Annotated in this window: 56 protein-coding genes (2 of these 56 running past the window's edge); 23 read left to right on the top strand and 33 right to left on the bottom strand. The window is 60.8% G+C overall.

The features are described 5' to 3' along the window. The 3 genes in view from FHT82_RS09780 to moaB are tightly spaced (at most 6 nt apart) and all read left to right on the top strand, a layout consistent with a single transcriptional unit that may run on beyond the window. On the top strand, nt 1–926 hold the 3' portion of the coding sequence (locus FHT82_RS09780) for a tetratricopeptide repeat protein (protein WP_183729085.1). Its footprint begins 907 nt before the window's first position; the window shows 926 of its 1,833 coding nt (coding positions 908–1,833); its start codon lies off the left edge, out of view; its stop codon occupies nt 924–926. Nucleotides 927–932: 6 nt separating this feature from the next. Beyond that, complete coding sequence (locus tag FHT82_RS09775; protein ID WP_183729083.1) at nt 933–1,826, top strand: 4-(cytidine 5'-diphospho)-2-C-methyl-D-erythritol kinase; 894 nt, start codon at nt 933–935, stop codon at nt 1,824–1,826. Then, complete coding sequence (moaB, locus tag FHT82_RS09770) at nt 1,826–2,377, top strand: molybdenum cofactor biosynthesis protein B (RefSeq protein WP_183729081.1); 552 nt, start codon at nt 1,826–1,828, stop codon at nt 2,375–2,377. Before FHT82_RS09775 ends, moaB begins: the two co-directional genes overlap by 1 nt. A 23-nt stretch (nt 2,378–2,400) precedes the next feature. Here the strand turns inward: moaB and FHT82_RS09765 are convergent, their stop codons facing one another. Together FHT82_RS09765 and FHT82_RS09760 are read right to left on the bottom strand one after the other, a co-directional pair. Beyond that, nucleotides 2,401–2,715, bottom strand: coding sequence for a hypothetical protein (locus FHT82_RS09765; protein WP_183729079.1), 315 nt, complete (start codon nt 2,713–2,715; stop codon nt 2,401–2,403). Nucleotides 2,716–2,893: 178 nt separating this feature from the next. Continuing rightward, complete coding sequence (locus FHT82_RS09760) at nt 2,894–3,412, bottom strand: glycosyltransferase family A protein (RefSeq protein WP_183729076.1); 519 nt, start codon at nt 3,410–3,412, stop codon at nt 2,894–2,896. 139 nt (nt 3,413–3,551) lie between these two features. Here FHT82_RS09760 and FHT82_RS09755 point away from each other — a divergent pair, with 139 nt between their 5' ends. Next, nucleotides 3,552–4,709: a PA0069 family radical SAM protein gene (locus tag FHT82_RS09755; RefSeq protein ID WP_183729073.1), complete on the top strand. Its 1,158-nt coding sequence runs from the start codon at nt 3,552–3,554 to the stop codon at nt 4,707–4,709. 280 nt (nt 4,710–4,989) lie between these two features. Then, nucleotides 4,990–5,682 carry a ribonuclease HII gene (locus FHT82_RS09750; protein ID WP_183729070.1) on the top strand — a complete coding sequence of 231 codons (693 nt, stop codon included), beginning with the start codon at nt 4,990–4,992 and terminating at the stop codon, nt 5,680–5,682. A gap of 228 nt (nt 5,683–5,910) precedes the next feature. Here FHT82_RS09750 and FHT82_RS09745 read toward each other — a convergent pair whose 3' ends face one another. The 11 genes from FHT82_RS09745 to FHT82_RS09695 all read right to left on the bottom strand — a co-directional run bounded on the left by FHT82_RS09745 (nt 5,911) and on the right by FHT82_RS09695 (nt 17,052). Then, on the bottom strand, nt 5,911–6,402 hold the full coding sequence (locus FHT82_RS09745) for a F0F1 ATP synthase subunit B (RefSeq protein WP_183729067.1): 492 nt from the start codon (nt 6,400–6,402) through the stop codon (nt 5,911–5,913). A 3-nt stretch (nt 6,403–6,405) separates the two neighbouring features. Then, nucleotides 6,406–7,026, bottom strand: coding sequence for a F0F1 ATP synthase subunit B (locus tag FHT82_RS09740; protein WP_183729064.1), 621 nt, complete (start codon nt 7,024–7,026; stop codon nt 6,406–6,408). A 78-nt stretch (nt 7,027–7,104) separates the two neighbouring features. Continuing rightward, the gene (locus tag FHT82_RS09735; protein ID WP_003588243.1) at nt 7,105–7,332 is read right to left on the bottom strand and encodes a F0F1 ATP synthase subunit C; all 228 of its coding nucleotides are present in this window, start codon (nt 7,330–7,332) and stop codon (nt 7,105–7,107) included. A 67-nt stretch (nt 7,333–7,399) separates the two neighbouring features. Then, nucleotides 7,400–8,152: a F0F1 ATP synthase subunit A gene (locus FHT82_RS09730; protein ID WP_183729061.1), complete on the bottom strand. Its 753-nt coding sequence runs from the start codon at nt 8,150–8,152 to the stop codon at nt 7,400–7,402. Nucleotides 8,153–8,213: 61 nt separating this feature from the next. After that, a complete protein-coding gene (locus FHT82_RS09725) occupies nt 8,214–8,552 on the bottom strand; it encodes an AtpZ/AtpI family protein (protein ID WP_183729058.1) in 339 nt (112 codons plus the stop codon). A 283-nt stretch (nt 8,553–8,835) separates the two neighbouring features. Next, a complete protein-coding gene (locus FHT82_RS09720) occupies nt 8,836–10,014 on the bottom strand; it encodes a cell wall hydrolase (protein WP_183729055.1) in 1,179 nt (392 codons plus the stop codon). A 216-nt stretch (nt 10,015–10,230) separates the two neighbouring features. After that, complete coding sequence (locus FHT82_RS09715) at nt 10,231–12,129, bottom strand: potassium transporter Kup (RefSeq protein WP_183729052.1); 1,899 nt, start codon at nt 12,127–12,129, stop codon at nt 10,231–10,233. An 18-nt stretch (nt 12,130–12,147) separates the two neighbouring features. Next, nucleotides 12,148–13,125 carry a magnesium transporter CorA family protein gene (locus tag FHT82_RS09710; protein WP_183729049.1) on the bottom strand — a complete coding sequence of 326 codons (978 nt, stop codon included), beginning with the start codon at nt 13,123–13,125 and terminating at the stop codon, nt 12,148–12,150. Between the two features lie 403 nt (nt 13,126–13,528). Beyond that, complete coding sequence (locus tag FHT82_RS09705) at nt 13,529–14,683, bottom strand: Mrp/NBP35 family ATP-binding protein (RefSeq protein ID WP_183729046.1); 1,155 nt, start codon at nt 14,681–14,683, stop codon at nt 13,529–13,531. Nucleotides 14,684–15,219: 536 nt separating this feature from the next. Next, nucleotides 15,220–15,951, bottom strand: coding sequence for an autoinducer binding domain-containing protein (locus tag FHT82_RS09700; protein WP_183729043.1), 732 nt, complete (start codon nt 15,949–15,951; stop codon nt 15,220–15,222). A 276-nt stretch (nt 15,952–16,227) separates the two neighbouring features. Next, nucleotides 16,228–17,052, bottom strand: a complete 825-nt coding sequence (locus tag FHT82_RS09695) for an IclR family transcriptional regulator (RefSeq protein WP_183729040.1) — start codon at nt 17,050–17,052, stop codon at nt 16,228–16,230. A 113-nt stretch (nt 17,053–17,165) separates the two neighbouring features. On the opposite strand from FHT82_RS09695, the gene FHT82_RS09690 reads away from it, so the two are divergent. From FHT82_RS09690 to FHT82_RS09670, 5 genes are all read left to right on the top strand, one after another. Beyond that, complete coding sequence (locus tag FHT82_RS09690) at nt 17,166–17,927, top strand: SDR family oxidoreductase (RefSeq protein WP_183729237.1); 762 nt, start codon at nt 17,166–17,168, stop codon at nt 17,925–17,927. Continuing rightward, a complete protein-coding gene (locus tag FHT82_RS09685) occupies nt 17,927–18,844 on the top strand; it encodes a 2-dehydro-3-deoxygalactonokinase (RefSeq protein ID WP_183729037.1) in 918 nt (305 codons plus the stop codon). The genes FHT82_RS09690 and FHT82_RS09685 overlap by 1 nt, the downstream gene beginning before the upstream one ends. 32 nt (nt 18,845–18,876) lie before the next feature. Further along, nucleotides 18,877–19,509 (top strand): 2-dehydro-3-deoxy-6-phosphogalactonate aldolase, encoded by a 633-nt coding sequence (locus tag FHT82_RS09680; RefSeq protein ID WP_183729034.1) that lies wholly within the window; start codon nt 18,877–18,879, stop codon nt 19,507–19,509. 4 nt (nt 19,510–19,513) lie between these two features. Beyond that, nucleotides 19,514–20,401, top strand: a complete 888-nt coding sequence (locus FHT82_RS09675; protein ID WP_183729031.1) for an SMP-30/gluconolactonase/LRE family protein — start codon at nt 19,514–19,516, stop codon at nt 20,399–20,401. A gap of 222 nt (nt 20,402–20,623) precedes the next feature. Further along, nucleotides 20,624–21,253 carry a PRC-barrel domain-containing protein gene (locus FHT82_RS09670; protein ID WP_183729028.1) on the top strand — a complete coding sequence of 210 codons (630 nt, stop codon included), beginning with the start codon at nt 20,624–20,626 and terminating at the stop codon, nt 21,251–21,253. A 68-nt stretch (nt 21,254–21,321) separates the two neighbouring features. Here the strand turns inward: FHT82_RS09670 and FHT82_RS09665 are convergent, their stop codons facing one another. Both FHT82_RS09665 and FHT82_RS09660 read right to left on the bottom strand, forming a co-directional pair. Next, nucleotides 21,322–22,689 (bottom strand): EAL domain-containing protein, encoded by a 1,368-nt coding sequence (locus FHT82_RS09665; protein WP_183729026.1) that lies wholly within the window; start codon nt 22,687–22,689, stop codon nt 21,322–21,324. Between the two features lie 127 nt (nt 22,690–22,816). After that, on the bottom strand, nt 22,817–24,529 hold the full coding sequence (locus FHT82_RS09660; protein WP_183729023.1) for a response regulator: 1,713 nt from the start codon (nt 24,527–24,529) through the stop codon (nt 22,817–22,819). A gap of 183 nt (nt 24,530–24,712) precedes the next feature. Here FHT82_RS09660 and mutL point away from each other — a divergent pair, with 183 nt between their 5' ends. After that, the gene (gene mutL / locus FHT82_RS09655) at nt 24,713–26,524 is read left to right on the top strand and encodes a DNA mismatch repair endonuclease MutL (protein WP_183729020.1); all 1,812 of its coding nucleotides are present in this window, start codon (nt 24,713–24,715) and stop codon (nt 26,522–26,524) included. 67 nt (nt 26,525–26,591) lie between these two features. Next, nucleotides 26,592–26,819, top strand: a complete 228-nt coding sequence (locus tag FHT82_RS09650; protein WP_183729018.1) for a DUF2093 domain-containing protein — start codon at nt 26,592–26,594, stop codon at nt 26,817–26,819. Here the strand turns inward: FHT82_RS09650 and lpxK are convergent. From lpxK to FHT82_RS09620, 6 genes are all read right to left on the bottom strand, one after another. Continuing rightward, nucleotides 26,816–27,859, bottom strand: coding sequence for a tetraacyldisaccharide 4'-kinase (gene lpxK, locus FHT82_RS09645; RefSeq protein ID WP_183729015.1), 1,044 nt, complete (start codon nt 27,857–27,859; stop codon nt 26,816–26,818). The genes FHT82_RS09650 and lpxK overlap by 4 nt on opposite strands. 104 nt (nt 27,860–27,963) lie before the next feature. Further along, entirely contained in the window at nt 27,964–28,686 is a 723-nt protein-coding gene (locus FHT82_RS09640; protein WP_183729012.1) for an HAD family hydrolase, read from the bottom strand. Between the two features lie 9 nt (nt 28,687–28,695). Continuing rightward, the gene (waaA, locus tag FHT82_RS09635; protein ID WP_183729009.1) at nt 28,696–30,015 is read right to left on the bottom strand and encodes a lipid IV(A) 3-deoxy-D-manno-octulosonic acid transferase; all 1,320 of its coding nucleotides are present in this window, start codon (nt 30,013–30,015) and stop codon (nt 28,696–28,698) included. 167 nt (nt 30,016–30,182) lie between these two features. Beyond that, entirely contained in the window at nt 30,183–30,431 is a 249-nt protein-coding gene (locus FHT82_RS09630) for a DUF4170 domain-containing protein (protein WP_183729006.1), read from the bottom strand. A 62-nt stretch (nt 30,432–30,493) separates the two neighbouring features. Beyond that, a complete protein-coding gene (locus tag FHT82_RS09625; RefSeq protein WP_183729004.1) occupies nt 30,494–31,300 on the bottom strand; it encodes a 3'(2'),5'-bisphosphate nucleotidase CysQ in 807 nt (268 codons plus the stop codon). A gap of 16 nt (nt 31,301–31,316) precedes the next feature. Then, nucleotides 31,317–32,666 carry a TldD/PmbA family protein gene (locus FHT82_RS09620; RefSeq protein ID WP_183729001.1) on the bottom strand — a complete coding sequence of 450 codons (1,350 nt, stop codon included), beginning with the start codon at nt 32,664–32,666 and terminating at the stop codon, nt 31,317–31,319. A 115-nt stretch (nt 32,667–32,781) separates the two neighbouring features. On the opposite strand from FHT82_RS09620, the gene FHT82_RS09615 reads away from it, so the two are divergent. Beyond that, nucleotides 32,782–34,593: a monovalent cation:proton antiporter-2 (CPA2) family protein gene (locus FHT82_RS09615; protein WP_183728997.1), complete on the top strand. Its 1,812-nt coding sequence runs from the start codon at nt 32,782–32,784 to the stop codon at nt 34,591–34,593. A 121-nt stretch (nt 34,594–34,714) separates the two neighbouring features. Here the strand turns inward: FHT82_RS09615 and FHT82_RS09610 are convergent, their stop codons facing one another. Genes FHT82_RS09610 through FHT82_RS09600 form a run of 3 tightly spaced genes read right to left on the bottom strand, consistent with a single transcriptional unit; the run spans nt 34,715 to nt 38,138 of the window. Then, nucleotides 34,715–35,596 carry a patatin-like phospholipase family protein gene (locus FHT82_RS09610; RefSeq protein WP_183728994.1) on the bottom strand — a complete coding sequence of 294 codons (882 nt, stop codon included), beginning with the start codon at nt 35,594–35,596 and terminating at the stop codon, nt 34,715–34,717. Nucleotides 35,597–35,617: 21 nt separating this feature from the next. Continuing rightward, nucleotides 35,618–36,178, bottom strand: coding sequence for a 16S rRNA (guanine(966)-N(2))-methyltransferase RsmD (gene rsmD / locus FHT82_RS09605; protein ID WP_183728991.1), 561 nt, complete (start codon nt 36,176–36,178; stop codon nt 35,618–35,620). Continuing rightward, nucleotides 36,159–38,138, bottom strand: coding sequence for a pseudouridine synthase (locus tag FHT82_RS09600; RefSeq protein ID WP_183728988.1), 1,980 nt, complete (start codon nt 38,136–38,138; stop codon nt 36,159–36,161). Before FHT82_RS09600 ends, rsmD begins: the two co-directional genes overlap by 20 nt. Before the next feature lie 91 nt (nt 38,139–38,229). On the opposite strand from FHT82_RS09600, the gene FHT82_RS09595 reads away from it, so the two are divergent. Together FHT82_RS09595 and FHT82_RS09590 are read left to right on the top strand one after the other, a co-directional pair. Further along, nucleotides 38,230–38,667, top strand: coding sequence for a nucleoside deaminase (locus FHT82_RS09595; RefSeq protein ID WP_183729234.1), 438 nt, complete (start codon nt 38,230–38,232; stop codon nt 38,665–38,667). Further along, complete coding sequence (locus FHT82_RS09590; RefSeq protein WP_183728986.1) at nt 38,664–38,969, top strand: hypothetical protein; 306 nt, start codon at nt 38,664–38,666, stop codon at nt 38,967–38,969. Before FHT82_RS09595 ends, FHT82_RS09590 begins: the two co-directional genes overlap by 4 nt. Before the next feature lie 15 nt (nt 38,970–38,984). On the opposite strand, the gene FHT82_RS09585 is transcribed toward FHT82_RS09590, so the two are convergent. The 3 genes from FHT82_RS09585 to FHT82_RS09575 form a co-directional block, all read right to left on the bottom strand. After that, nucleotides 38,985–39,614 carry a hypothetical protein gene (locus tag FHT82_RS09585; protein WP_183728983.1) on the bottom strand — a complete coding sequence of 210 codons (630 nt, stop codon included), beginning with the start codon at nt 39,612–39,614 and terminating at the stop codon, nt 38,985–38,987. Nucleotides 39,615–39,745: 131 nt separating this feature from the next. Continuing rightward, complete coding sequence (gene ileS / locus FHT82_RS09580; RefSeq protein WP_183728980.1) at nt 39,746–42,652, bottom strand: isoleucine--tRNA ligase; 2,907 nt, start codon at nt 42,650–42,652, stop codon at nt 39,746–39,748. A gap of 165 nt (nt 42,653–42,817) precedes the next feature. Next, on the bottom strand, nt 42,818–43,036 hold the full coding sequence (locus tag FHT82_RS09575; RefSeq protein ID WP_183728977.1) for a hypothetical protein: 219 nt from the start codon (nt 43,034–43,036) through the stop codon (nt 42,818–42,820). Nucleotides 43,037–43,071: 35 nt separating this feature from the next. Between FHT82_RS09575 and FHT82_RS09570 the strand changes: the two genes are divergently transcribed. Continuing rightward, complete coding sequence (locus FHT82_RS09570; RefSeq protein ID WP_183728975.1) at nt 43,072–44,286, top strand: MFS transporter; 1,215 nt, start codon at nt 43,072–43,074, stop codon at nt 44,284–44,286. Nucleotides 44,287–44,348: 62 nt separating this feature from the next. On the opposite strand, the gene FHT82_RS09565 is transcribed toward FHT82_RS09570, so the two are convergent. Further along, complete coding sequence (locus FHT82_RS09565; RefSeq protein WP_183728972.1) at nt 44,349–45,332, bottom strand: bifunctional riboflavin kinase/FAD synthetase; 984 nt, start codon at nt 45,330–45,332, stop codon at nt 44,349–44,351. A gap of 14 nt (nt 45,333–45,346) precedes the next feature. Further along, entirely contained in the window at nt 45,347–46,195 is an 849-nt protein-coding gene (locus FHT82_RS09560) for a TIGR01459 family HAD-type hydrolase (protein WP_183728969.1), read from the bottom strand. 310 nt (nt 46,196–46,505) lie between these two features. Here FHT82_RS09560 and groES point away from each other — a divergent pair, with 310 nt between their 5' ends. The 3 genes from groES to FHT82_RS09545 all read left to right on the top strand — a co-directional run bounded on the left by groES (nt 46,506) and on the right by FHT82_RS09545 (nt 49,604). Further along, nucleotides 46,506–46,802 carry a co-chaperone GroES gene (groES, locus tag FHT82_RS09555; RefSeq protein ID WP_004675403.1) on the top strand — a complete coding sequence of 99 codons (297 nt, stop codon included), beginning with the start codon at nt 46,506–46,508 and terminating at the stop codon, nt 46,800–46,802. A 56-nt stretch (nt 46,803–46,858) separates the two neighbouring features. Further along, nucleotides 46,859–48,496, top strand: coding sequence for a chaperonin GroEL (gene groL, locus FHT82_RS09550; RefSeq protein ID WP_183728966.1), 1,638 nt, complete (start codon nt 46,859–46,861; stop codon nt 48,494–48,496). Nucleotides 48,497–49,157: 661 nt separating this feature from the next. Continuing rightward, nucleotides 49,158–49,604, top strand: coding sequence for a hypothetical protein (locus FHT82_RS09545; RefSeq protein ID WP_183728963.1), 447 nt, complete (start codon nt 49,158–49,160; stop codon nt 49,602–49,604). A 98-nt stretch (nt 49,605–49,702) separates the two neighbouring features. Here the strand turns inward: FHT82_RS09545 and FHT82_RS09540 are convergent, their stop codons facing one another. After that, nucleotides 49,703–50,413, bottom strand: a complete 711-nt coding sequence (locus FHT82_RS09540) for a glutathione binding-like protein (protein WP_183728960.1) — start codon at nt 50,411–50,413, stop codon at nt 49,703–49,705. A gap of 204 nt (nt 50,414–50,617) precedes the next feature. On the opposite strand from FHT82_RS09540, the gene FHT82_RS09535 reads away from it, so the two are divergent. Continuing rightward, nucleotides 50,618–51,046 carry a DoxX family protein gene (locus FHT82_RS09535; protein ID WP_183728957.1) on the top strand — a complete coding sequence of 143 codons (429 nt, stop codon included), beginning with the start codon at nt 50,618–50,620 and terminating at the stop codon, nt 51,044–51,046. A gap of 71 nt (nt 51,047–51,117) precedes the next feature. Here the strand turns inward: FHT82_RS09535 and hisG are convergent, their stop codons facing one another. The 3 genes from hisG to hisS are packed head-to-tail and all read right to left on the bottom strand — an operon-like array spanning nt 51,118 to nt 54,447. After that, on the bottom strand, nt 51,118–51,813 hold the full coding sequence (gene hisG, locus FHT82_RS09530) for an ATP phosphoribosyltransferase (protein ID WP_183728954.1): 696 nt from the start codon (nt 51,811–51,813) through the stop codon (nt 51,118–51,120). Further along, complete coding sequence (locus FHT82_RS09525; protein WP_183728951.1) at nt 51,810–52,931, bottom strand: ATP phosphoribosyltransferase regulatory subunit; 1,122 nt, start codon at nt 52,929–52,931, stop codon at nt 51,810–51,812. Before FHT82_RS09525 ends, hisG begins: the two co-directional genes overlap by 4 nt. 1 nt (nt 52,932) lies before the next feature. Next, entirely contained in the window at nt 52,933–54,447 is a 1,515-nt protein-coding gene (hisS, locus tag FHT82_RS09520; RefSeq protein WP_183728947.1) for a histidine--tRNA ligase, read from the bottom strand. Nucleotides 54,448–54,582: 135 nt separating this feature from the next. Here hisS and FHT82_RS09515 point away from each other — a divergent pair, with 135 nt between their 5' ends. The 3 genes from FHT82_RS09515 to FHT82_RS09505 all read left to right on the top strand — a co-directional run. After that, nucleotides 54,583–55,341: a hypothetical protein gene (locus tag FHT82_RS09515; RefSeq protein ID WP_183728944.1), complete on the top strand. Its 759-nt coding sequence runs from the start codon at nt 54,583–54,585 to the stop codon at nt 55,339–55,341. Nucleotides 55,342–55,381: 40 nt separating this feature from the next. Further along, entirely contained in the window at nt 55,382–55,744 is a 363-nt protein-coding gene (locus FHT82_RS09510; RefSeq protein WP_183728941.1) for a hypothetical protein, read from the top strand. Between the two features lie 71 nt (nt 55,745–55,815). Beyond that, nucleotides 55,816–55,978, top strand: the 5' end (the start) of a protein-coding gene (locus tag FHT82_RS09505; protein WP_183728938.1) for a DUF305 domain-containing protein. The gene runs 197 nt beyond the window's last position; the window shows 163 of its 360 coding nt (coding positions 1–163); its start codon is at nt 55,816–55,818; its stop codon lies off the right edge, out of view.

Below are 55,978 nucleotides of genomic sequence, written 5' to 3'. Positions count from 1 at the left end.
ACGGCGCCGAAGACATTGTCTCGCTCTATCTGCAGACCGCCAACGCGCTCGATCCGAACAGCGCCGATACGCTGGTGCTGCTCGGCGGCATTGCCGAAAAGCAGAACCAGATGGACCGCGCGATCGCGCTTTACCAGAAAGTGCCGGCGAATTCGCCGATGCGCCGCATTTCCGAATTACAGCTGGGCCTGGCGCTCGCCCAGGGCGGCAAGGTAGACGAGGCCCGCAAGCACCTGCAGGCGTTGATCACGTCTGACCCGAAGGATGTCAGAAGCTATCTCGCCTATGGCAGCGTGCTTTCCGACGCCAAGGACTATCAGGCGATGGCCGATAATTACGACAAGGCTGTCGACGTGATCGGGCCGTTGCCGGGCCGCGCAGACTGGAGCGTCTTCTTCCAGCGCGGCATCGCCTATGAGCGGCTGAAGAAATGGGATCAGGCGGAACCTAACTTCCGCAAGGCGCTCGACCTCAATCCGAACCAGCCGCAGGTTCTGAACTATCTCGGCTATTCCTGGATCGACATGAACCGCAACCTCGACGAAGGCCTTGAGATGATCAAGAAAGCCGTTGAGCTGCGTCCTGACGACGGCTACATCATCGATTCGCTCGGCTGGGCCTACTTCCGCCTCAACCGTTACAACGATGCTGTCGACGAGTTGGAACGTGCGGCGCAGATCAAGGCTGGCGACGCGACAATCAACGACCACCTCGGCGATGCCTACTGGCGCGTGGGCCGCAAGCTGGAAGCCGTCTATCAGTGGAACCGGGCGCTTGCCTCCGAACCCGAGGAAGCTCAGATCCCGAAGATCAAGGAAAAGGTCGCCAACGGCTTGCCTGCACAGGATGACGACTCCAAGACCGTCGACAAGAAGCAGCCGGACCCGCAGCCGGTGACGCCGCCGCCGGTCGACAAGAAATCCTGACGCCGCATGCCTGAAACGGGCATGCTGCTTTCCGGGCTCGGCGACTTCGCCATTACTGAAGATGCCTGCGCAAAAATCAATCTTGCCCTGCATGTGACGGGCCAGAGGCCTGACGGCTATCATCTTCTCGAAATGCTGGTGACGTTCGCACGGCACGGCGACCGGTTGGGTTTTGCGGCTGCCGATGCCGATGATTTCACGCTTTCCGGCCAGTTCGCCGATGTGCTCGCCGATGATCCCGGCACCAATTTGGTGCTGAAGGCGCGTGACCTGCTGCGGGAAGCGGCAGGCGGGACTCCGCCTGTTCGCATCCATCTGGAAAAGAACCTGCCGGTCGCTTCCGGCATCGGTGGCGGTTCCGCCGATGCCGCAGCGACGTTGCGCGGGCTGGTGCGCCTGTGGGATGTTGCACTTCCGGCTGACATCATTGCCGCACTGGCACTGAAACTTGGAGCCGACGTGCCGATGTGCCTCAAAAGCGCGCCGTTGATCGCACGCGGTATCGGCGAAGAGATCGAGACGGCCGACGCCCTGCCCTCCTTCGCCATGGTGCTCGCCAACCCTTTGAAAGGTGTTTCCACGCCCGAGGTTTTCCGGCGGCTTGCGACCAAGAACAATCCTCCGCTGGTCCTGACCAAGGCGCCGCACTGGATGGAAGCCATACGGGCGACACGCAATGATCTCGAGCCGCCGGCGCGAGAGCTGGTTCCCGAAATCGCCGAGATTTCGAACATGCTCACAGCGGAAGGCGCGCTTTTCACCCGCATGTCCGGCTCTGGCGCGACCTGCTTCGGCATCTTCGAGACACCCGTTGCTGCGTTGCGCGCAGCCGAGCGTCTTCACGCCGCCCGCCCGGGCTGGTATTTCCAGGCAACGGAGACTTTTGCAGGAGGTGTATGATGGCAGGCTTGGACGAAACACGCGCTTTTGTTCCCCTCGGTATCGCCGTGCTGACAGTTTCGGATACCCGCACGCTGGCCGATGACAAATCCGGCGACACGCTGGCGGCACGGATTGCGAAAGCCGGACATCAGTTGATCGACCGCGACATCGTGCCTGACGACCGCGAGAGGATCACTGCACGCGTGCGCGCCTGGACGGAGGCCAAGGAAATCGACGTCGTCATCACCACGGGCGGGACCGGCTTTACTGGCCGCGACGTGACACCCGACGCTCTGGAATCGCTCTTCGAAAAGAGGATGGATGGATTTTCTGCGGTATTCCACCGCATTTCCTATGACAAGATCGGCACCTCGACAATTCAGTCGCGCGCCACGGCGGGTGTCGCCAACGCTACCTTCATCTTCGTGCTGCCGGGCTCTCCTGGCGCCTGCAAGGATGCGTGGGACGGCATCTTGGAGGCACAGCTCGACTATCGCCATATGCCCTGCAATTTCGTGGAGATCATACCGCGTCTGGACGAACACCTGAAACGCGGCGCGACGAAGTAGACTGGCCACAGCAGCATCATTCCCTATGTCGCAAGGCCCGGCAGGGCGGGCATTGTGTCCCAGCTATCACCAAACAGCACCACGCAGCTTATGCCGTGAACATCCGTGACGACGAGCGTCCAGGTGCCGCTCTCAGCGGCATAAACCTCAAGAATGGCGTTCTGATTGATCAGTCCGACTGCCTTGAGCTTTTCAGCAAAGTTGCTGTCCAGGAAATTGACGATCTCGGATCGGCCTGCGCAACTGCGCATCATCTGCGATGCTGCCGGATGCGGATGCGCGATCACCAATGTCGTCAATATGACGGCCAGCAGGCCGTGGACCATATTGCGTAGCATGACGCACCTCCTTTCGCCGGGAACCCGGCAGAAGAGGAGATTTTCGCTGACCTGCTCTGCCGTTCACCGGCATTCCATGGCCATCCGTTGCGAAGCGAGGCGCTTCGGCGGCGCCATATCCAGATTATAGCGCGAAATTCTATTGAGCGCCATCTTTTCGCAATATCGAGGAGTGCAGCTATCGCGCGGCGCGGGCAACCCAGGAGGGAATCAATTCACTGGAGAGTTGGCGTGGTTTCTGCGCCTTGACGAATTCGGTAAGGCGCATGCCGCTCTTTGCAGCGGATACGGCAAGTTTCTTGGGCATGAGCAGGCCGAGTTCCAGCGGTGGTCTGGCACGGCCGACACGCTGGAAAAAGGGGCGTCGATAGCCACGCGAGGCAGTAAAGCGCGCAGAGACCTTATTCAAGGCCACATATTCCGAGACTTCGTCGATCCAGCCCGCCTGCGGTCTTGCGCCCGGCTCGACGAAGAGCAGCCACTCGCCGCGGGCGGATCGGATGATATCCTTGATATCCCATTGTGAATGGAAACGGCAGCCGGCAGCATCCGCCACCCGCGCCGTGCCGTCGCGCGAGCCGTGATCGAGCACGACCACGTCGCTGACGAGGCCTTCCACGGCGCCTGCCACCAATACCGATAGAGTCTGGGCCAGCTCGGATTCCTGATCCTGGCATTCAAGAACAACAGTCAACATTGCCTGTTTATAGAGCGCCGCACAAAATTTTGCCAGCGGGACTTTCCTCATTTTGTTCTTGCATTGTTCTCTTTTTGCCGATAGGAATTTAATCATCAAAACGAGCGGGATCGAGCGTTTTCCGCCAGTGGAGAATCCGATGAGACCACAGTCCCTTGCAGGGCAGGCCGCATTTGCGCCTGCCAATACGGCTGATATTGCCGACGCGATGATCGCGGCCTCGGGGCTGCGCATCGAAGTTGACCGGCGGCGTGGCCGCGGCGCGGGGCTGAACCCCAGCGGCCGCTTCGAGCCAACACAACGCGAAACCTTCGATGATGGCTGGCAGACGCTCGAGGAACTGCCGCCCTTCAAGACGGATGTGCAGGTCGAAAAGCCGCGCACGGCGATCACCCGCAACGAATCTCCCGATCTCTCCTTCGACCGGTCGATCAACCCCTATCGCGGCTGCGAGCATGGCTGCATCTACTGTTTCGCCAGGCCGACGCATGCCTATATGGGCCTTTCGGCGGGGCTGGATTTCGAAAGCAAGCTCTTCGCCAAGCCGGATGCGCCGAAGCTTCTGGAGCGCGAGCTCGCCAAGCCGGGCTACAAGGTGCGCGTCATCGCGATCGGTACCAATACCGACCCCTATCAGCCGATCGAGAAGGAATGGCGCGTCATGCGGCAACTCCTCGAAGTGCTGAATAAGGCCAATCATCCCGTGGCGATCGTCACCAAGTCGGCGATGATCCTGCGCGACCTCGATATCCTCACGGAGATGGCGGCAAAGAACCTCGTACGTGTCGGCATTTCGGTGACGACGCTCGACCGCAAACTTGCCCGCCTCATGGAGCCGCGGGCATCGACGCCGACGCGCAGGCTGGAGGCGATCCGTGGGCTTTCCGCGGCTGGTGTGCGCACGTCAGTGATGGCCGCGCCGGTCATCCCCGCACTCAACGACCACGAACTGGAACGCATCCTGGATGCCGCCAAGGCGGCGGGTGCCGAAGAAGCGAGCTATGTGCTTCTGCGGCTGCCGCTGGAAGTGAGCCCGCTGTTCCGCGATTGGCTGTTGCAGAATTATCCTGATCGTTATCGCCATGTCATGTCGCTGGTGCGCTCGATGCGCGGCGGCAAGGATTATGATGCCGAGTTCGGCAAGCGCATGAAGGGTGCGGGACCCTATGCCTGGCAGATCGCCCGCCGCTTCGAGATGGCGGCAAAGCGGCTGGGGTTGACCCGTCGAAGCCTTGCCCTGCGCGACGACTTGTTTGTGCCGCCTGGTGGCAGCGGCGTGCAGCTTTCGCTGCTCTGACTGATTGTTTTCAGGCAATTCCGGGCGCAAAGCGCTCAAGCACTTTTGCTGGAATTGCTTTTTTTGTTTTACGCAATTCCGGACGCAAAACCACTGCGCACTTTTGCTGGAATTGCTCGTGAGCTTGCGTGAGGCGTGAAGAAGACCTGCCCTGCGTCTTCTGCCTTGCGCAATTCCTGCGGATGGCCCTGACCGCACCATCCGCTGGACCGCCCCCGGCCGTCGCCGCCCTGATCCGGGGGCTTGCAGGAAATCGGGTTGGCGTGCGAGGTTCAACCGCATGAAACGTCGCACGTCACCCGATTCTCCTCTGCTCTTTGAAGAGGCTCCCCTTGTGCCGGATTTCCGGCTGGAGCTGAAAGCCCGCAAGGCTGGCCACTGGCCTGTCGCCGGCGCAGACGAGGCCGGACGCGGACCGCTTGCCGGTCCTGTCGTTGCTGCAGCCGTGATCCTCGATCCCAAGCGCATTCCCGAGGGTCTCAACGATTCCAAGCAGCTTTCAGCGCAGCGGCGCGAGGAGCTGTTCGTCCAAATTCTCGCGACCGCAACAGTCTCCATCGCCTCCTCCAGCTCTACACGCATCGACGAAACCGATATCCGCAAAGCAAGCCTTGATGCTATGCGCCGTGCGATCTGCAGCCTTTCCATACCGGCAAGTTATGTACTGACGGATGGGCTGGACGTGCCTATAGGGCTCGACTGCCCCGGACAGGCCGTGGTGAAGGGTGACGCACGCTCCGTCTCGATCGCCGCCGCTTCCATCGTCGCCAAAGTGACGCGCGACCGGATGATGGCGCGGGCGCATCTGGTGTTTCCCGAATATGGTTTTGCCGCTCATGTCGGGTATGGCACGGCGCAGCATCGCTCCGGCATCGAGAAGCACGGGCCGTGCCCGCTGCACCGGATGAGCTTCCGGCCACTCCGCAAGGACGGCGTCGTGGTAGAGGGGAATGGGGAAATGCTGGAGGATTAGACTCCAGCGCCACCGCCTCGTTTCCTTGCGAGCCGCAGGGGCGGGAAAGCGCCGGAGGCGGGCCATTGCCTCATGCAGAGCGCTTCTGAGCCAAGTTCCCAAAGGGCCGGCTCTTTGGTGCGTCGCGCAGCCATCACAAGCTCGCACATCACGCCAATCACACGGCATCTGCCAAAAAGCAAAAAGCCCCACCGAAGCGGGGCTTTTCCAATCCTGCAGCGCTGCAGCTCAGTTCAGACGGGTCTTCACTTCGCCGACGGCCTGACCGAAGAGCTCAGACTGAATCTTGCCATCAGCCTGCTTACCGATAACGGATTCAGCGGCTGCAATGGCGAGATCGACTGCAGCAGAGCGAACAGCCTTCATTGCGTCGGCTTCGGCCTGCTTGATCTTCTGCTCGGAAAGAGCCGTGCGGTTGGCGACGAATTCTTCCGTCTTCTTCTTCGCTTCAGCGGTCAGCATTTCGGCTTCGCGCTCGGCAGCGGCAACGATATGCGCTGCTTCAGCTTCAGCTTCCTTGCGCTTGCGCTGGTATTCAGCGAGCAGATGCTGGGCTTCTTCACGCAGACGCTTGGCTTCCGCCAGCTCATTGCGGATCTGGTCGGCGCGGTCGTCAAGCGACTTCGCCATCATGCCCGGAACCTTCAGGTAGACGATCAGCGCCAGGAAGAGAACAAGGCCAACAAAGGCGAAGAAAGTTGCATCAAAAGCAAATTCCATCGATCAAGCCTCCTTCTTGGCTGCTGCAACGGCAGCAACGACATCAGACCGGGCGGCAGAGCCGCCGATGAGCTGTTCGACAACGGCTGCTGCGGTTTCCTCGGCGATGGCGCCGACATCGGCAAAGGCCTTTGCCTTCACATCGGCGATACGGGCCTCGGCAGCCTTCAGCTTTTCGGTCAGGTTTGCCTCGACAGCGCGACGATCACCCTCAGCCTTTACCTTGGCGGCGTCGCGAGCGGCAGTGCCGATCGAATTTGCCTTGGCGCGGGCAGCGGCGAGTTCGCCTTCGTAGGTTGCGACAGCGGCATCAGCCTCAGCCTTCAGGCGGCCGGCCTCGTCGACATCCTGCGAGATGCGGTTGTGACGCTGCTCGAGGATCGAGCCGATGCGCGGTGCGATGACCTTTTGCATGAGCAGGTAGAAAATGACGAACGTGATCACCAGCCAGAGAAGCTGGGATGCGTAGGTCGACGAATCGAAAGGCGGAAAAGGCCCACGCGCGTGCTCGCCTTCGGCGACGCCGGTCTCGGTATGAACCTCGCCGGCAGCCGGAGCGGCATGCGTATCCGTCGCGGTTCCCGCCGGGACCTCTTCAGCGTAGGCCGGGGTCACAAAGTACATGCTCACCTCCAGGTGTACTGCAAATGCAAAGGATCACGGCTCGCTGTTCGCAGGCCGTGATCCATCAATCCACCGATGTTAAACGGCGAAGAGCAGGAGAAGAGCGACGAGCAGCGAGAAGATGCCCAGAGCTTCCGTAACGGCGAAGCCGAATACCAGACGGCCGAACTGGCTGTCAGCGGCAGACGGATTGCGCAGAGCGCCGGAGAGGTAGCTGCCGAAGATGTTGCCGAGGCCGAGAGCCGTACCGGCCATACCAAAGCAAGCCAGACCTGCACCGATGAACTTTGCTGCTTCCGCTTCCATGTTGAACTCCTTTGAAATGGTTGTTGCGGCGAATGACTGACGCCCTTTGACGTCGATGTCGTTATCCTTAGTGCCCGCCCGGATGGATCGCGTCATTGAGGTACATGCAAGTCAGCACCGCAAAGACGTAAGCCTGGAGGAAGGCAACGAGGAACTCGAGACCGGTCAGGGCGACGGTCATGATGAGAGGAAGAACGGCTCCGCCGACACCGACTGCACCGAAGGCTCCAAGCGAGGCGACGAAGCCTGCGAACACTTTCAGCGTGATGTGACCGGCGAGCATGTTTGCGAAAAGACGAACAGAGAGTGAAATCGGACGGGACAGGAAGGAAATGACTTCGATCGCGACGACCAGCGGCAGCAATATTCCCGGCACGCCCGAGGGCACGAAGACATTCAGGAAGTGGAAGCCGTGCTTATAGAAGCCGTAGACGAGCACCGTGCCGATGACGAGGATCGCCAGCGCGAAGGTGACGATGATCTGGCTGGTGATCGTGAAGAAATACGGGAACATGCCCAGCAGGTTTGCCGTCAGCACGAACATGAAGAGCGAGAAGACCAGCGGGAAGAACTTCATTCCCTTGGTGCCCGCCCCTTCCTTCAGCATGCCCGCAATGAACTCGTAGGACATTTCGGCGAGCGACTGCGAACGACCGGGAACGACGGCGCGGTTCGAGGTCGAGAAATAGAGGAAGCCAGCGGCAACAGCAGCCGAAGCCACCATGAAGAGCGATGCGTTGGTGAACGAGAAATCAATCCCGCCGATCTCGATCGGCACAATCTTGAAGATCTGGAACTGATGAGTCGGATCGCTGGACACCGGTTGCTCTCTCTCTTTGACCCGCCCAAGAGGCGGAAATTGCACTGGACCGAAACGGTCCTTATTTCTCAGGCGTTCTGCGGTCCAGGGGTTGGGTGACCTTCCCCGCGGCGCGCAGAACATTCAGTACGCCGGCACAGAATCCAAGAAGCAGAAGAACAATCAACCCCCAAGGCGCCGTACCGACAAAACGGTCGAGGAGATAGCCGAGCACAGCACCGACAACGATGGCGGAAATGAATTCGCTCGAAAGCTTCATCGCCTGCGCATAGCCCTTACGGCTCTGCTCGGCGCTGGCCTCCCGCGCTTCTTCCTTCCTGTCATCGACACGCTTGGAGGCAAGTTCCGCCTCCAGCTGCCGACGGCGCTGCTCAAGACTTTCTTCGCGGTCATCCGCCATCGTGCTCTCCTCCGCTTCCGTCGCCCGCAATCCCGCTACCCCGGTTTTCCGAACCACGGACGCGAAGGTTAAAGAACCTTCCGGCCCGTTCTGAAGTCGCGCGCAACATAGTTTTAGGAATTAGCATAGTCAAGGCGTAGAGAGCTGGTGTCCAGCCATAAAATAACTGTAATAAATCAGGTATTTAAGCGGAATCCGGCCGCTCGGACAGGATTTCATCCAAAGAATCCGCCTTCGAACGGCGCCGGTCGGCGCAAAATCCACAATCAGCAGCCCTTTTGCCTCAGCTCCAGCCGCCGCCATAGGTGCGGTAGAAGACATGCATGCCGATGCGGCCGACCTTTTCCATGGTCCTGGCCCAATTCGGCCGGACGTAGACGGCATGGTAATGCGTGGCCGAACCGACCTGCGGCAGCCAGATCCTGCCTGATGTCACGGCCATGGCGACATCGCGGGCGACGCGCCAGTGATATTGCGAATTTACCCGGTCCTTGATGTTGTCGCAGGCGAAGGAAAACTGGCAGCGGTTGCGCCAGTCTTCGTTCTGGTAGACGACGCCGCAGATGGTCTTCGGATAGGCCGGGTTGCGGACCCGGTTGAGGATGACCTGCGCGACAGCCGCCTGCCCCTTCACGGATTCACCGCGCGCCTCGAAATAGATGCCCGATGCCAGGCACTGCTGTTCGCGGGCGGAAAAGACACTGGGCGGCAGGATGCTTGCGGCCCAGGCATGGTCCTTCGGGCCGATCTGGGGCACGAAACGGCCTTCGTCCTTGTCGGTCAGGATCGAATCGAAAGGCGACTGACGAGAATAATCTGGCGCGGCAGGCGCATAGGCCGCCGCCAGCGCATCCGCCTTGTCATTGGTCACGAGGCCAGCCAGCAAGGCCGGCATGGCATTGTCCTGCTGTGGTGCCGGCTGCTTCTTGTAGAAGGCCATGGCGATCTCGATCTCCTTGCCCTTGATCGTCGGCTTCACGAAGGCCGACTTGTCCTTGAGATCGAAGACCGGGCGAAAGAGGAGCTTGGTGCGCTCGAGGATGGAACCGGCCGAGAAATCCTTCGGCGGCAGCACCCTTTCGACGGCGACGACGCGGCCCTTCTTGGCGTCGCGATTGACACGATCCTCGTCCGTGGTTCCCCCATTGCCCTTCTCACCGGAGACGAAGGCAACCTTACGGCCGTCGGGCAGCACCATGCCGGCACCGGCCGCGATCGAGCCGGTGGCGCCGGGATCGGCAAAGGCGAGTTCGGCCTGGTGGATGGAGCCAGCCGGCGAATTGGTCAGAACCATGCGCCAGCTTTCGCCATCATTGTCGAGACCGGCGAGCATGGTGGCGAGATCGGCATGGGAGGCGACGCTCGGAAAGATCAGCCATCCGGCCACGCCGAAGATCGCGGGAGAGACCCAGTTCTGGGGCAAGAGACGCAGCTTGCTGCGGGAACGACCATTTCGACGCAACGCGGACTCCGGGCATGGGACGCAGGAACAGTCCCAAGAAAATCCCGCATTAACCTTGATAGCTGGTTAACGACCTGTCCCGGAATATGCTCATGAGGATTTCTGCATATTCTAATGCGGCTGATATTTTCGCGAGGCGGATCATCTCGCCTGCTCATTCCCGTGCCCGTCACAGAAATGGGAGAGGGCGAGATGGTGCCCCCTCCTTGCTTCCCGTCAGATGATGACGTGCGAACCCAGTTCCACGACGCGGTTGGCCGGCAGACGGAAGTAGTCGGAGGGGTTGGCGGCAGCGTTGGCGAGCGCGATGTAAAGGCGGTCCTGCCAGTAGGGCATGCCGGACTTGGCATCGGGCACCAGCTTGCGGCGGCCGAGATAGAAGGACGTCGTCATGATGTCGAACTTCAGGCCGGTCTTGCGCAATGCCGCCAGCGCCTGCGAGACATTCTGCGATTCCATGAAGCCGAAGAGCAGTTCAACACGCGAGAAACGCTCGGAGATCTGCTCGACTTTGTAACGCTCCTGCGGCGAGACACGCGGTTTGTTCACCGTGCGGATCGTCAGGATGACGTTGCGGTCATGGAGCACGTGATTGTGCTTGAGATTATGCAGCAGCGCGGCGGGCGCCGAATCCGGATCGCTGGTCAGGAAAATCGCGGTGCCTGGAACATGGGCCGGAGAATGCTCGCTCTTACGCTCGATGGAGCTGACGAAAGAGGCGAGCGGAATGTCGGTATGGCGGGTCTTTTCCGTCAGGATCGCCGTACCGCGGCGCCAGGTCCACATGATGACGGTGAAGGCGGTCGCAATCATGATTGGGATGTAACCGCCGTCATGGATTTTCAGAAGGTTGGCGCCGAGGAAGATCAGCTCGAGAACGAGCAGCGGCAGCAGAGCGATGATGGCAACCGGAAGCGACCAGTTCCAACGGACGCGGACGAACTCGAAGGCCATGATCGAGGTGACGAGCATCGCGCCCGTGACCGAGATGCCGTAGGCGGTCGCCAGCGCATCGGAGGTCTTGAAGCCGAGCACCAGGAAGATGACGCCGAAGAACAGCACCGCATTGACCGAAGGCACAAAGATCTGCCCGGTATTGGTCTCGGACGTGAAGAGAATTTCCATGCGCGGCAGGAAGCCGAGGTTGATCCCCTGGCGCACCAGCGAGAAGGCACCGGTAATGACGGCCTGGCTGGCAATGATGGTAGCGGCAGTCGCGAGGATGACGACCGGCAGCAGCGCCCACTGTGGGTACATGAGATAGAAAGGATCGGACATCGTCGCCGGATTGCCGAGAACGAGCGCGCCCTGCCCCAGATAGTTCAGCGTCAGTGACGGGAAAACCAGCACAAACCACGCCCACTGGATCGGACGCCGACCGAAATGGCCGAGATCCGCATAAAGCGCTTCCGCGCCGGTGACGGTCAGGAAGACGGCGCCGAGAACGACAACGCCGTAGAAACCCTCATGCAGCAGAAAGCTGACGGCATAATAGGGATTGAAGGCGGCGAGGATGCCGTAATCATCCGAAATATGGGCGATGCCGGCGGCAGCCATGACGAGGAACCAGAGCGCCGTGATCGGGCCGAAGAGGCGAGCAACGGCCCCCGTGCCATGCGACTGCACGACAAAGAGCAACGCCAGGATCGCCACGGATATGGGCACGATATATTCCGACAGGCTCGGGGTCACGAGCTTCAGACCTTCGACGGCCGAGAGGACGGAGAGCGCCGGCGTGATCATAGCGTCGCCCAGGAAGAGCGCTGCGCCCATCAGGCCGAGCAGCATCAAGAGCGCAGTATGGCCGTTGGCGGTCTTCATCAGGAGGGCAAGCAGCGACAGCGTACCGCCTTCGCCGTCGTTGTCGGCGCGCAGCAGGAAGAGCACGTATTTGATGGTGACGATGATGGTCAACGCCCAGATCATCAGGGAAATAAGGCTGATGACCTCGAAACGGGTGAGACCATCATGGGCGACCGGCTTCAGCGCTTCACGGAAGGCATAAAGCGGGCTCGTGCCGATATCTCCATAAACGACGCCTACCGAACCCAGCGCGAGATAAAAGAGCTTGCGCGGCCCAAGGTGACGTTCGTGAGAATGGCTTTCTTCAGACATGAAGCAATTACAGGCTCCTCAGAGCCAGCCTTTCCAGCGAAAAAAGAAGAAGGGGACGACGGCGGAGATCACCATGAGGCCCAGCGAGTAGGGATAACCCGCGGTCAGGTGCAACTCCGGCATGAATTCGAAATTCATGCCATAGATGGAAGCGACCAGCGTCGGCGGCAAGAACACAACCGAAGCGATCGAGAAAATCTTGATGATGGCATTCTGCTCGATATTGATGAGGCCGAGCGAGGCGTCGAGCAGGAAGGTGATGTTGCCGGCGACGAAGGCAGCGTGTTCCGAAAGGGACTGGATGTCACGCGAGATCGTTCGGCAAAGTTCCTTGGTTTCCTGATCGTGCTGCACGACAGGGATCGTATAAAAGAAGGTGAGCAGGCGCGAGAGCGAGCCGAGGCTGTCACGCAGCTTGCTGATCATGCGGTGATGACCGGCAATGTCCTTCAGTTTCTCTTCCAGATAGTTCGAGGGCTTGCGCACCTTCTTGGCGCGATCGCCGAAGACGTGGACCGACAGGATATCCAGCCGGGACACCGAGGCTTCCAGGACTTCTGCCGTGCGGTCGACGATCGTTTCCAAAAGCTTGGCGAGCAGGGCAGCGCCACTGCGCCATTGCTCCGGTATGCGGTGCAGGGCAGCGATGAAAAGCGCGAAAGACTTCGGATGGGCGTAGCGGATGGTCACCAGCCGGTCGCCGGCCAGAATGAAGGCGACATCCGTCAAGGTCGGGGCTTCCGTCTCTGCCTTCCATATCAGCGAAGCTGTCATATAAACTGCGTTGTTTTCGACATAAAGGCGCGCGGACGGCTCGATCGCCCTGAGATCGTCACGCGTCGGCACTTCAATGCCAAGAACCTTTTCGACATGCAGCTCCTCCTCGCGCGTCGGTTCGACCATGTCGATCCATATCACATCCGCCGGAAACTCAGGAGGGTTCGCAAGATCGCGAATCTCGATCGATTTGCAGTTGGAACAGTATGCGGTGATCACAGTCCGCATCTCCGGCGCCGGCAATGCCCGGCCGTCCTGGCTCTTTTCATCGAGAACCCTTCCATGCGGCCGCGAGCGCGGTGACGCCAGGCGCACTCGTCATCGATCGTAGCGGAAGTGGATAAAAAGAGTTCATGCAACTCCGGCCATATGCGGCCTTTCCGGCCGGGTTGCTCCACCGCATCGCAGTCACCAATCCTTCGATCGACAAGTCAACTCCGAACATGCAGAGAGGCCGAACCTTCATCGACAGGCGGCCATCGCAGAGCATTTGCAGACGCGCCATCATGACGCCGGCGCGCATATGCAGCAAAGCCGGAAAATAATCAAGACATCTTACCTGAACCGCGCCCTTTCATCTCATTTCCCCCACAATTCGGGGTGAGCAGCCAAGTGATTCGCGCTATTCGAAGACGATGGCAGGTGCGGCGCGCTGTGGCTTTTGGCCGACCTGTTCCCAGACCTTGGCGGCGATGGCACGGTAGATTCCGGCCACGATGCCATTCGGATCGGAGGCAACGAGCGGCGTTCCGGCATCCGAGGTCTCGCGGATATTCATGGTCAACGGAACTTCGCCGAGGAAGGGTACGCCGATGCGCTCGGCTTCCTTGCGAGCACCGCCGTGGCCGAAGATGTCGTAGCGCGTGCCTGTATCGGGCGCGACGAAATAGCTCATGTTCTCGACGATGCCGAGAACCGGCACCTCAACCTTACGGAACATGTTGAGACCCTTGCGAGCATCGATCAACGCCAGGTCCTGCGGCGTGGAAACGATGACGGCGCCGGCAAGCGGCACCTGCTGGGCCATGGTGAGCTGGGCGTCGCCGGTGCCGGGCGGCATGTCGACGACGAGAACATCGAGTTCACCCCAGGCGACTTCACGCAGCATCTGCAGGAGGGCGGACTGAACCATCGGCCCGCGCCAGATCATCGCCGTTTCCTCATCGACGAGGAAGCCCATGGACATGACCTTGAGGCCGTAATTCTCCATGGGATTGATGATGCGGCCATCGATCTGCGTCGGGCGGCCGGAAATCTTGAGGAGGCGCGGCATGGAGGGACCGTAGATATCGGCATCGAGAATGCCAACGCGAAGACCGTTGGCCAGCAGGCCGAGTGCCAGATTGACCGCCGTCGTCGACTTGCCCACACCGCCCTTACCCGATGCGACGGCGATGATGGCGCCGATACCGGGAACGCCGATCTTGGCCGTGCGCGGCGGCGGTTGCTGCGGCGTATGGGAGTGGCCGTGATGGCTGTGGTCAGCCTGTGGGGCCGGGCGCGCTGCAGGTGCATTTGCGGCGGCCTTCTTGTCTGCCGTCAGCGCCACAAGCGCGCCTTTCACACCCGGCATTTCCTTGATGACACGCTCTGCGGCAAGCCGCATCGGCTCCAGTTCCTTGGCGCGTTCCGCCGGCACGGTAATGGAGAAATAGACCTTGCCGTCGGAGATGAAGACGTCGGAAACCATGCCGAGTTCGACGATACTGTGCTCCAGATCCGGCCCGCGCACGGTCTTCAGCGTTTCCAGAACCTGTTCCTTGGTGACCTCGGTCATTCCGCCCTCACTGCTTTTCTTTGTCTGTAAATAGTGGAGGCGGGCGGCTTCGCCAAACAAAATCGGGCGGCAGGCACATCTCATATCGAAGGAAAGGCAGCGGGCTCTCTCTCCGTTGCGGCCATCAAGTCCGCCGGGCTTTCGCCCTGATGGCCGCAACGGCCTCCCCGAGAACCGACGCAATTCGGGGCGAATTAGCGCAAGCGAAAAAAAAGACCAGAAAAAACTAAAGGAAATCGTCCGGTTTCGAAACAGCGGCAAAAGGCGGTTGCCTAAACGCAACAACCGCCCCCAACATCGTAGGGCCGGGAGAAAAGCGGCAACGATATCAGGCGGCGGCGTGTCGGTCGCACCATTGGGCTGGCGCTGTTATCAAAGTCCCCTCTGGACCTCTGCCAATAACAATGCAGGAAGCGTGCCAACTGCGAAATTGACGAAAAGGGATGACAATTGTCAATTTGGACAGCGAGCAACGAAAACGGCGCTCAGATATTGAGCAGCCCGGCAGCGCCTGACGTTATTTTAGGCTGGTGACGTTACTTGATGAGACCGATGCGCAGCGCCTTGGCGACGGCCTGCGTGCGGTTGACCGTATCCAGCTTCTTGGTGGCGCGGTTCAGGTAATGATTGACCGTGTGCTCCGAGAGATCGAGGATTTCGGCGATCTCGGCGCTGGTCTTACCTGCGGCAGTCCAGTTGAGGCAGTCGATCTCGCGGTCCGTCAGCGTATCGGTCATGCGCGTATCGAGATTACGGATCTCGGCGAGCCGGTCGAAGACGTGGATGGCGATGTAGCTGAGCTCACGCATCTCGGTGGGCGTATAAGGTTCGCGATCGCCGGCGAAGGAGACCGCACCGCGCGCGCCTGATGGTTCATGTGTCGGAAAAAAAGCGCTACGCACCATCTTGAAGCGTTCGAAGAGAGCGGCAACCAAGCCCGTTTTGCCATCATCGCGCGGCCAGGCGGTCCGTGCCGTATCGTGGAAGAACGGCAGGGTTGAGGTACGCAGCCGCCGCAGGACCGGGCTGTTCATCATCAGCCCTTCCTGGTCGTAGGTGGACAGCAGTTCTGCCGGCCAGCTCGTGATAATCGTGTTGCCCTGCAGATCGAAAGAGGTGATCGGCGGCAGGTTCAGAACCATGAAGGCTCGGCTGCGATAGGTCTCCGTCACCCGCTTCATGAAGCGGAAGATGTCGAACTGCGTCTTTAGACTGGCGACCTCCTGGACATAGGCGTCTTCCACCGAAGTTTGCGGTAAGCTTGCCATCAGATTTTTTCGCCTTCGAACCGGGGTTTGGGTAAACCGCCGGCAGCCTGTGTGGAAAAACGGTCAGGTGCAGGGTGGGTTACACAACGCCCGTCAGATCAATAGGATTCAGCCTCGGCGCGCAGCGCGTTCGGCCGGTGAATTGTCGATGATTTCGCGGACGACCCCAGTTGGCGTGATTCGCCGTCAAATCTCAATAACGCACTCATCATAAGCATGCTACGTATACGACGTCCAGCAGTTGATCACGGTCAGATCGTTTCAACCAGATCGGTTTCAACGCCTCGGCCCGAGGCGGATGCGCATTTCGTCCATGATCTTCCGCGCCGTCACCTGAACCGGGACGGCCCATTCGTGGAGAAGTTCCATCGACAGGCGGTAGGCGGGACCGGTGACAGAGACCCCGCCGATGAAGGAGCGGTCGTCCGACCAGATGGGGGCGGCGACGCAGCGGATACCCGCCTCGTGCTCTTCCCGGTCGTAGGCATGACCGGCAGAGACAATATCGCCGATTTCCGTCAACAGGGTTTCACCGCTCACATGCGTCGAGGGCGTGAAGCGGTTGAAACGCAGGCTGGGAAGCAATTCGCGGAGTTTGTCCGCCGGCAGAACCGAAAGGGCCGCCTTGCCGACACCGGTGCAATAGCAGGGTGAGGCATTGCCGATCTGTGAATACATGCGCACCGGTTGGTGCCCTTCGACCTTGTCGAGATAGATGATGGAGGAGCCGCGCAGCACGCCGAGATGGACGGTCTCGCCTGTCTCCCGATGCAGGGCGGCGAGATGCGGCGCGGCAATCAGGCGGAATTCGTTGCGCGCCCAGCTCCGTGAGGCGAAGTCGAGCAATCGCAAGCCAGGCGCATAACGTCCCTCCGCATCGATTTCGAGAAGCCCCTCCTCCACGAGATGGCCGAGCTGGCGGTGCAGCGTACCGCGCGGCTGGCTGGCAAGCGCGAGGATATCGGTGAAGCGCAAGGGAGCATCAGCATGGGTGACGAGATCGAGCACGGCCATCAGCTTGCCGAGCGTGCCGGTATCACGCGGCGTGCCGGTCGCCCCCTTGTCATCTGCCTGCGCCATGCTGTCGCCGCCTGATATCATCGCCTACTACCCTTGACAGGTAAGGCAGCCTAATCGGATAATTCCATATAGTCAAATTAAGTTCCAAATAATGGAATTTACAGCATGCTGGGAGGAGAGAGACGGTGAGCGCTATGTCTGCACAATTTCCCGAATTCAGGGATCGCGCAGTGCTGGTGAGCGGAGGCGGCTCCGGCATCGGTGCTGGGCTCGTCGAGGGTTTTGCAAGGCAGGGCGCAAAGGTCTCCTTCCTCGACATCGCCGAGGCTGAAAGCCGGGAACTAGCGGAACGGCTTTCCGGAGAGGCTGCGCATCCGGTCAGCTTCTACCACACCGACCTGCGCGATATCGACGCTATCAGGCGCACGGTGAACGAGGTTGTCGAAAAGTCCGGGCCGATCCGGGTGCTCGTCAACAATGCAGCCTGGGACGACAGGCACGAATTCGATGATGTGACCGAGGACTATTGGGACAACAACCAGGCAGTCAACCTGCGCCATGTCTTCTTCACCTCGCAGGCAGTGGTGCCTTCGATGCGGACGGCCGGCGGCGGGGCGATCATTAACATGTCGTCCATCGCCTTCAAATTGAACATGGGCGTTTTCCCCGCCTATGCCGCCGCCAAGGCCGCTGTGATCGGCCTGACGAAGAGCATGGCCGGAAGGCTGGGACCTGAGAATATCCGCGTCAACTGCATCCTGCCGGGCATGGTGGTGACCGAGCGGCAGATGAAGCTGTGGCTGACGGAGGAGAGCATTGCCCGTTCCATGCAGGGGCAATGCCTGAAGATCGTATTAAAGGCGGACGCAATTGTCGGTCCGGCTCTTTTTCTTGCATCCGACTGCGCAGCCGGCATGACCGCGCAGTCCCTAATCGTCGATGGAGGCGTTCTCTAATGGCAAATCCCGCTTATGTCGCGGTGGACTGGGGCACCAGCAGCTTCCGGCTCTGGCTTATCGGTGCCGACGGCAGCGTTCTTGCCGAACGCCGTAGCGGCGAAGGTATGACGACGGCCGCCAAGACCGGCTTTTCCCAAGTTCTGGCTGGACATCTCGCAGCGGTCGAAGCGCCTGATGACCTGCCGGTCATCGTCTGCGGCATGGCGGGCGCACGGCAGGGCTGGGTGGAGGCCGGTTATATCGACGTGCCGGCTTCGCTTTCCTCGATCCTATCAGGTGCAGTGTCCGTGCCGGGCGAAAACCGCGATGTGCGTATCCTGCCCGGCCTTGCCCAGCGCGATGCGGCGATACCCGATGTCATGCGCGGTGAGGAAACACAGCTTCTCGGCGCGCTCGGCCCTGCGAGCCGCGGTGCACAAGCCGTCTGCATGCCGGGCACACATTCCAAGTGGGTGCATGTGGAAGACGGCAGAGTGACCGGCTTTGCCACCTTCATGACGGGTGAGCTTTTCGACGCGATTACCAAGCATACCATCCTCATGCATGCCGTTGCCGGCGCCGAGGATCAGCCGGTCGATGCGGCCGCCTTCGAGGCTGCGGTCGCAGCGGCCTTCGAACGGCCGGCACTGGCCTCCAACCTGATTTTCACCGCCCGCTCCGGTCAGCTTCTGCACGGTATTTCGGCCGCTGCCGCACAAGCTAAGCTCTCGGGCATCTTGATCGGCCTCGAAATCGCCGGTGCGCTGCAGGATGCCGGCAAGGGTACGGCCATCACACTCGTCGCGTCCGGACGCCTGCAGGCTCTTTACGAGCAGGCCTTCCGCACACTCTCCCTTTCCTTCACCGCCATCGATGCCGATGCCGCCGTTCGCGGCGGGCTTTCGGCTGCTGCCCAAACCATCTGGCCAAATTGAGCCATCTGGCCGAACCGAGAAAGACACCTTCCATGAACCGTATCCCCTTCCCCGATATGAAGCGTCCGCTGATTGCCATTTTGCGCGGCATCAAGCCCGAGGAAACAGAGGCCGTGGTCGGCGCGCTGATCGAAAACGGCTTGACGGCGATCGAGATCCCGCTCAACTCGCCGGAGCCTTTCAAATCGATCGAGATTGCCGCCAAGATGGCGCCGGCTGATGTGCTGATCGGAGCCGGCACCGTATTGACCACAGAGGCCGTCGACAGCCTGCATGCCGCTGGCGGCAAGCTGCTGGTGACGCCGAATGTCGAGCCCGACGTCATCATCCGTGCCCGCGACTATGGGATGGTGACAATGCCGGGCGTCTTCACGCCCACAGAGGCGCTGCAGGCGGCCCGCGCGGGTGCGACTGGCCTCAAGTTCTTTCCCGCCAGCGTTCTCGGCCCTTCCGGCATCACCGCGATCCGCGCCATCCTGCCGCCGGAGCTGGTGATTGCGGCGGTCGGCGGTGTGTCGGACAAGAACTTCTCCGACTACACCAAAGCCGGCATTCTCGCCTTCGGCCTCGGCACCAGCATTTACAAGCCCGGAATGACTGCTGCAGAGGTTGCCGAGCGAGCCAAGGCAACCATCTTAGCCTATGACGCAGCCATAGGAGCATAGGCATATGACTGATATTTATGAATTCGAGGGCAAAACACTTTGCAATACCAATTCGGTTCTCGGTGAAGGCCCCACTTACGATCCCGTTTCCAACACCGTCTGGTGGTTCAACATTCTCGGCAAGGAGCTGCACGAGCTCAATCTTTCGACGGACGAGAAGAAGGTGCATCCGCTGCCAATGATGGCGAGCGTGCTTGCCCGCATCGATTCCGGTCGTCAGCTACTGGCGACCGAAGAAGGGCTTTTCGTGCGGGATATCGCGAGCGGCAACCTGACCTTCTATGCGGCGCTCGAAAACGACAAGCCGGAAAACCGCTCCAACGACGGGCGCACGCATCCCTCCGGCGCATTGTGGATCAGTACCATGAGCAAGCGCGCCGAGCAGCAGGCGGGTGCGATCTATCACGTGGCTGCCGGCAAGGTGACGAAGATCTTCAGCGGTATCAGCATTCCGAACTCCATCTGCTTTTCGCCCGACGGTACGATCGGCTATTTCACCGATACCCGCATCAGCCGCCTGATGCGGGTCATGGTCGATCCGCAGACCGGCCTTCCCTCGGGCGAACCGATCGTGATGGTCGACAGCATGGACGAACCCGGCGGCCTCGACGGTTCAGTCTGCGATGCCGACGGGTATATCTGGAACGCGCGCTGGGGTGCCGGCGTCGTCGACCGCTACAGCCCGGATGGCTTGCGCATCGCCCGCTACAAGGTGCCGGCCGCACAGCCTTCTTGCCCGGCCTTCATCGGTGCCAATGCCGACCGGCTTGTGGTGACGACAGCCTGGGAGGGGTTGGACGAGGATGCCCGCTCCGCACAGCCGAGCGCAGGCGCGCTGCTCGAGCTCGGCATCACGGTGAAGGGCGTTTTCGATCCTGCCTATGTGATCTGAACGTTGAAGCCCGCATTTACAAAGGCACTCTGTTGCAGGGTGCCTTTTCTTTTTGGATCGTTTTCCGATCAAGGTTCCGTGAAAACCGCAAAATTTTCCGTGTCTTCGTCCGGAACCAATAAGCGCACCGGTCATTTCATTCTTGAACCGGCGCGGCAGGAATGCCTGAAAAACAGGCGCTGCTGCGCCAGGGATCACTCAAGGAACGAAAGTAGGTTCGAAATGACACGCAAACTCCTGACGACCGTTGCCGCTGGCGCACTGTTTGCCACGGCTTTCGCACCGGCGGCATTTTCGCAGACGGCTCCAGAGCCGGCGAATCCTGCTGCCCCGACACAGTCTGCGCCCGCCGATCCGGCAGCCCCTGCACCGGCAGAGCCGGTCAAGCCAATGGCGCCCGCAGGTGATGCCGCCCAGGCTCCGGCCCCGGCACCGAGCACTGATACGGCTCAAGCGGGTGGCGACAGCTATCTGACGCAGCAGGCCCCGGACCAAATCAGTGCCAACACCTATATCGGCCAGTCGGTCTATAACGCCAACAATGAGAGCATCGGCAGCGTCAATGACCTGATCATGAAGAAGGACGGCGGCCTTGTTGCAGCCGTGATCGGTGTTGGCGGCTTCCTGGGCATCGGCGAAAAGAACGTCGCCGTTCCGATGGGGAAGGTCACCGTCGCCCAGAACGCGCAGGATGGCTCCGTCAAGCTGACGACCACGGAAACCGCGGAATCGCTGAAAGCGGCTCCGGAATTCAAGACACTGGCAATGCAGGCGGCTGAAAAGGCTCCGGCAGCAACCGGCACGGCCATGCCGACGGACACCACCGCGACGGGATCCACGACCAACAAGTAATTCCGTACGGAGAATATAGCGCAGGCGATGGCGTCCCGTGGGGGTGCCATCGTTTTTTGCCTCCGGCGTTATGCGCTGGCGCGTTCCGTTTCGCTGGTATCGTAGTAATAGTTCTCGTGCAGGAAGCGCAGCGTGGCGATGCCGTCGGCCGGCCGGCCGAAATGATAGCCCTGTCCCATGCCGCAGCCGAGCATGCGCAGCTTGACCGCTTCCGAATAATCCTCGATGCCTTCAGCCACGACTTCCAGCTCGAGGCCCTCGCACATGGCAAGGATCGCCTTGATGATGTGTTCGGAGGCACGGTCGGAATTGATGCGAGAGACGAAAGCGCGATCGATCTTGATCTTATCGAAGATGAAATCGCGCAGGCGCCCGAGGCTCGACTGGCCGGTGCCGAAATCGTCCAGCGAGATGCGCACACCCGCAGCTCTGAGATCAGCAATGATCCGGTGCGCCGTGTCGGCGGAACTCATGACAGCCGTTTCGGTGATCTCGAGCTCGAGACGGTGCGGGTCGAAACCGACGCGACCGAGAATCGACAGAATGCTGCCGCTCGTTCCCGGATCCATGAGCTGGGCCGAAGACAGGTTGAAGGACAGAAACAGTTCGCGCGGCCAGGAGAGTGCCGTTTCCGCAGCCTTGCGCAGCAGCGCTTCCGACAGGGCGTCGATAAAACCGCGCTCCTCGGCGAGCGGCACGAAGACACCCGGCGAGACGAAGCCGAGATCGGGATCATTCCAGCGAGCCAGAGCCTCGAAGCCCACCACCTGATTGTTGGCGAGCGAGACGATCGGCTGGAAATGCACGTCGATCGCATCTGATATGATGGCGTTTCTGAGCGCCTGTTCGAGCTGGGTCGCCCGTTTCATCTCCTGCGCGATCTCGCGTGAATAGACGGTGATCTGCCCGCGGCCGCGGCGCTTGGAGCGGTAGAGTGCGGTTTCGGCGCTCTTCAGCAACTCTTCGCAATCCTCGCCGGCAAAAGGATAGATCGCAAAACCGAAGGAAGCCGAAAGGCGGACGTTGCGGTCGCCGAGATCATAGGGGGCCGACAGGACCTCACGAATCATCTGACCGAATTTCTCAGCACTGGCGCGTTCGAAAATCAGCGGCAGGACGAAAGCAAATTCGTCGCCGTCATGACGCGTCACCAGCGCGCCATCCGGAATGCAGGCCTTCAGGCGATGAGCGACCTGGCACAGGATTTCATCGCCGGCGGCAGAGCCGAAGAGATCGTTGATCGGCTTGAAACTGTCGAGATTGGCAATGCCGATGGTGAAAGGTGCCGGATCGCTGGCACGCTCGGCAGAAATCTGCATCACCTTGTCCCGCATGCGATGCCGGTTTCCCAACCCGGTCAGCGGATCGGTATAAGCCATCGCCTGGAGGTCGTTCTGACTCACGGTCATGAATGGTATTTCTGCCGACGCCATCACTCCAAACCCGAGATTTTCCTCCACACCCTGGTGAAGAATGACCGGCAAATCTTAACAATTCGATAGTAAATCGGCCGCGATACAACCCAAAGCATTCCCAAAAACTGGGGGTTGACCTGTATTTTATTCAGCTTCGAACCTCGATCGGCTCGTCCATCAGGTATTTCTGAAATACCGTTTCAAGGATATCCGGGCTGACCGGTTTCATGATGACGTCATCCATGCCGGCCTTGGCACATTCAGCCCGATCGCGCTCGAAGGCCTGTGTCAGCACACCGATAATAGGAGTTCGCGTGCCCTGTCCCTCTTCCATCTGGCGAATGAGGCGCGAGGCTTCAAAGCCGTTGAAGACCGGCAGCGAAATATCCATCAGCACGATCTGCGGCCGATGTTCGGCCCAGAGGCGAACAACCTCTTCGCCGGTTGTCGCGATCCGATGGCGGTAACCGAGACCTTCGAGGATCTGCGTGAAGACGATCTGGTTGATGTCGTTATCCTCGGCGACGAGAACCTGAAGGCCCACGTTTTCTTCAGTCGTAGTGATTTCCCAGTCGCCTTCTGTGCCGCCGCGTCCATTGCGGTTGAAGTGTCGGGCGATCTGGAAGGTCAACTCGTTGGCGATCTGAAAGCCATCCATGACAAGGGCGGGAATGCCGTATCGTTCGGCGAGCTCCAGACAGCGCATGCCCATCTGGTTATCGATGATCAGGAGATCAAGCGAGATGCCGGAGCAGCTGGCGATATCGAGGAACTTTTCTTCCTCGTCCTCGCCGCGGACGGAGCAGGATTCGAAGCCGTATTTGGCAAGCGTGCGCAGCGCGGCAGTCTCGGCGGCGAGATCCGCGGTGACGACAAGGATTTTTCGGCCGGAGAAGTTTTCCGGAACGATCGCCTCCATCGCCGCCGGTTCGCGGCGCTGAGATGCATTCGGTACCGGCACATAGGCGCGGCGATAGGTCTGGTTGCTGGAGGCGGTGATCTCTGAGGCCTGATTGAATTCGTCGAGATCGCTGCCGTCGCGCGGCAGATCCTGCATGGTCGAGACGAGGAAATAACGTCCAGGCTTGCCGATCCTGTGCTTGCGGCTGACGATGTCACGCTCCGTGCCGTCGCGGGCGATCTGGCGCTGGCGGGCGACCGACATTTCACCGGTTTCCAGCACGTGGCGGTCGCTTTCTTCGAAGCGCTTGGCGATATCAGGCGAAAACAGATCACCGCTCTTGCGGCCGAGAACCTCGTCCGCCGTCGTCTGGTATTTCTCGCAGAAGGCCTTGTTGACGGCGACATAGGTGAGGTTGCGATCCTTGACGAAGAGCGGGAACGGCAGATGGTCGAGAATGTCCTCGGTGAGCTGTACGCGCTCCAGATCGTAGCGCCACTGTTCCTCGCGCTTACGCGCCTCCGAAATATCGGAGATGATGGTCACGCCGTAGCCGTTCGGCAGGCGGCGCTTCAAAAAGCGCACCCAGCGGTCGGCACCGTGGCGCTCGACGGATTCGAAACGTTCGCGCCAATGGGAGGCGATGCGCTGGGACAACCAATCCTCGCGGCTGAGCGAAACCACCTGGTGCACTAGGGTCTGCTCGCGGAGGCCGGTATCGTAGACTGCACCCAGGAAATCACGGAGCCGGGTACCCGGCCGCAGCACATCCCCGGGTACCGGAAAGAATTCCATGACCTGGCGGCTGGCGAAGATAAGAAGATCGTTGCGGTCATAGATGACGAACGCAGCAGAAAGACTGTCGCATACCGCGTCGAAAAGCACCGTCTGAAGATCAGCCTCAGGCGGCAGCGCGTCACTGGCAGATGATGTGTCCGCCTTTTCGAAGCCGGCACTCATTCATTCACATCCCACATCTGTCCGATTTTCGCAGTTTCGGAGGTATATGAATAAAATGCCGTTTTTGTCTTAAAAGCCGCTTAACAGTAACGACCCCCAAATTTGGGGGAGAAGCCTCCGGCACCTGCCCGAGGCCCGCTGAAAACCCTTTCCTCCGGACCGCGAATCCTGGAAAATAGGCTCATGGCCATCAGACAGCTCTCCGAAACGCTCATCAACCAGATTGCCGCCGGCGAAGTCATCGAACGGCCGGCGAGTGCTGCGAAGGAGCTGATTGAAAACGCGCTCGATGCGGGCGCCACGCGCATCGAAATCGCAACCGCCGGCGGTGGCAAGGCGCTGCTGCGTGTCAGCGATAATGGTTCCGGCATGGATGCTGCCGATCTTGAGCTTGCCGTGCGGCGGCACTGCACCTCGAAGATATCGGATACGCTCGACGATATCCGCACGCTCGGCTTTCGGGGCGAAGCGTTGCCCTCGATCGGCTCGGTGGCGCGGCTCAGCATTTCGAGCCGCAGACGTGACAGCGCTGCAGGCAACGAAATTTCGGTTGCCGGCGGCAAGATCGTGCATCTGCGCCCGGCAGCGGCCAATCCGGGAACCATCGTCGAAGTGCGCGACCTGTTCTTCGCCACACCGGCGCGGCTGAAATTCCTGAAGACGGAGAAGGCCGAAGCCGCAGCGATCACCGAGATCGTCAAGCGCATGGCAATCGCCTTTCCGGGCGTGCGTTTCGTGCTGTCGGGTCCCGATCGTTCGACGTTGGAATTTCCGGCAACCGGCGAGGATCATCTGGCGCGCATGGCGCAGATACTCGGTAAGGACTTCCGCGACAATGCAATCGCCATCGACGCCGAACGCGAGGATGTACAACTCACCGGCTTTGCCGGCGTGCCGACCTTCAACCGGGGCAATTCGGCCCATCAATATGCTTTCGTCAACGGCCGCCCCGTGCAGGACAAACTCATCCTCTCGGCGATCCGCGGCGCCTATGCCGAAACGATCCCGGCTGGCCGCTATCCGGTCGCCGTCCTGTCGATCATGCTCGATCCGGCGCTGGTGGACGTCAACGTGCATCCGGCAAAATCCGACGTCCGGTTCCGCGATCCGGGACTGGTGCGCGGGTTGATCGTCGGCGCTGTCCGCGAGGCACTGGCGCGAGACGGCAGCCGCGCTGCAACGACTGATGCAAGCGACATGCTGCGCGCCTTCCGCCCCGGCTTCCAGGCAACACCGCAGCGGCCGCAAGCGCCGTGGTCTGCGACAACTTCCCCTTCCCGGCCATACCAGCCAACAGCCGGTTTCAGCGAGCGGCCGCAGGCTTCCTTCGATGGGCTCGTCCACCCGACGGCGCGTTCAGAACCGGTTTTCGAGCCGGTACCGCAAGCGCAGGCAGCCGCCGCCGAACCGGCGCGCTACCCGCTCGGAGCAGCAAGGGCGCAGATCCACGAAAACTATATCGTTGCCCAGACGGATGACGGCATCGTCATCGTCGATCAGCATGCGGCCCATGAGCGGCTCGTGTTCGAGGCCATGCGCAAGGCACTGCATTCCAAGCGGCTCGCCTCACAGGTGCTGCTGATCCCCGAGATCATCGACATTCCCGAAGAGGATTGCGACCGGCTGATGGTGCATGCAGCAGAGCTTTCCGAGCTCGGCCTTGCGATCGAACGCTTCGGGCCGGGAGCCGTTGCCGTGCGCGAGACGCCGGCTATGCTGGGCGAAGTGGATGCGCCAGGCCTCATCCGCCAGCTTGCCGACGAGATAGCCGAATGGGATACGGCCTCCGGCCTTTCCGCCAAGCTCGAATATGTGGCGGCGACGATGGCCTGCCATGGCTCAGTGCGATCAGGGCGGAGGATGCGGCCAGAGGAGATGAACGCACTCTTGCGTCAAATGGAAATCACTCCGGGCTCGGGCCAATGTAATCACGGACGCCCGACCTATATCGAACTCAAACTTGCCGATATCGAGCGGCTGTTCGGCCGGAGCTGAAAAAGCTGGAAAAACTGCCTCTCGGGGAGTATGGCAGACAGATGACAGATCACAGGGAATGGAGCGCATGAACTTGTTCGAAGGACACGGGAACCGCGAAGCGAAGATCCGTTATCTCGACGGCGACTTCCAGATTCTGTCACCCGGCTCCTATGTTGTCTGCGCGCTCACCGGCAAGCAGGTCCCGCTCGACGAGCTTCGCTACTGGAGCGTAGCGCGACAGGAACCCTATTCCGACGTCGCCTCGGCACTCGAAGCCGATCGGCGCGCCGGCGTTCTGCCGACCCAGCGCTAAGTTTTTGCCTTTGCCTCCTTGAGCCGCCGTTCCCGGCAGGCCTCGAAAGCCCGGTCGATGATGAGGCCGGGGGCGAGCGGGTCTGTGAAGGCCATTTCCACCTCCACCACGCGGCAGCGGGCCGCAAGTTGTTCCGCCTTGCCGTGATGGCCTGCAAGGCGCACGAAGTCCTTCGAAGTCGTGACGATCGTCAGGTTCTGCTGGTCCGCGGTCGTTAGGAGACCGTCGATCTCTTCTTCGCTGAGGTGTTCGTGATCGCCGAAGGAGGTCACGACCTCGATGGTTGCGCCGAGCGAACGTACAGTGCGGAAGAACTTCTCGGGATCGGCAATGCCGGCAAAGGCAAGCACCTTCAGGCCTTCGAGATGGTTCTCGCCCGGCACTTTCAGCGCAGCCGTGAAATAGGGCTTTGCCGCGCGGGCTGCGATACGGACGATGCGGTCGGCCGCATTGCCATCTCCGACCTTCAGAAGTGCGGTCGCCTGGCGTAGTTGCAGGCCCACCGGTGCACGCACCGGTCCGCTTGGCACGATATAGCCATTGCCGAGACCCCGTGTCGCATCGATCACCAGAAGCGCATAGTCGATCGCGAGGCGTGCGCTCTGGAAGCCGTCATCCATGATAATGAAATCGGCGCCTTCCTCGACCAGTCTGACCGCACCATCGACACGCCGGCGGGAGATTACCGTCAATGCTTCCTGCGCCAGCAGTAACGGCTCGTCGCCGACGGCAACGGCACGATGGTGCGCGGGATCGACAACAACAGTCACATCGAGGGAGCCGCCATGGCCGCGGCTCAGGAAACCGGGCTTCAGACCCTTGGCCTTCGCGGCACGGGCAATCGCAATCGCGGTCGGCGTCTTGCCAGCGCCGCCGACGGTGAAATTACCGACGCAGATGATGGGGATCGGAACCGAGGCGCGGCGCGCATGGGCCATGCGGTAACCCGCCACGCGGCCATAGAGGAAAGAAAGGGGCGATAGGATCCAAGCCTGCCAACCTGCCCGCCTCCACCAGAAAGGCGGCGCTTCGGATATCATGATGCCGTCCTGTTTCCCTTGACCCGCCCTTCATGACGAGGTCCTCCAAAATCGACCGGGCGGATTGAGAAGCCAAAACGCATGAAAATGCAAGTCTTTGCGCGTCAGGCCAGCTGAAGATCCGACAGCAGGGCCTCGATGCCGGTTATGTCGTCGAAGACATGATCGGCTGCACCGGACAGGGATTCACGCGAGCCGGTGCCTGTCAGAACCGCGATCGTCAGTCCCACTTTCGCATTCCTGCCCATATGAAGATCGTGGTTGTTGTCGCCGACAATGGCGACCTCTTCCGGCGACAGGCCGGTCGCAGCGCAGAAACCGAGCACCATGCCGGGCTCCGGTTTGCTGCCGAAACCACTGTCATAACCGGCGATGTAATCGACATAGTTGGAAATACCAAAACGCTGGGCCGTCTGGCGAATCGAGCGTTCGTTGTCGCTGGAGGCGATGCCGAGCTTGAAACCGCGTTTGTGCAGGCGGCCGAAGAAGACCGAGAGATCGGTGACCGGCACGGAGAATTCGGCGGCATTGGCGAAGAGATCGTCGAGCTTGATCGTCAACTCGATGACCTCGACCTTCGAGCCGGCAGCGACGAGGCCTTCGGCGATCTGACGGGTATTGCCGGCGGCAAGCAGGCTGTCGGGAACGATATGACCCGTCACGGGATCCATTCCGCATGTGGCAAGCAGATGGTCGGCCAGAGCTGTGTCGCCTTCGGCGGCGATGCGGGCCAGTTCGCGGTTCACCGGCAGCCAGCTTTCGTCATAATCGAGCAGCGTACCGTCCTTGTCGAAGAGGATGCCCTTGATCTTCACCTCTGCCGACATGACAGCTCCTCAAGCCTGCGCCACGGCCTTCGGCAGCAGGCGCGCCTTGACCGTCAGCGGATTGATATAGGGCTCCAGTCCCTTCAGGGTGGCGGTGAGCGCGCCGCGCATTTCGTGCACGGTGGCAATGCCAGCCTGGATCATATTGCCCCGCGCCTCATCATTGGTCAGCAGATAGTGCACGCCCTTCGCCAGCATCTCGGTATCGCGCACCATGCGGGCGCTGCCGCTGCGGGCGAGCTTCTGATAGGCCTCGCGGAAGTTCTGCACGTTGCCGCCCGAAAGGATGGCACAGCCGAGCATCGCCGGCTCCAGTGGGTTCTGGCCGCCTTCGGCAAAAAGCGAGCGGCCGACGAAGGCGACTTCCGTCAGGCGCAGATAAAGGCCCATTTCGCCGATCGTATCGCCGAGGAAGATATCGATATCGGGAGAAAGGACATCATCGCGCGTACGGCGGGCGACCTTCAGTCCCTGCTTGACGAGAGCAGCCTCGATCTCGTCACCGCGCTCGGGATGGCGCGGCACGATGATCGTCAATTGCCTGTCGCGGTCGCGGAGCGCCCGATGAACGATTCCGGCAGCATTCTCCTCGCCGTCGAAGGTGGAGATCGCCGCCCATGTCTTGCGGTCGCCGATCTGCTTCTTGTAGCGGGCGAAGACAGCGCTATCATAGGGCGGCGCGTCCGTATCGACCTTGAGATTGCCTGAGGTGATGACCGGTACGGCGCCGAGATCGCGGAAACGCTCGGCATCGACATCCGACTGGGCAATCACGAGCGCCAGATTTTCAAACAGCGCCTCGGCAATCGCCGGACGGCGGCGCCAGCGGGCGAAGGAACGATCCGACATGCGGGCATTGACGAGGATCTGTGGAATGCGGCGACGGCCGAGTTCCAGCACGGTCGCGGGCCAGATCTCGGACTCGGCGATGATGGCACAATCCGGCTGCCAGTAATCGAGGAAGCGACCGACGGCGGGCTTCAGGTCCAGCGGCACATATTGATGGATCGCTTCTTTGCCGAGACGTTCGGCGGCAAGCTTTGCCGAGGTGATGGTGCCGGTTGTGAGGATGACGTTGATGTCACGGCGGCGAATCTCACGGATCAGGGGAATGACGGCATTGGTTTCGCCCACGCTTGCGGCATGGAACCAGACGAGCGGGCCTTGCGGCCGGTTGGCGCTCGCATAGCCGAACCGTTCCAGTCGACGGGCACGGTCTTCCTTGCCCTTGGCCGTGCGGTAGGTGATGTAGAGGCCGACGACCGGCGACGCCACAGTTCCCGCCAGACGGTACGCGTTCAGACCGATCCGCGCCATCCGGGAGCTCATTCGGCAGACCTCCGATCCATGCAGATCGACATCAATCCAATTCCCTAATTATCGTTGCGGCCGCAATGACCGATTAATTTGTCCAGAATGCGTCGATCGACGGCGAGGAACCGATACGCAAAAGCCTCCGCTGCGGACAGCGGATGGCCAACAGATTGCTGCGAGGCTCACTTGCTCCCGGTCGTATCCTGCGGGTCAAGCAGACGATGCATGTGGACGATGAAATAACGCATATGCGCATTGTCGACCGTCTGTTGCGCCTTGCCCTTCCAGGCCGTCAGTGCCGTAGCATAGTCGGGGAAAATACCGACAATATCGAGATCCTTGAGATCCCGAAACTGGATACCTTCGAGGTTTTCGAGTTCGCCACCGAATACGAGGTGCAGGAGCTGCTTTTTACCGCCGGAGTCCGTCATTTTTATTCTCTTTTCTGCCTATTCTCCTCCGGCCCCTCATCTGAGGGATTTTGACGAAAACGTCAACCGTCTCTTAGCTGAGTGAGCAAGTCCAGATATTCTTGGAGACGGGTTGTTGGCGTTGCACAAAGAGCGTCGTGGCTGATTTTTTCTCTATTATAGGTTGCCGAGCGGCCCAAGAGATCGACAAGGCGGCCACCGGCGCGATCCAGAATGAGATCGGCAGCGGCAATATCCCAGTCGTGCGCGTTGCGCCCGACAAATGTCGCGTCCAGACGTCCATCGGCTACCATGGCGATACGGTAGGCAAGCGAAGGGATATGTTTGACACGCTCACTGCGCTCGCGGACCGCTGCCGGCAGGATCTTGAACAGTTCCTCGCTGACGGCAAGCTGGCTGATATCGCCTTTACCGCGCATGGACACAGCGATCGGCTTGCCGTTTTTCAGCGCCGGACCGGCTTCCACTGCCTCGTAGAGTTCGTCCAGTGCAGGTGCGTAGAGCACGCCGGCAACGGGACGGCCGCGATGGACGATGCCGACGCTCACGCACCAGAGGTCCTTGCCGGCCAGAAATGCCCTGGTGCCATCGATCGGATCGACAATGAACAGTGTATCATATTGCAGGCGGCCGGCATCGTCGTCGGTCTCTTCCGACAGCCAACCATAGTCCGGCCGTGCCCGGCGCAGGATGGTTTCGAGCGTTTCATTGGCGGCAAAATCGGCGGCGCTGACGGGCGAGCGTTCCTCGTTCTTCCACCAGACTTCCGGTGACTTGTTGAAGAAACCAAGTGCGACGGCGCCCGCCTGTTTTGCAGCATCGGCGATCAGTGCAAGATCGCTCTGCCAGCGGTTGTCCGTGTCGCTCATCTCGTCGATCCGTTCGTCAGCGGCCGGCAAGCGTCATGCCTTCAATGGCGAAGGTCGGAGCCGCCACACCGAACTTGCGGTCGATGTCGTTGGCGAGCGTCAGCCGCATGAACATGTCCTTGAGGTTCGATGCGATCGTCACCTCCGATACCGGGAAGGTGAGTTCGCCGTTCTCGATCCAGAAACCAGTCGCGCCTCGGCTATATTCGCCGGTTATCATGTTGACGCCCTGGCCGATCAGCTCGGTCACGTAGAAGCCGTTGCCGACGCTGCGGATCAATTCTTCGGGCGAAATGTCGCCAGGCTCCAGCGCCAGATTGGTGGAGGCGGGTGTAACCGACGTGCCGCCGCGTACGCCGCGGCCGTTGGTTTCGAACCCGCCGATTTCATTTGCGGTGGAGGTGGACAGGAACCAGTGCTTAAGCACGCCGTCCTCGATCATCACGAGCCGTTCGCCCGATACACCTTCGCCGTCGAAGGGACGCGAGGACGGGCCACGCACGATCAGTGGATCGTCCGTGATCGACAGGCCGGCCTTCAGAACCTGCTCACCCATCTTGTCACGCAGAAAGCTCGTCTTGCGGGCAACGGACGCTCCATTGATGGCGCCGGCGATATGGCCGACGAAACCACGGGCAATGCGGGGATCAAAGATGACGGTGATGCCCTTGCCGGTCGGCACCTGCCTGGGATTGACGCGTTTGATAGCGCGCTCGCCGGCCCGGCGGCCGATTTCGGCAGGATCGTCCAGCTCGGAATAATAGAGGCGGCTGTCGAAATCGTAGTCGCGTTCCATGCCGGTGCCCTCACCGGCGATCACGCTGACGGAGTTGCCGAAGCGCGAAGCCATATAGCTGCCTTCGAAGCCATGCGAGGTGGCGAGCACGAGCCCGCCCATGCCGGCAGAGGCGCCAGCGCCGGAGGAATTGGTGACACCTTTGACTGCAAGTGCTGCGGCTTCGGCAGCAAGAGCCGCCTCCCGCAACTGATCGGCACCAACCTCGGTCGTGTCGAGAAGCTGCAGATCGGGATAGGTTTTTGCCAGCCGGTTCTCATCGGCGAGGCAGGCGAATGGATCTTCCGGCGAGACCTTGGCCATGGCGACGGCGCGTTCTGCCAGCGCCGTGAGGTCGAAACCCGGATTGGCGGAAACGCTTGCCACCCGCTTGCCGACGAAGACACGCAGCGAAAAGTCGTCGCTTTCGGAAGACTCAGTTCCTTCGACCTTGCCTAAGCGAACGCTGACCGATTGCGCACGCGAGCGGACGACGACGGCGTCGGCAGCATCGGCACCTGCCTTTTTCGCCAGATCGATCAATTGACTTGCACGGGAAAGAAGTGTCGAGGAATCGATTTCAGAGGACATGATTTGGCCTTTCCTTCCAGTTCCATTTATTGTGCACTCCCGAAAGCATCAAGGCCGTGGATGCCGATTCTTTTCCTGGCTGCCTGCTTGCCCCGCCACCCGAAAGAAATGAAGCATGTCCGCACCCAACGCGCTTTTCACCGAAATGATCCTGCTGCTCGGCGGCGCGGTCGTTGCCGCACCGATTTTCAAGAAGCTCGGGCTCGGCACGGTTCTCGGTTATCTGGCGGCGGGCATCGTCATCGGGCCGATCTTTCACGGCATCACCGATGGCGAACAGATCCTCAATGTCGCAGAACTCGGCGTCGTCTTCCTGCTCTTCATCATCGGGCTTGAGCTGAAACCATCGCGCCTCTGGCAGATGCGCCGCGACATCTTCGGTCTCGGTACGGCGCAGGTGGTGGTGACGGGTCTGGCGTTGACGGCACTTGCCTGGGCCTCCGGCGTGCTCGAATGGCGCGGCAGCATCGTCGCCGGCTTCGGGCTGGCACTTTCCTCCACGGCCTTCGCCATGCAGATCCTCGAAGGCGATGGCGACGTGAACACCCGTTACGGGCAGCGCTCCTTCTCCATGCTGCTGTTCCAGGATCTTGCGATCGTGCCGCTTCTGGCTGTCGTCACCATTCTCGACAGTGACAAGGGCAGCGGCGACCCGTTGATCGATTTTAGCATATCCGTCGCAGCGGTCGGTGCGATGATCGTCATGGGCCGATACCTGCTGACACCCCTCTTCCAAGTGATCGCCCGCACCGGCGCACGCGAGGCGATGATCGCAGCCGCCCTTTTCGTCGTCATGGGATCGGCGAGCCTCATGCAGCTTGCCGGGCTTTCAATGGCGATGGGCGCCTTCCTTTCCGGCGTCATGCTGGCGGAATCCTCCTATCGCCATGAACTGGAAGCCGATATCGAACCCTTCCGTGGCGTGCTGCTCGCCATCTTCTTCATTGCCGTCGGCCTGTCGCTCGAACTCCAGGTCCTCATCGACAACGCACTCTTCATCATTATCGCCGTGCCCGTTATCATGGCCGTGAAGGCGCTGATCATCTATGCGCTCTGCCGCCTGGCACGCTCCTCGCATGATGATGCCGTGCGCATCGCCTTCCTGCTGCCGCAGGGCGGCGAATTCGGCTTCGTCCTCTTCACCGCGGCAGCCGTCAGCGGCTTGATGCCAAGCAGCACCGCCTCACTGCTTGTTGCGATCGTCACCCTTTCCATGGCGCTGACCCCGCTGGGGTCTGCCCTTTCCAAGCGGATGCTGACGGGAGACGAGCATGAGGAACTGGACGAGGATTTTGAGGGAGCCGGTGCGGATGTGCTGATGGTCGGCTTCTCGCGTTTCGGCCAGATCGCCGCGCAGATCCTGCTCGCCGGCGGCCGCAGCGTCACCGTCATCGACTTTTCCGCCGACCGTATCCGGCAGGCATCGTCCTTCGGTTTCCGCATCTATTTCGGCGATGGCACCCGTAAGGACGTGCTGCGCTCGGCGGGTATCGACAGGGCGAAGATCGTGCTCGTCTGCACGCAGAAGAAAGAGATTACCGACAAGGTAGTCGAGCTGGTACAGGCCGATTATCCCCACACGACACTCTTCGTTCGTTCCTATGACCGCATTCACTCCATCGAACTGCGCAACAAGGGCGTCGATTACGAGCTGCGCGAAACGCTCGAATCCGGCCTGCTGTTCGGCCGGCGCACGCTGGAAGCGCTTGGCGTTGCCGAAGTCGATGCCTATGAGATCGGCGAGGACATCCGCAAGCGCGACGAGGCGCGGCTGGTGCTGCAGGTCTCCGAGGGTCTGCAAGCCGGACGGGATTTGTTGTTCTCGACACCGATCCATCCGGAACCGCTGGTCAAGCCGAAGCGCGCACCCGATCCCTTTAACGGTGATCCGCTTGCAAGTAGGACCGACGTGACGGCGGACGCTTAAAGCGTCGCGATCTTTCAGATTCGCTCGCCACGCTTTAAGTCTTTGTTTTATGCATGTCGTTACCGCAAAACCGCTGCACACTTTTGCGCGACATGCTTTAGATTTCCACGCGTTTCTGGAATTAACGCTTGATCCGCGCCTCGATTTCCCGGTCGAGAGCGTATTTGAGCTCGTCCTTGACACCGACAGACATGGCAAGCACGTCGCGCGCCTTCAGGAAATCCATGACGCCGGTGCGGCCGACCGTGGGACGCAGGAAGATGTGCGGCCGCAGGAGCTTCAGTTTCAGGGAAATCGCCGCCTGCATCATCAATTGCCCTGAGCCGAAGATGCTTTCCATGCGGTTCGGGATATGGGTGCCGTCGCCTTCGGGTGCGCCGACGACATCGATGCCGATGACGATATCGGCAAGGTCCATCAGGCATTCGTAAGGCACGGGATTAGCGATGCCGCCATCGATCATGACCCGCCCATGCAGTCTCACCGGCATGAAGACGGCGGGAATGGCGGATGATGCAGCGAGCGCCGGAAAGAGCTGGCCATGCTCAATTATCACCTCGGCCTGACCGTAATAATCCGTGGTGATCACCTTCATCGGCACCAGGAGATCCTCGAATTTCTGGGGAAGTTCCGACGGCAGGAAGGCTTTCAGGATACGTTCGAGATTGAACTGGCCGATGCGGATGCCCTTGGCCACGGCATCGCGCACGGTCGTCGGGCGCAGCCCCCAGATGCGGCTGACGACGGCGGCCTTGTTGCCCACTGTCGCCAGCGCATGTTCGCGAATTTCCGCGCCGGACATGCCGGCGGCCATGCCGGAGCCCATGATGGCGCCGATGGACGAGCCTGATATCGCTACCGGGCGAATGCCGAGTTCATCCAGCGTTTCGATGATGTGAATATGCGAGAGACCGCGGGCACCGCCGCCGCCGAAGGCGACGGCCACCGTCGGGAGATCGCTGATCGCAGGCGATTTCGGACTGATGATTTCCGCCTGCGGCACGATCTACTCCCAACGCGCCGGCTACTGCGGCTGATACCGGAAGAAATGCACTCTGGTGTCGCCGAATATTCGGCTTTCGAGGAAAACATAGGAGGGATGAACCGAAACGGCAACCTCCGCGCGCTCTTCCAGAACGACGATCGCGCCAGGCTTCAGCCAGCCACCGTCGGCAGCAGCCGCAAGCGCCCTCTCGCCCAGACCCTTGCCATAGGGCGGGTCGGCGAAAAGCATGTCGAACGGTTCGAGATTGCCGACACTGCCGAGATCGGTCGCATCGCGACGCAGGATACGCGTGCGGCCGTGCAGACCGAGCGCATCGATGTTTTCCCAGAGAAGCGCCCTACCCTCCACGCTGTTTTCAACGAACAGCGCATGGCGACAGCCGCGCGAGACGGCTTCGAGGCCGACAGCCCCGGTACCGGCGAAAAGATCGAGAATCCGGGTGCCATCGATGCATTCCGGATAGGCATGGCTCAGAATGTTGAACAGGCTCTCACGCGTCCGATCCGCAGTAGGCCTGATGTCGTTGGATTTTGGTACGGCAAGCGGCCGTCCGCGAAACTCACCGCCGACGATCCGCACCGCGCGTCATTCCCTTACCTTTCGCACCACCTCTGGACGGCCCGCCACTCGGCTTGCCGCCACCACCCGGCCGATCGCCCTTCGGCTTGCCGGAGAAACTCTTTGCGCCACGGGGCTTATCCCCGAATGACTTGTCGCCGCGCGGACGCTCGGAGCGGCCTTCGCCGCCAAAGCTCCTCGCCGGACGCTGAGAGCGTTCGCCACCTTCCTCACGCGGACGATCACGGAAAGAACGCGGACGCTCTTCTCCCTCGGTCCGTGGACGACGTTCGCCACGCGGCTTGTCGCCGAATGGCTTGTCGCCACGCGGACGCTCGGAACGGCCTTCGCCGCCGAAGCTTCTGGCCGGGCGGGAAGAGCGTTCGCTGCCTTCATCATGCGAGCGGCTGCGGAAAGGACGAGAGCCCTCTTCGCCTTCCGTGCGCGGACGACGTTCGCCGCGGGGCTTGCCGCCAAAGGGTCTGTCGCCACGCGGACGATCGGAGCGGCTTTCGCCGCCGAAGCTTCTGGCTGGGCGGGAAGAACGTTCACCGCCGTCCTCGCGCGGACGATCGCGGAAGGAACGCGGCTTGTCGCCAAAAGAACGCTTGCGGTCGAAACCCTCATCCTCGTCGCGCTTGCGAGGCGTCTCGCTGGAGCGGATCCACTCGCCATCCTCTTCGTGGACGCGATTGATCTGCGCACGCGGCCGATCGGCTGCGCGATCGAAGCGGGGGTCCTTCACCGGGGCCGTTTCACCGCGACGGCGCGCGGTCTGGGCGTTCTTGGCGGCCTTGGCCGCAGCCTTCTCACCGAGTGGGCGAGCACCAGGCGCCATCCACACATTGGCGTTGCGCCGGCTGCCGAGAGCCGGGCGCTTCGGACGATCTTCATCGCTATGGCGGTCGTCTGCGCGGCGATCATCTCTACGATCGTTCTTACGATTATCCCGGCGGTCGTCGCGCTTGGTGTCGAGGCGACTCAGCGCACGTTCGCGCTTGTCTTCGTCGCGACGCGGACGCTCGCGGCGCTCGGGCGTTGCCGGTTCCTCAGCCTCTTCGGCGGCAACGGCAGGCGCATTATAGAGCGGCGCATCGAAATTCGCCTTGGCATCTTCGATCAGGCGCGGGCCGAGTTGGTCGCGCAGCGTACGGCCGCGCACCTCGATGACATGCCCCTCGGGCAGTTCACCGAGCTGGAAGGGGCCGTAGGAAATGCGGATCAGACGGTTGACCTCGAGACCAAGCGCGCCGAGCACGTTCTTGATTTCGCGGTTCTTGCCTTCGCGCAGACCCATGGTGATCCAGACGTTGGACCCTTGCGTGCGGTCGAGCGTCGCTTCGATGGAGCCGTAGAGGACGCCGTCGACAGCAATGCCCTCTTTCAGCTTGTCCAGCGCATCCTGATCGATATCGCCATGCGCACGCACGCGGTAGCGGCGCAGCCAGCCGGTGGTCGGCAGTTCCAGCGCGCGGGCGAGACCGCCATCATTGGTGAGCAGCAGCAGGCCTTCGGTATTGATGTCGAGACGGCCGATCGACATGACGCGCGGAAGCTCTTCCGGCAGATTGTCGAAGACGGTCGGGCGTCCCTCGGGATCGGAATTCGTCGTCACGAGGCCCGGCGGCTTATGATAGAGCCAGAGGCGCGTGCGCTCGATACCGCGGATCGGCACGCCATCGACCTCGATCTTGTCTTCGAGCGTTACGTTGACGACGGGCGTGTCCAGGAGCCTGCCGTTCAGCGTGACGCGGCCGTCCATGATCATGCGTTCGATATCGCGACGGGAGGCGACGCCGGCGCGTGCCATCACCTTGGAGATGCGTTCCGCCTTGCTGTCGCCATCCGCTTCGTTCGCAGCGGCTTTCCCGACCGCAGCCTTGAACGGCTTCTCGCCGCCGGTCTTCGGGCCGCTTTTTGACCGGGCTTCGCGCGGGGGAGCCTTGATGCCTGGGCGTTTTGGCTTGTCTTTGGGTGTCATTTGTTGTTTGCCTGCCTTTTCCGGCCTGTCTATCAGGTCATGCACCGGCGGTTAAGTGGAAATTCTTGCGAACGTGAAGACAAATCGATTTATGGAGATGGCACTTGAAGAAGCGCGCGCCGCCGGAGAGCGCGGCGAAGTGCCGATCGGCGCCGTCGTCGTCGTCGATGGTGCCGTGGTCGCTGCCTCCGGAAACCGTACGCGGGAGCTCAACGACGTGACCGCCCATGCCGAGATCGCCGCCATCCGCATGGCCGCCGACAGGCTCGGCCAGGAGCGGCTCGTCGGCGCCGACCTCTACGTGACGCTGGAGCCCTGCACCATGTGTGCGGCGGCGATTTCTTTCGCACGCATCCGCAGGCTCTATTACGGCGCGGAAGACCCGAAGGGTGGCGCTGTCGATAATGGCGTGCGCTTTTACGCCCAGCCAACCTGCCATCATGCACCGGAGGTCTATTCCGGCTTTAACGAGACGGAGTCGGCGGATATGCTAAGGGCATTCTTTTCCGAAAGGAGAGACGTGCCATGATCCTCGCTATCGGAACCCTCATCGTCATGGGCATACTTGCCGCTTACGCCAACCGGACGGTCGCACCCAATGTGGCAAAGCTGCCGATGCAATGGTCGCTGAAGGGAAAGGTGAACTGGACGGCGCCGCGAGCAATCGCTTTCGCCTTCATTCCGGTGCTGGCTGCCGTCGTTTTGGTCGCGATCCTGCTGGGCGACCGGGCGCGCAATACAAACATCGCCTTGATGAGCGGCATCTTTCTGGCCTGCCAGCTTCTGCACATCACGCTGACGCAACGCTGGTTCACAACGTCGCGCCGCTAGTTGTTTCACGCGATCTTACTGAAGGATCTGCCACCACTTGGTGCCGCTGTTTGCGACTGCGGCATCTTTCTTGCGCTGTTTGGCCTTCTTCTGCTCCGGCGTGCCGAGGTCATCGAGCTTTGCCGGATCGTCGACGGCGCGATATTCGGTCGGCGGATCGGAAATGTAGCGGCGCTGGTCGATATAGGCACCCTTCTGCAGGGCGCGCGCTTCGCGATAAGCCTTGGTCTGGGCTTCGGTCGTCTGGCGACCGCCTTCGATGGCGGAACTTGCGAGCGGCGAACGATAGCTCGGATTGTCCGAATTTTCATCGGCTTCCTTGACGAGGCGCGCACGGGCCTCTTCCGGCGATTCAACCCACTGAGGATTATCCTTGTTGGCCACCGTTTCCTGCGGCTGAACGAGGGTCTCCTTCTGGTCTTGCGCGGGCATGACGAGCGTCGGGCGCGGGGTGTATTTCACGCCGGTATTCTTGGGACCGGGACCGGTCAGCGAAACGGACTGGCCGAGGTCGTCGGCAAGCTGCTCCATGGCGGTCTTGTCGGTGCCGTAGGTCGGGCTGCTGGCGCAGCCGGACATCGTGGAGCTTGCTGCCATCACAAGAGACAGGCAGGCGCCCAAACGGAACCAATGCGTCGCTAACATGAAAACCCTTCCCGCATGCCGGAATCAGTATTGCCCACCGGACAATCGTCCCCCTGACGCAAAAATCCGGCCATTTTCAGGCAGCTTTTACCGGATGAACGCCGCAAAGGCAATTCACCCGGTAAATATCTTCAGGCATGGATGCCGAGTTCGCGCAGGGCCGCAGCATCACGCGCCGAGACGTCGGGATAATCCGGATCGGAGCCGACATCAGTGGTGATGCGCCAGGAACGAGCGCATTTCACGCCTTCGGCAAGCTTCGGCACGACCGCAACTTCAGGCACTTCCGACAGACGGAAGGCGTCGGCCGGGCCAACGTTCGCCTCGACTGCGATACCCGAGGTGATGCAGACTTCGCTGAAATCCTGCCCTTCGAGCGCCTTGCGGAGTTCCGCATCGGCAACGTAGACCACGGGTGCCGCTTCCAGCGACGAGCCGATGCGCTTGTCCTTGCGCTCGATTTCGAGCGCGCCGGTCACGACGCTGCGGATCGCGCGGATCTTCTTCCACTTTTCGGCAAGAGCCTCGTTGCGCCACTCCTTGGCGACCGGGGCGAACTGCTCCAGATGCACAGAGACAGCCGACGGATTGCGCGAGAGCCAGGCCTCTTCCATGGTGAAGGGCAGCATCGGCGCAAGCCATGTCACCATGCAATCGAAGATCGTGCGGATGACATAAAGCGCCGAGCGGCGGCGAAGGCTGGAGGGCGCATCGCAGTAGAGCGCATCCTTGCGGATGTCGAAGTAGAAGGCCGAGAGCTCGACATTGGCGAAGTCGATCAATGCCCGGGCGATCTTCTTGAACTCGAAGGCGTCATAACCTTCGCGTACGAGCTGATCGAGCTCGGACAGACGATGCAACATCAGCTGTTCCAGCTCCGGCAGATCGGCTGATGCGATAACTTCGCCCTTGTCGTGCGCCAGCGTGCCGAGCATCCAGCGGATGGTGTTGCGCAGCTTGCGGTAAGCATCGACATTGGTCTGGATGATCGTCTTGCCGAGGCGCTGGTCGTCCCAATAATCCGTCGTCATGACCCACAGACGCAGGATATCGGCGCCGGCATCCTTCATCACTTCCTGCGGAGAGACGACATTGCCCTTGGACTTCGACATCTTCTCGCCCTTCTCGTCCATGGTGAAACCATGGGTGATAACGGCGTTATAGGGCGCACGGCCACGCGTCGCAGCCGATTCCAGCAGCGAGGAATGGAACCAGCCGCGATGCTGGTCCGAACCTTCCAGATAGACATCGGCCGGCCACTTCAGGTCGGCGCGGTCTTCCAGCGTGAAGGTGTGCGTCGAGCCCGAGTCGAACCAGACGTCCAGAATGTCCATGACCTGCGACCACTTGGCCGGGTCATGCTCGTTGCCGAGGAAACGTTCCTTGGCGCCTTCGGCAAACCAGGCATCGGCGCCTTCGGCGTCGAAAGCATCGAGGATACGCTGGTTGACGGCATCGTCCTGCAGCACGTCGCCATGCTCATCGACGAAGACGCAGATCGGCACGCCCCAGGCGCGCTGACGGGACAGAACCCAGTCCGGGCGCTGCTCGATCATGGCGCGCAGACGGTTCTGGCCGGCGGCGGGCACGAAGCGCGTATCATCGATCGCCTTCAGCGCCCGGGTGCGCAGCGTCGTTCCATCCGTCAGCGTCTTGTCCATATAGACGAACCACTGCGGCGTGTTGCGGAAGATGACCGGCTTCTTGGAGCGCCAGGAATGCGGATACTGATGCTTCAGGCGGCCGCGGGCAAAGAGCGCATTGCGCTCGATCAGCGCCTTGATGACGCGGTCGTTGGCATCGCCCTTCTTGCCGTTGTCGTCGATGACGCGCGCGCCTTCGAAGCCGGGGGCGTCAGCCGTGTAGAAGCCGCCATCGTCAACCGGGAACGGGATCTTGGTCTCGATGCCGCGTGCCTCGATCTCGCGGCCATGTGCCATCCAGACGTCAAAGTCCTCGCGGCCGTGGCTGGGCGCCGTATGAACGAAGCCGGTACCGGCATCGTCGGTGACGTGGTCGCCATCGAGCAGCGGCACCGCAAATTCATAGCCGCCGTCGAGACCCTTTAGCGGATGGGCGCAATTGACGCCGGCGAGGTCGGCAGCCGTGACGTCAGCGAGACGCTTGTACCGCAGCTTTGCCTTGGCGAAGGATTCTTCGGCGAGCTTGTCGGCGAAAACAAGCTTTTCGCCCGGACGCGGGCCGAAATCGTTCTCGGCGGCCGTCACTTCGTAAAGGCCGTATGCCACGCGCGACGAATAGGCGATCGCCCGGTTGCCGGGGATCGTCCAGGGAGTGGTGGTCCAGATGACGACGAAGGCGTCCTTGAGGCCATCAGAGCCCTTTGCGACCGGGAATTTCACCCAGATCGTGTCGCTCTCATAGTCATGATATTCGACTTCGGCTTCCGCGAGCGCAGTGCGCTCGACGACCGACCACATGATCGGCTTTGAGCCGCGGTAGAGCTGGCCGCTCCTGGCGATCTTCAGCAGTTCGCCGGCGATACGGCTTTCCGCATGGAAGTTCATCGTCAGATACGGGTTTTCGAAATCGCCAACAATGCCGAGGCGCTGGAATTCGCCGCCCTGGATGGCGATCCATTTTTCGGCATAGGCGCGGCATTCGCGGCGGAATTCGATCATCGCCGACGGCTCGGTCAGGTCAGGCTTGGCCTTGCCCTTGGCGCGATAGTTCTCTTCCTCGATCTTCCATTCGATCGGCAGGCCGTGGCAGTCCCAGCCGGGAACGTAATTGGAGTCGTAACCGCGCATCTGGAAGGAGCGGGTGATGACATCCTTGAGGATCTTGTTCAGCGCGTGGCCGATATGGATGTTGCCGTTGGCATAGGGCGGGCCGTCGTGCAGGACGAACTTTTCCCGGCCGGCGGCGGAAGCGCGAAGCTTCTTGTAGAGGTCCATCTGCTGCCAGCGGGCAACGAGTTCCGGCTCCTTCTGCGGCAGGCCGGCGCGCATCGGAAAATCCGTTTCGGGCAGGTAGAGGGTCTTCGAGTAATCGATCTTTTCGGCTGTGTCGGTCATGTGTGACAATCGCTTCTGGCGGCCCGGACAAGGGCACGCGGATATGAAATCTGTGGTGACGGAAAGCGCTCGCGCAAGCCAAGCGCCAAAAACCCGGACCTTCCGGCCGCTCAGCGCGCGCGGAAGACCGGGCCGATAATTCGTATCGAATGCGCCAGCCGGAATTTACTCATAGCGCCGGTTCATAGGCGCTTTTAAGCGGAAAAGGAAGAGGGATTTCAGTCCCTCGGCTTCACGAAGGATGCCCGCCAGCGACAGGTCGGCAAACGCCCGCAACATGCGATGGCTGCGATTTTGTTGCTCCCGATACAAAAAATCCAAAGCGCCTGTCGAATTCCGGATTGCCCGAACGTCTTTGACTCGCAGGCATGGGAAATTCATCATGCCGATCAAACCCGCCCGCAAGGAGTGATGAGGATATGAGCAGTTCCTATCGTTGGGTTATCGTCGCGGCCGGCGCACTGATGACGTGCGTTGCTCTCGGCGCCATGTTTTCTCTCGCAATTTTCCAGCAACCGATCGCCGACGCGACCGGTTGGTCGCATGCCGGCATCGCCAGCGCCATGACGCTGAATTTCATCGTCATGGGCATAGGCGGCTTCTTCTGGGGTGCTGCCAGCGACCGGTATGGACCGCGTCCGGTGGTGCTGATCGGCTCCATCATCCTCGGGCTGGCGCTGATGCTTGCCAGCCGCGCGGAAACGCTTCTGCAGTTCCAGCTGACCTATGGCGTGCTCGTCGGTCTCTCGGCCAGCGCCTTCTTCGCACCGATGATCGCCGCGACGACGGAATGGTTCGACGAGAACCGCGGCCTTGCCGTCTCCTTGGTTTCGGCGGGCATGGGTGTTGCGCCGATGACGATCTCGCCCTTCGCGCGCTGGCTGATCACATCATATGAATGGCGCCCGGCGATGATGATCATCGGCATCGGTGCGCTCATCCTGATGATCCCGGCAGCACTTCTCGTGCGTCGGCGCCCGTCGCCACCGCAGGATACGCATGAGGCCATCGTGTCAGCCGATGGCAGTGCCCCCAATCTGTGGATGGTTTTCCGCTCGCCGCAGTTCATCGTGCTCGGGCTGACCTTCTTCGCCTGCTGCGCCGCCCATTCCGGACCGATCTTCCATATGGTGAGCTACGCAACGTTCTGCGGCGTCGCCCCGATGGCTGCCGTCAGCATCTACAGCGTCGAAGGCCTTGCCGGTCTCGGCGGGCGCCTGCTCTATGGCACGCTGGCGGACCGGATCGGCGTGAAGCCGGTCATCATCGCAGGCCTGCTGGTGCAGGCGGCGGCCCTTGCCACCTATCTTGCCGTCAGCAAGCTCGGGGAGTTCTATGCGCTCGCCGTCATCTTCGGCAGCGCCTATGGCGGGGTGATGCCACTCTATGCCGTGCTGGCGCGTGAATATTTCGGACCGCGCGTCATCGGCACGGTGTTCGGGGCGGCGACAATGCTCTCCAGTATCGGCATGGCCTTCGGCCCACTGGTCGGTGGCTGGATCTATGACACCTATGCCAACTACTCGTGGCTGTTCATCGGCTCCGCGCTGGTCGGGCTCGGTGCGGCGGCGATCGCGCTCGCATTCCCGCCATTGCCGCGCCAGAAATCACAGCCCGCGCTCGGCACGGCCTGAGCATTTCTTTGTCTTTACGCAATTCCGAACGCAAAACACTCAAGCGCTTTTGCTGGAATTGCTCAGTCGAAACAGAGCTTGCGGTCGAGCTCGCCGAGCGGTCTCACACCTGCGAGAAGCGCCCTCGCCTCCTCCTCGTCGCGCTTGATTTGCGCGACGAGCGGATCGAGCCCGTCGAACTTCAGTTCGGGGCGAAGATAGCCGAAGAAGGAGACCGAGCAGGTCTGGCCGTAGAGATCGCCGCTGAAATCGAAAAGATAGGTTTCGAGCAGCGGCACGCCGTTTTCCGTCACCGTCGGACGCCGGCCATAGCTTGCCACCGCATCATAGAGCCTGCCGTTTTCGAGGCGGAAACGAACGGCGTAAATGCCGGCTGCAAGTTCCGCTTCCGGCGGCAGTTGCATATTGGCGGTCGGGAAGCCGAGCTGGCGGCCGAGCTTCTCGCCATCGATCACCTTCGCCTGCACCGTATAATGATAGCCGAGCATGGCGGCGACCGAGGAGACATCGCCTTCCTTCAGCAGCGCACGGATATGGCTCGAAGAGACGACATCCGTGTTCTCGTCGCGGAATGCGTCGATCAGGGTGACGCCGAAACCAAATTTATTGCCGGCATCCATCAGGAAGGCAGGTCCACCTTCCCGACCCCGGCCGAAATGGAAGTCGAAGCCGGTCACAACTTCGGACGCACTGAGCCAGTCCTTCAGGATGGAATGGATGAAATCATCCGCCGAACGCTGCGAGAATTCATAGTCGAAGGGATATTCGATGACAGCGTTGAAGCCGAGCTCCTCCAGGATGCGGGCCTTGAAAGGCGCCGGCGTCAGGCGGAAGACCGGTGCATCCGGCTTGAAAACGGTGCGCGGATGCGGCTCGAAGGTCAGCACAAGGGCGGGAATGCCGCGCTCCCTTGCGATATCGAGAGCCCGGTTCAGCACCGATTGATGACCGCGGTGGACGCCGTCAAAATTGCCGATGGCGATGACGCCGCCCTTCAGATGCTCGGGCAGCGGATCGCGGGTTTCATTGCGGTGGAACACGGTCATCGGCTTCAATTCTCTTATGCGAGGCGCGGCATCCACCACTTGGGTGTGGCTTTTTCCCGTTCGAGATAGGCGTGCAGGATCGCCTCGTCCGTCTCGCCGTTCAACGTATATTCCTTCGCGTGGATGCCGCCGCTGATGTAGAGAAGGTCGAGCCCATAATTCAAGGCGCCGCGAACATCTGTCGGCATGCCGTCGCCGATCGCCAGCACGCGCTCGATGGGGAAATCACCGCGGACCTCGCGGGCAGCGGCAAGCGTTGCCTCATAGATCGGCTGATGCGGCTTGCCGGCGATGCGGGTGGAGCCGCCGAGCTGCTCATAATAGGCGGCCATGGCGCCGGCGCAGGGGATGATGCGGTGGCCGCGCTCGACCACGAGATCGGGATTGGCGCAGATCATCGGCACGTCGCGGGCTTTGAACTCCAGCAGCATGTCGGTGTAATCCTCCGGCTTCTGCGTCTCGTCGTCGAAGAAGCCGGTGCAGACAACCGAAGTAGCTTCGCCCGCGGCGGCGCGCTCGATGTCGAGGCCTTCAAGGATTGGGTTGTCACGCTCGGGGCCGAGCAGGAAGACTTCCCGCGGGCCTTCGGCAATCAGCGCCCGGGTGACATCGCCCGAGGTGACGATGCGGTCATAAGCGCCATCGGGCACGCCGATCTGGCGTAGCTGCTCGACGACCTGCCAGGAAACGCGCGGCGAATTGGTGATGAGAACGACGGTCAGACCCGCGGCGCGGGCTGCCTGAAGCGCCTCGCCGGCTTTGGGAAACGGATCGACGCCGTTATGAACGACGCCCCAGACATCGCAGAGCACCGCATCGTATCGATCGGTGATCTCGGAGAAGTTCGCAATCCGCTTTGCCATTCCGCTTTCCTGCTTCGCTTTCAGTCACCGGTGACATTGCAAAGGCGGGCTTTAATGGCAAGGCATTTTCTGCGTCAGGCGAAGAACGCAGGAGGCTCAAAAGCTGGACTTGAGCAACGCCCGGTAACCACGCCGGACAAATCCCTGCCTGTCTCCACAATTCCGGCACAAAAATCCGTGATGGCTCTCCTTGACTCCTTCCGGAGCCATCCCTAAATGCACGGCGCTAGCACTCACGGGAGTTGAGTGCTAACATTCACCATGTGGACCACCCCGGTCCGCGAATGTCATTTGATCGAGGGATTAGACAATGGCAAGCACCAATTTCCGCCCCCTTCACGATCGCGTCGTTGTCCGTCGCGTTGAATCCGAAGAGAAGACCAAGGGCGGCATCATCATCCCGGATACCGCTAAGGAAAAGCCGCAGGAAGGCGAAATCGTCGCTGTCGGCTCCGGCGCTCGTGACGAGTCCGGCAAGGTCGTTGCACTCGACGTCAAGGCTGGCGACCGTGTTCTGTTCGGCAAGTGGTCGGGCACCGAAGTCAAGATCAACGGCGAAGACCTTCTGATCATGAAGGAAGCCGACATCATGGGCATCATCGGCTAATCAGCCGGTTGTCTTTCATCCGATATCGCTGACACCCCTTTTCAGGAGTTCTCAAAATGGCAGCTAAAGAAGTAAAATTCGGCCGCGGCGCGCGCGAAAAGATGCTGCGCGGCGTCGATATCCTCGCTGACGCAGTGAAGGTCACCCTCGGTCCGAAGGGCCGTAACGTCGTTATCGACAAGTCCTTCGGCGCTCCGCGCATCACCAAGGACGGTGTTTCTGTCGCCAAGGAAATCGAACTCGAAGACAAGTTCGAAAACATGGGCGCCCAGATGGTCCGCGAAGTTGCTTCGAAGACCAACGACGTCGCCGGCGACGGCACCACGACTGCAACGGTTCTCGCACAGGCCATCGTTCGCGAAGGCGCAAAGGCAGTTGCTGCCGGCATGAACCCGATGGACCTGAAGCGCGGTATCGACCTCGCTGTTGCTGAAGTCGTCAAGGATCTCCAGGCCAAGGCCAAGAAGATCAACACGTCGGAAGAAGTTGCCCAGGTCGGCACGATCTCCGCAAACGGCGAAAAGCAGATCGGTCTCGACATTGCTGAAGCAATGCAGAAGGTCGGCAACGAAGGCGTTATCACCGTCGAAGAAGCCAAGACCGCTGAAACCGAACTCGAAGTCGTCGAAGGCATGCAGTTCGACCGCGGCTACCTGAGCCCGTACTTCGTCACCAACCCGGAAAAGATGGTTGCTGACCTCGAAGACGCCTTTATCCTGCTGCACGAAAAGAAGCTCTCGAACCTGCAGTCCATGCTCCCGGTTCTCGAAGCTGTCGTTCAGACCGGCAAGCCGCTCCTCATCATCGCTGAAGACGTCGAAGGCGAAGCTCTTGCTACGCTCGTCGTCAACAAGCTGCGCGGCGGCCTGAAGATTGCTGCCGTCAAGGCTCCGGGCTTCGGCGATCGCCGCAAGGCCATGCTGGAAGACATCGCTATCCTCACGGGCGGCACTGTCATCTCCGAAGACCTCGGCATCAAGCTCGAGTCCGTCACCCTTGACATGCTCGGCCGCACCAAGAAGGTTTCGATCTCCAAGGAAAACACCACGATCGTCGACGGCGCCGGCGCCAAGTCCGACATCGAAGGCCGTGTTGCCCAGATTAAGGCCCAGATCGAAGAAACCTCCTCCGACTACGACCGCGAAAAGCTGCAGGAACGTCTTGCCAAGCTCGCTGGCGGTGTTGCCGTTATCCGCGTCGGCGGTTCGACGGAAGTTGAAGTGAAGGAAAAGAAGGACCGCATCGACGACGCCCTCAACGCGACGCGCGCTGCTGTTCAGGAAGGCATCGTACCGGGCGGCGGCGTCGCTCTGCTGCGCTCCTCCACGAAGATCAAGGCCAAGGGCGAAAACGACGACCAGGAAGCCGGCATCAACATCGTTCGCCGCGCTCTCCAGGCCCTCGTTCGCCAGATCGCTGAAAATGCAGGCGACGAAGCTTCGATCGTTGTCGGCAAGATCCTCGACAAGAACGAAGACAACTACGGCTACAACGCCCAGACCGGCGAATATGGCGACCTGATCCAGCTCGGCATCGTCGACCCGGTCAAGGTTGTCCGTACGGCCCTGCAGAACGCAGCTTCGGTTGCTTCGCTGCTGATCACCACGGAAGCCATGATCGCCGAGCTGCCGAAGAAGGATGCTCCGGCAATGCCGGGCGGCATGGGCGGCATGGGCGGTATGGACATGATGTAAGACCTTTGGGTCGTACATCTGAGCCATCCGGTTCAGTCTATGGAGGGCGGTCTTCGGACCGCCCTTTTTTATTCGGCCGATTCGGAAATACCCGGCGTTCGAACGTTTAAGCCGGTCACTGGAGCCCGCGCTTTTGGCTCGAAGCTTTCGCGAGGCTTGCGTGCCGCGCATTTTCCACTTCAGGGAAATTCGGTCGCCGCGCTGCCTAATTTGCGAAATTTGCATACTATGGCGCGAGTGGAACCGCTCCCACAATGCATAAATGAGATTTTTGGTCATAAAATTAGCGGATGACGCGCAAATTCATACAAATCCCAATCATAACGTCAGCCTAACGCCCCGGAAAAAGCCGTTGCCGTTTGCGCAAAAGTTCCTATAAATCCGCGCTGCAATTGACGTTCGCCCTGGAAGAATTCTCGCCGCAGACGAGAGACCGGACACGCCAAAGGCCATGCGTGAACATTCGGGCTTTCGAAGGTATCCGCGAACATACGAGATTAAATCTTGCGGGAGATATTCGAGCGGCGACCATCAAAGGCGCAGCCGAGCAACTGTTTTCGCAAGGTGAAAGCACAGGCATGATGCCTGGCGCTACGTGATCCTGTTTCTTTGTGTTTGCCGAGCGTGCGGCAGGGGAGCCGCACCCGAACTGGGGAACGCCTTGTTTAAGATCGCCAAAGCCAATGTTGCCGCACCCTTGATGCCCGGCTCGCTGGACTACAACAATCATAATCACGACATGTTGGCGCAGTTTTCCGTCTCCGAAAGCTGGATCGGAGACTTTTCGACCGGAGTCATCAGGCTCGGCGAGTGGAGCGCGATGCTGCATGGTCTCTTGGCGCAGGAATGCGGCCTGTTGAGCCTGGTACGCTGCTACGATGCCAAGGACCGCAACCACGTTCTGCAGCTCTTTGAACAGGCTGCGACGCTTTCCTCATCCTTCTGTTTTTCGACGACCATCATCATGCCGAACGGCTTTCGCCAGCCGCTCTTTTGCATGGGCGAATCCAACGGGCTGGAAGAAAAGTACAGCGGTAGCATGGTCGGCGTTTTCGTCTTCCCGCGCTTCAAGCTGGAAGGCGCGAGCCAGATCGCCAGCCGGCAGTAATTTGCCTGCATACCCTCAAAAGGCCGGTCCCGCGACCGGCCTTTTTTGGTTTAGCGCAATTCCGGACGCAAACCGCTGCGCACTTTTGCTGGGATTGCTCAGGCCGGCTTGACCGGAATGTTGAGGCCCTTCTCGCTCGCCGGGCGGGCGATGCAGCGCTGGAGCCAGTCCATGACGGCAGGGAACTTCGCATAGTCCAGCACCTCGCGGCCGCCATAAAAAATGTCGGCGCCGCGGATCCACGGGAAGGTGGTGATGTCGGCGATCGTGTATTCGTCACCCATGATCCACTGTCGGCCCTTCAGGCGGCTTTCCAGAACGCTGAGCAGGCGCTTCGCCTCGTCGCGGTAGCGCTCCACTGGGTAGGAATTGTTGGCGACCTTGTCGGCGGCGAATTTGTAGAAATGGCCGAACTGGCCGAACATCGGGCCAATGCCCGCCATCTGGAAAAAGACCCATTGGATGGTTTCATAGCGGCCTGCCGCATCAGCCGGGATCAGCTTGCCGGTCTTTTCCGCCAGGTAGAGCAGAATGGCGCCGGATTCGAAAAGGCCAATCGGCTTTCCGTCCGGGCCGTTGGGATCGATAACGGCGGGGATGCGACCATTCGGATTCAGCGATACAAATTCCGCCGTCTTCTGATCCGTCGTCGCGAAGGACACATAATGGGACTCATAGGGCAGAGCGAGTTCCTCCAGCGCGACTGAAATCTTCACGCCATTCGGCGTCTGAAGCGAATAAAGCTGGATAATATCCGGATTTTTCGCCGGCCAGCGGCTGGTGATCGGAAATGCGGAAAGATCTGCCATCGGTTTCTCCTTGGGTGAGGCGGCGACCATAAAAGACAGCTGCCATACAAGGCAAGCGAACCGATCGTTTCATATTAGTGAACAAACTGTCCGCTGGCGTTTATCTTTCCTCAATGTCAGAAAAAGGCGAAATAGAGGGCAGCCGAGGTCCAACACGGTGCCGGGGCATCAAGACCTCAAAAGTCATTCAACGGAGCAATGTCCATGTCGAATACGAATAACGCCCTCATCCTTCTCGCCCGCATTCTTCTATCCTTCATGTTCATCCTTGCCGGCTTCGGCAAGGTAACGGATGCTGCCGGTACTGCGGGCATGATCGCCGGTGCCGGCCTTCCGGCGGCAACCCTCCTGGCCTATGTCGCAGGCCTCTTCGAACTGCTGGCCGGCCTTGCGGTTCTCACGGGCTTCCAGGTCCGCATTGTCGGCTGGCTGCTTGCCGGCTTCTGTGTCTTCACGGGCGTTGTCTTCCATCTGCCCTACGCAAGTGGCGCGGAACTCGTGAATATCCTCAACCAGATCATGGTCATGAAGAACATCACACTGGCCGGTGCGTACATCCTGCTCGCCACCGTCGGTGCCGGTGCCTATTCGATCGACGCACGCCGCAGCCCGCAGGCCGTCGCGGCCCGCTAATTCCATTTCCTCCCAAACACGAAAACCCGCCGTCTCTCCTGACGGCGGGTTTTGCATATTCAATAACGTGATCAGAGAACCGAGCGGACAGCCTCGACGATCGCGTTCACCGCAGGCGTATCGGCATGGGCGTCCTTGCGGGCGCGCACCAGGCAGGCTTCCGAGCGGAGGATGACGCCATCGGAGAGCACCTTGAGGTGATTGGCACGCAGCGTCGAACCGGTCGAGGTGATATCGACGATGATATCGGCCGAACCCGAGGCAGGAGCGCCCTCAGTGGCGCCCAGGCTCTCGACGATGCGGTAGAGCTGGATACCGTGCTGGCTGGAGAAGAACTGCTGGGTCAGTCGCCAGTATTTCGTGGCGATCGCCAGGCGGCGGCCATGACGGGCGCGGAAGTCGGCGGCAACGTCCACCAGATCGGCCATGGTATCGACATCCAGCCAGATTTCCGGCACGGCGACGACAACATCGGCATGGCCAAAGCCGAGCCGGGCGCAGAATTCGACCCGCCTGTCGGCTTCCGCCAGACCCTCGCGCACGAGATCCTCACCGGTGACGCCGAAATCGATCGAACCGTTGCCGAGCTCGCGGGAAATTTCCGAGGCCGAGAGGAAGGCGATCTCCACATCGTCCCAACCTTCAACGCGGCCGCGATAAGAGCGATCGTTGCCGACGGCATAGATTTTCATGCCGGCACGTTCGAAGATCGCAGAGGCGTCATCCTTCATTCGGCCCTTGGAGGGAAGCGCAATGGTAATCGTCATGCGGCGGCCCTTTCAGTTTCGATACGGTCGAGCCAGAGGGAGAAGCCGACGGCAGGAATGCGGTCCTTGGCGCCAAGGAAGGTCATCAGCCTGTCAAAGCGGCCGCCACCGGCCAGAACCGCGGAGGAGCCTTCAACCATTACCTCGAAGACGAGGCCGGTATAATAATCGAGCGGACGGCCGAAAGCGGCGCGGTATTCGATAAGCGACAGATCGACGCCGGCATTGGCAATCGCTGCGACGCGACCATCGAAACGCGCCAAGGCGTTGCCGAGCTTCAGCCCGGCCGCGTCGGCGAAATGCGAAAGTGCCGCGGATGCATTGACGAGCGGCACGTTGAGCGACAGGAACTGCTCCAGCACCTGGAAAGCGGCGTCATCCAGCCGGGTCTCGGACAGGACGAGCTTTTCCTTCAGGCGGCGGGCAATCTCCTGCGGCGAGCGGCTGGCATTGGTGGAATAGCCGGTCGCCTGCATCGTCTCGTCAATATAGGAAACCAGTGCCGCCTCATCATCCTCACCGACAAGCCGGGCGACATCGTCATCAAGACCGGTCACGAATTGCGGGCTGACGAGACGCGCCAGCAGCGTCTCCAACTGGATCATGTTGCCGAAGGCATGGATCAGCCGCTTCTGCCAACCAAGCGGCAGACCGAGTGCCTGCACCACCGCTTCGAACACAGCCTGATCGCCGATCGTCACCGACAGATGCCGGCCAGGCAGCAGGCGGGACAGGATACCAACCGCATCGCCAATCGCGCGGGCATCGGCGCTCGCAAGATTAATATCTCCGAGATCTTCAATGCCGGCCTGATAGAATTCATTGCTGCCATCGCGGCGCTGGCGGAAGACTTCGCCGAGGTAGGAGTAGCGCTTCGGCGTGCCTGTCGCGCTCTCGATATGGCGCAGACAGACAGGAATGGTGAATTCCGGGCGCAGGCAGAGGCTGGCGCCGGTTTCGCTTTCCGTCATGAAGATGCGCCTGCGAAGATCCTCACCGGCGATATCGAGAAAGGGTTCGGCCGGCTGGATGACCGGTGTGTCTATCCGCTCCGCCTTGCGGGCGGCGAATTCGTCCAGAAGCTCGCCGGAGAATTCGGGGAGGTTGATGAGGGCCATATCAGCCCGCCCTCTTCCGGTCCTCCGCCTGCGCGGCGAGGATTTCCTTCACCTTGGCGACGAGATCGGTTTCCGCAACGGTTTCCTGCGCCACACGCGCCTCGCGCCAGGTCGTGTTGTCCTCGATCTCGCCAGAGAGGCGCTTGCCCTCGATGAGATCCTTGATCTGGACGACGCCTTGCGCACGCTCGTCGCCACCCTGGATGATGGCGATCGGGCAGCCGCGGCGGTCGGCATATTTCAGTTGGTTGCCGAACTTCTTCCAGTTGCCCTGGAACATCTCGGCGCGGATGCCGGCTGCGCGAAGCTCCTGCGTGAAGCGCTGATAGCGGCCCATGGCCTCGACATCGCCATCCATGACGGTAACAAGCACCGGCTCGATGACATCCTGCTGGCCGAGCTTGCCGAGATTCTTCAGCGCCGTCATCAGGCGCGAGACGCCGATGGAGAAGCCTGTTGCCGGGACGGGCTGGCCCATGAAGCGGGAGACGAGACCATCGTAACGGCCGCCGCCGCCGACGGAACCGAAGACGACCTTCTCGCCCTTTTCGTTGGTGACGTCGAAGAGCAGTTCGGCCTCATAGACAGGGCCTGTGTAATATTCGAGGCCGCGCACGACCGAGGGATCGATCTTGATGCGGTCGGACTGATAGCCGGCGCTGGTGACGAGTGCGCCGATGAAATTCAGCTCTTCGACGCCTTCGCTGCCCTTCTCGGTGCCGGCAACCAGCTCGGCGAGCCGGACGGCGCTTTCGGCATAGTTCTTGATGCCGACGAAGAAGAGGACCTTCTCGATCTGATCGTCGCTGAGTTTCGCGCCCTTGGTGAAGTCACCGGATTCGTCCTTGCGGCCTTCGCCAAGCAGCAGGCGCACGCCATCAGGGCCGAACTTGTCGAGCTTGTCGATGGCGCGTAGGACATTGAGACGCTGGCCGGCCTTGTCGTCGCCGCCGAGGCCGATCGCCTCCAGCACGCCGTCCAGAACCTTGCGGTTGTTGACGCGGATGACATAGTCGCCGCGCTTGATGCCGAGCGCTTCCAGCGTATCGGCCATCATCATGCACATTTCGGCATCGGCCTGGACGCCCGGCGCACCGACCGTGTCGGCATCAAACTGCATGAACTGGCGGAAGCGGCCCGGACCCGGCTTCTCGTTGCGGAAGACGTAACCAGCGCGATAGGTGCGGTAAGGAAGCTGGATCTCGTTGAAATTTTCAGCAACGTGACGGGCAAGCGGCGCCGTCAGGTCGTAACGCAGCGACATCCACTGGTCGTCATCGTCCTGCAGCGAGAAGACGCCCTCATTCGGGCGGTCGCTGTCCGGCAGGAACTTGCCGAGCGCATCGGTATATTCAAACAGCGGCGTTTCGACCGGATCGAAACCATAATGCTCATAGACCTCACGGATCTTCGCGGTCATTTCGTTGACGGCACGGATATCGTCTGGCGAGCGGTCAACGAAGCCGCGCGGAAGACGGGCCTTGAGCTTTTGTGGTTTCTTCTGCTTGTCGTTCATTTCGGGGGAGTTCCACCTATGTGATAGTGGCGGTTTCCTAGCGGATTGGGCGGGGAGCGGCAAGGGCAAGGGCCTTGATACGGCGACCAGAATCGATGGATCGATGCGGAAACGAGCGGATATCAGGATATATCAATGATCGCGGAAGCCCTGCAGTATCTCGCCACACTTGCGCTCACGGGCAACCCGCACCGCCGCTATATCCGCTATTCGGTCAATCTCTGGTCACGCGCCGGTCGCTGCAGCAAGGACTGGGCCGCGCATGAAGAGAGCTGCAAGGATGCCATTCGCACTGCAATCGCGGGCCTTTCACAACGGCGGACTGCCGTCGTGCTCGGCGCCGGACTGCTCCGGGATGTGCCTGTCGAGGAGCTGGCAAAAAGTTTCGACACGGTCGTCCTCGTCGATCTCGTGCATCTGGCATCGGTACGCCTGTGGCTGAAAGCCAGAGGCTTCCGGAACGTCCGGCTGATCGAACGCGATCTCTCCGGCTATGAGGCGCTTGCAGCCAAAGAGGCGGCGGAACCTCTCGGCTTCCTGCGCAGCGTGCCCTATCTCGATTTCGTCGTCTCGGCCAATCTGCTCTCGCAGATCGGGCGCGGCGTAAAGCGGCGATACGAGGCGGAAGCTTCATCCTGGATGCCCGCGGATACTGTGGAACGGCTGATCGCGGCGCATCTTCGAGGGTTGGCAGACCTGCCCTGCCGCACCTGCCTGCTGACGGACATTTCCTATGCCGTCATGGACCGCACCGGCAAAGTGCATGAGGACGTGGATCTACTGCATGGCATTGCGCCGCCCAAGGCAAAGGCCGGCTGGGACTGGCCCGTCGCACCGCTCGGCGAGGAAAGCCGCGACTACCAGATCGTTCACAAGGTCATTGCCACCTGGTGAGATCCTTGGCTTTTTGCCTGTACCTGCCTATGTTTTTCCCATGCGCGCTTTGGCCCTCATGACAATGTTCTTCGGCTGGCTGGTCTACAGCACCATGTCGGCATGGGCGGGCTGTCCGACCTGCGCATCGATGAATATGGCGGTTCAGCCGGAAACCACGTCGCACCACCATATGCACGGCATGGCCAGACCCGATATGGCAGCCAAAAGCGATTCCGCGAAAGATCCCTGCTCCACGAGCGCTGCGCATATGCCGCTCTGTGCCGCTTGCATGGTGCTGCCGGTCGCTGATCTGATTGCCGCCGGCGGCAAACCGGTTTTCGCCTACCCTTCTCCCGCACTCGACCGCGCGCTCAGAGATAACAGGCCCGCGCCGCAGGCGCCTCCTCCTCGTTTTATCTGACGATTTCTTTCACAGAACGGCAGGTGTGAGCTGTTACGCCAACCTATTGTCAGACAGAGGAAGGAACTCTCATGTCTCTGAAAATCACTACTCTTTCCGCACTCATCGCCCTTGCTGCGCCAGCCTTTGCCGAGGATATGCCTGGCATGGACATGTCCAAGCACATGGGCGGCCATGATCCATCCAGCCAGGCCTTCACAGAGGCCAATGACAAGATGCACAAGGACATGATGA

Origin of the sequence: Rhizobium sp. BK275 (assembly GCF_014193555.1) — a bacterium.
In the GTDB taxonomy this organism is placed as follows: domain Bacteria; phylum Pseudomonadota; class Alphaproteobacteria; order Rhizobiales; family Rhizobiaceae; genus Rhizobium.
This window is presented reverse-complemented; position numbering and strand designations above follow the sequence as displayed.

What these genes read in the sequence shown, in the direction of transcription:
- FHT82_RS09775 (WP_183729083.1), top strand. Translation starts at nt 933, where the DNA reads ATGCCTGAAACGGGCATGCTGCTTTCCGGGCTCGGCGACTTCGCCATT.
- moaB (WP_183729081.1), top strand. Translation starts at nt 1,826, where the DNA reads ATGGCAGGCTTGGACGAAACACGCGCTTTTGTTCCCCTCGGTATCGCC.
- FHT82_RS09765 (WP_183729079.1), bottom strand. Translation starts at nt 2,715, where the DNA reads ATGCTACGCAATATGGTCCACGGCCTGCTGGCCGTCATATTGACGACA.
- FHT82_RS09760 (WP_183729076.1), bottom strand. Translation starts at nt 3,412, where the DNA reads ATGTTGACTGTTGTTCTTGAATGCCAGGATCAGGAATCCGAGCTGGCC.
- FHT82_RS09755 (WP_183729073.1), top strand. Translation starts at nt 3,552, where the DNA reads ATGAGACCACAGTCCCTTGCAGGGCAGGCCGCATTTGCGCCTGCCAAT.
- FHT82_RS09750 (WP_183729070.1), top strand. Translation starts at nt 4,990, where the DNA reads ATGAAACGTCGCACGTCACCCGATTCTCCTCTGCTCTTTGAAGAGGCT.
- FHT82_RS09745 (WP_183729067.1), bottom strand. Translation starts at nt 6,402, where the DNA reads ATGGAATTTGCTTTTGATGCAACTTTCTTCGCCTTTGTTGGCCTTGTT.
- FHT82_RS09740 (WP_183729064.1), bottom strand. Translation starts at nt 7,026, where the DNA reads ATGTACTTTGTGACCCCGGCCTACGCTGAAGAGGTCCCGGCGGGAACC.
- FHT82_RS09735 (WP_003588243.1), bottom strand. Translation starts at nt 7,332, where the DNA reads ATGGAAGCGGAAGCAGCAAAGTTCATCGGTGCAGGTCTGGCTTGCTTT.
- FHT82_RS09725 (WP_183729058.1), bottom strand. Translation starts at nt 8,552, where the DNA reads ATGGCGGATGACCGCGAAGAAAGTCTTGAGCAGCGCCGTCGGCAGCTG.
- FHT82_RS09715 (WP_183729052.1), bottom strand. Translation starts at nt 12,129, where the DNA reads ATGTCTGAAGAAAGCCATTCTCACGAACGTCACCTTGGGCCGCGCAAG.
- FHT82_RS09705 (WP_183729046.1), bottom strand. Translation starts at nt 14,683, where the DNA reads ATGACCGAGGTCACCAAGGAACAGGTTCTGGAAACGCTGAAGACCGTG.
- FHT82_RS09700 (WP_183729043.1), bottom strand. Translation starts at nt 15,951, where the DNA reads ATGGCAAGCTTACCGCAAACTTCGGTGGAAGACGCCTATGTCCAGGAG.
- FHT82_RS09695 (WP_183729040.1), bottom strand. Translation starts at nt 17,052, where the DNA reads ATGATATCAGGCGGCGACAGCATGGCGCAGGCAGATGACAAGGGGGCG.
- FHT82_RS09690 (WP_183729237.1), top strand. Translation starts at nt 17,166, where the DNA reads ATGTCTGCACAATTTCCCGAATTCAGGGATCGCGCAGTGCTGGTGAGC.
- FHT82_RS09685 (WP_183729037.1), top strand. Translation starts at nt 17,927, where the DNA reads ATGGCAAATCCCGCTTATGTCGCGGTGGACTGGGGCACCAGCAGCTTC.
- FHT82_RS09680 (WP_183729034.1), top strand. Translation starts at nt 18,877, where the DNA reads ATGAACCGTATCCCCTTCCCCGATATGAAGCGTCCGCTGATTGCCATT.
- FHT82_RS09675 (WP_183729031.1), top strand. Translation starts at nt 19,514, where the DNA reads ATGACTGATATTTATGAATTCGAGGGCAAAACACTTTGCAATACCAAT.
- FHT82_RS09670 (WP_183729028.1), top strand. Translation starts at nt 20,624, where the DNA reads ATGACACGCAAACTCCTGACGACCGTTGCCGCTGGCGCACTGTTTGCC.
- FHT82_RS09660 (WP_183729023.1), bottom strand. Translation starts at nt 24,529, where the DNA reads ATGAGTGCCGGCTTCGAAAAGGCGGACACATCATCTGCCAGTGACGCG.
- mutL (WP_183729020.1), top strand. Translation starts at nt 24,713, where the DNA reads ATGGCCATCAGACAGCTCTCCGAAACGCTCATCAACCAGATTGCCGCC.
- FHT82_RS09650 (WP_183729018.1), top strand. Translation starts at nt 26,592, where the DNA reads ATGAACTTGTTCGAAGGACACGGGAACCGCGAAGCGAAGATCCGTTAT.
- lpxK (WP_183729015.1), bottom strand. Translation starts at nt 27,859, where the DNA reads ATGATATCCGAAGCGCCGCCTTTCTGGTGGAGGCGGGCAGGTTGGCAG.
- FHT82_RS09640 (WP_183729012.1), bottom strand. Translation starts at nt 28,686, where the DNA reads ATGTCGGCAGAGGTGAAGATCAAGGGCATCCTCTTCGACAAGGACGGT.
- waaA (WP_183729009.1), bottom strand. Translation starts at nt 30,015, where the DNA reads ATGAGCTCCCGGATGGCGCGGATCGGTCTGAACGCGTACCGTCTGGCG.
- FHT82_RS09630 (WP_183729006.1), bottom strand. Translation starts at nt 30,431, where the DNA reads ATGACGGACTCCGGCGGTAAAAAGCAGCTCCTGCACCTCGTATTCGGT.
- FHT82_RS09625 (WP_183729004.1), bottom strand. Translation starts at nt 31,300, where the DNA reads ATGAGCGACACGGACAACCGCTGGCAGAGCGATCTTGCACTGATCGCC.
- FHT82_RS09620 (WP_183729001.1), bottom strand. Translation starts at nt 32,666, where the DNA reads ATGTCCTCTGAAATCGATTCCTCGACACTTCTTTCCCGTGCAAGTCAA.
- FHT82_RS09615 (WP_183728997.1), top strand. Translation starts at nt 32,782, where the DNA reads ATGTCCGCACCCAACGCGCTTTTCACCGAAATGATCCTGCTGCTCGGC.
- FHT82_RS09600 (WP_183728988.1), bottom strand. Translation starts at nt 38,138, where the DNA reads ATGACACCCAAAGACAAGCCAAAACGCCCAGGCATCAAGGCTCCCCCG.
- FHT82_RS09595 (WP_183729234.1), top strand. Translation starts at nt 38,230, where the DNA reads ATGGAGATGGCACTTGAAGAAGCGCGCGCCGCCGGAGAGCGCGGCGAA.
- FHT82_RS09590 (WP_183728986.1), top strand. Translation starts at nt 38,664, where the DNA reads ATGATCCTCGCTATCGGAACCCTCATCGTCATGGGCATACTTGCCGCT.
- FHT82_RS09585 (WP_183728983.1), bottom strand. Translation starts at nt 39,614, where the DNA reads ATGTTAGCGACGCATTGGTTCCGTTTGGGCGCCTGCCTGTCTCTTGTG.
- ileS (WP_183728980.1), bottom strand. Translation starts at nt 42,652, where the DNA reads ATGACCGACACAGCCGAAAAGATCGATTACTCGAAGACCCTCTACCTG.
- FHT82_RS09575 (WP_183728977.1), bottom strand. Translation starts at nt 43,036, where the DNA reads ATGATGAATTTCCCATGCCTGCGAGTCAAAGACGTTCGGGCAATCCGG.
- FHT82_RS09570 (WP_183728975.1), top strand. Translation starts at nt 43,072, where the DNA reads ATGAGCAGTTCCTATCGTTGGGTTATCGTCGCGGCCGGCGCACTGATG.
- FHT82_RS09565 (WP_183728972.1), bottom strand. Translation starts at nt 45,332, where the DNA reads ATGACCGTGTTCCACCGCAATGAAACCCGCGATCCGCTGCCCGAGCAT.
- FHT82_RS09560 (WP_183728969.1), bottom strand. Translation starts at nt 46,195, where the DNA reads ATGGCAAAGCGGATTGCGAACTTCTCCGAGATCACCGATCGATACGAT.
- groES (WP_004675403.1), top strand. Translation starts at nt 46,506, where the DNA reads ATGGCAAGCACCAATTTCCGCCCCCTTCACGATCGCGTCGTTGTCCGT.
- groL (WP_183728966.1), top strand. Translation starts at nt 46,859, where the DNA reads ATGGCAGCTAAAGAAGTAAAATTCGGCCGCGGCGCGCGCGAAAAGATG.
- FHT82_RS09540 (WP_183728960.1), bottom strand. Translation starts at nt 50,413, where the DNA reads ATGGCAGATCTTTCCGCATTTCCGATCACCAGCCGCTGGCCGGCGAAA.
- FHT82_RS09535 (WP_183728957.1), top strand. Translation starts at nt 50,618, where the DNA reads ATGTCGAATACGAATAACGCCCTCATCCTTCTCGCCCGCATTCTTCTA.
- hisG (WP_183728954.1), bottom strand. Translation starts at nt 51,813, where the DNA reads ATGACGATTACCATTGCGCTTCCCTCCAAGGGCCGAATGAAGGATGAC.
- FHT82_RS09525 (WP_183728951.1), bottom strand. Translation starts at nt 52,931, where the DNA reads ATGGCCCTCATCAACCTCCCCGAATTCTCCGGCGAGCTTCTGGACGAA.
- hisS (WP_183728947.1), bottom strand. Translation starts at nt 54,447, where the DNA reads ATGAACGACAAGCAGAAGAAACCACAAAAGCTCAAGGCCCGTCTTCCG.
- FHT82_RS09515 (WP_183728944.1), top strand. Translation starts at nt 54,583, where the DNA reads ATGATCGCGGAAGCCCTGCAGTATCTCGCCACACTTGCGCTCACGGGC.
- FHT82_RS09510 (WP_183728941.1), top strand. Translation starts at nt 55,382, where the DNA reads ATGCGCGCTTTGGCCCTCATGACAATGTTCTTCGGCTGGCTGGTCTAC.